General features: G+C 66.9%; 50 protein-coding genes and 1 tRNA gene (2 of these 51 only partly in view). 25 read left to right on the top strand and 26 right to left on the bottom strand.

Features of this window, described 5'->3' with window-relative positions; genetic code table 11:
- The 5 genes from CVUC_RS15295 to CVUC_RS15275 form a co-directional block, all read left to right on the top strand.
- On the top strand, positions 1 to 301 hold the 3' portion of the coding sequence (locus CVUC_RS15295) for a VOC family protein (RefSeq protein ID WP_164468129.1). 71 nt of this gene lie to the left of the window's left edge; only the last 301 of its 372 coding nucleotides appear in the window; its start codon lies off the left edge, out of view; it ends in the stop codon at positions 299 to 301.
- Between the two features lie 135 nt (positions 302 to 436).
- Positions 437 to 556 carry a hypothetical protein gene (locus CVUC_RS15290; protein ID WP_101685844.1) on the top strand — a complete coding sequence of 40 codons (120 nt, stop codon included), beginning with the start codon at positions 437 to 439 and terminating at the stop codon, positions 554 to 556.
- Between the two features lie 221 nt (positions 557 to 777).
- The gene (locus CVUC_RS15285) at positions 778 to 1,887 is read left to right on the top strand and encodes a putative urea ABC transporter substrate-binding protein (protein WP_096033338.1); all 1,110 of its coding nucleotides are present in this window, start codon (positions 778 to 780) and stop codon (positions 1,885 to 1,887) included.
- Positions 1,888 to 1,942: 55 nt separating this feature from the next.
- Positions 1,943 to 2,758 carry an ABC transporter permease gene (locus CVUC_RS15280; RefSeq protein WP_096033337.1) on the top strand — a complete coding sequence of 272 codons (816 nt, stop codon included), beginning with the start codon at positions 1,943 to 1,945 and terminating at the stop codon, positions 2,756 to 2,758.
- Entirely contained in the window at positions 2,758 to 3,519 is a 762-nt protein-coding gene (locus tag CVUC_RS15275) for an ABC transporter ATP-binding protein (RefSeq protein WP_096033336.1), read from the top strand. Before CVUC_RS15280 ends, CVUC_RS15275 begins: the two co-directional genes overlap by 1 nt.
- A gap of 40 nt (positions 3,520 to 3,559) precedes the next feature.
- On the opposite strand, the gene atzF is transcribed toward CVUC_RS15275, so the two are convergent.
- From atzF to CVUC_RS15245, 6 genes are all read right to left on the bottom strand, one after another.
- Complete coding sequence (atzF, locus tag CVUC_RS15270; protein ID WP_096033335.1) at positions 3,560 to 5,344, bottom strand: allophanate hydrolase; 1,785 nt, start codon at positions 5,342 to 5,344, stop codon at positions 3,560 to 3,562.
- Complete coding sequence (gene uca, locus CVUC_RS15265) at positions 5,341 to 8,964, bottom strand: urea carboxylase (RefSeq protein WP_096033334.1); 3,624 nt, start codon at positions 8,962 to 8,964, stop codon at positions 5,341 to 5,343. Before uca ends, atzF begins: the two co-directional genes overlap by 4 nt.
- 10 nt (positions 8,965 to 8,974) lie before the next feature.
- Positions 8,975 to 9,601, bottom strand: coding sequence for an urea amidolyase associated protein UAAP2 (locus tag CVUC_RS15260; RefSeq protein ID WP_096033333.1), 627 nt, complete (start codon positions 9,599 to 9,601; stop codon positions 8,975 to 8,977).
- 10 nt (positions 9,602 to 9,611) lie between these two features.
- Positions 9,612 to 10,451 carry an urea amidolyase associated protein UAAP1 gene (locus CVUC_RS15255; protein WP_096033332.1) on the bottom strand — a complete coding sequence of 280 codons (840 nt, stop codon included), beginning with the start codon at positions 10,449 to 10,451 and terminating at the stop codon, positions 9,612 to 9,614.
- Complete coding sequence (locus tag CVUC_RS15250) at positions 10,448 to 10,936, bottom strand: CopG family ribbon-helix-helix protein (RefSeq protein WP_012640341.1); 489 nt, start codon at positions 10,934 to 10,936, stop codon at positions 10,448 to 10,450. Before CVUC_RS15250 ends, CVUC_RS15255 begins: the two co-directional genes overlap by 4 nt.
- A 368-nt stretch (positions 10,937 to 11,304) precedes the next feature.
- Positions 11,305 to 11,394 (bottom strand) — tRNA-Ser (locus CVUC_RS15245).
- A 103-nt stretch (positions 11,395 to 11,497) separates the two neighbouring features.
- On the opposite strand from CVUC_RS15245, the gene CVUC_RS15240 reads away from it, so the two are divergent.
- The 6 genes from CVUC_RS15240 to CVUC_RS15215 all read left to right on the top strand — a co-directional run bounded on the left by CVUC_RS15240 (position 11,498) and on the right by CVUC_RS15215 (position 16,293).
- Complete coding sequence (locus CVUC_RS15240) at positions 11,498 to 12,487, top strand: septal ring lytic transglycosylase RlpA family protein (RefSeq protein ID WP_096033331.1); 990 nt, start codon at positions 11,498 to 11,500, stop codon at positions 12,485 to 12,487.
- A gap of 107 nt (positions 12,488 to 12,594) precedes the next feature.
- On the top strand, positions 12,595 to 13,221 hold the full coding sequence (gene tmk / locus CVUC_RS15235; protein ID WP_096033330.1) for a dTMP kinase: 627 nt from the start codon (positions 12,595 to 12,597) through the stop codon (positions 13,219 to 13,221).
- Entirely contained in the window at positions 13,218 to 14,228 is a 1,011-nt protein-coding gene (locus CVUC_RS15230) for a DNA polymerase III subunit delta' (protein WP_096033329.1), read from the top strand. Before tmk ends, CVUC_RS15230 begins: the two co-directional genes overlap by 4 nt.
- Positions 14,225 to 15,013 (top strand): TatD family hydrolase, encoded by a 789-nt coding sequence (locus CVUC_RS15225; RefSeq protein ID WP_096033328.1) that lies wholly within the window; start codon positions 14,225 to 14,227, stop codon positions 15,011 to 15,013. Before CVUC_RS15230 ends, CVUC_RS15225 begins: the two co-directional genes overlap by 4 nt.
- Complete coding sequence (locus CVUC_RS15220) at positions 15,010 to 15,816, top strand: MBL fold metallo-hydrolase (RefSeq protein ID WP_096033327.1); 807 nt, start codon at positions 15,010 to 15,012, stop codon at positions 15,814 to 15,816. The genes CVUC_RS15225 and CVUC_RS15220 overlap by 4 nt, the downstream gene beginning before the upstream one ends.
- 270 nt (positions 15,817 to 16,086) lie before the next feature.
- Positions 16,087 to 16,293: a hypothetical protein gene (locus tag CVUC_RS15215; RefSeq protein ID WP_010919686.1), complete on the top strand. Its 207-nt coding sequence runs from the start codon at positions 16,087 to 16,089 to the stop codon at positions 16,291 to 16,293.
- A 474-nt stretch (positions 16,294 to 16,767) separates the two neighbouring features.
- Here CVUC_RS15215 and CVUC_RS15210 read toward each other — a convergent pair whose 3' ends face one another.
- Positions 16,768 to 18,207, bottom strand: a complete 1,440-nt coding sequence (locus tag CVUC_RS15210) for a spinster family MFS transporter (protein WP_096033326.1) — start codon at positions 18,205 to 18,207, stop codon at positions 16,768 to 16,770.
- A gap of 99 nt (positions 18,208 to 18,306) precedes the next feature.
- Here CVUC_RS15210 and CVUC_RS15205 point away from each other — a divergent pair, with 99 nt between their 5' ends.
- Positions 18,307 to 19,938, top strand: a complete 1,632-nt coding sequence (locus CVUC_RS15205) for a flavin-containing monooxygenase (protein ID WP_096033325.1) — start codon at positions 18,307 to 18,309, stop codon at positions 19,936 to 19,938.
- 49 nt (positions 19,939 to 19,987) lie between these two features.
- Here the strand turns inward: CVUC_RS15205 and CVUC_RS15200 are convergent, their stop codons facing one another.
- Positions 19,988 to 20,530 (bottom strand): nuclear transport factor 2 family protein, encoded by a 543-nt coding sequence (locus tag CVUC_RS15200; protein ID WP_010919683.1) that lies wholly within the window; start codon positions 20,528 to 20,530, stop codon positions 19,988 to 19,990.
- 14 nt (positions 20,531 to 20,544) lie between these two features.
- Positions 20,545 to 22,110, bottom strand: coding sequence for a glucose 1-dehydrogenase (locus CVUC_RS15195; protein WP_423748632.1), 1,566 nt, complete (start codon positions 22,108 to 22,110; stop codon positions 20,545 to 20,547).
- Between the two features lie 152 nt (positions 22,111 to 22,262).
- On the opposite strand from CVUC_RS15195, the gene CVUC_RS15190 reads away from it, so the two are divergent.
- Positions 22,263 to 23,090 (top strand): enoyl-CoA hydratase/isomerase family protein, encoded by an 828-nt coding sequence (locus CVUC_RS15190; protein ID WP_096033323.1) that lies wholly within the window; start codon positions 22,263 to 22,265, stop codon positions 23,088 to 23,090.
- Between the two features lie 113 nt (positions 23,091 to 23,203).
- On the opposite strand, the gene CVUC_RS15185 is transcribed toward CVUC_RS15190, so the two are convergent.
- The gene (locus CVUC_RS15185; RefSeq protein WP_096033322.1) at positions 23,204 to 24,709 is read right to left on the bottom strand and encodes a 3-hydroxyacyl-CoA dehydrogenase family protein; all 1,506 of its coding nucleotides are present in this window, start codon (positions 24,707 to 24,709) and stop codon (positions 23,204 to 23,206) included.
- 242 nt (positions 24,710 to 24,951) lie between these two features.
- On the opposite strand from CVUC_RS15185, the gene CVUC_RS15180 reads away from it, so the two are divergent.
- Positions 24,952 to 26,586: a long-chain fatty acid--CoA ligase gene (locus tag CVUC_RS15180; protein ID WP_096033321.1), complete on the top strand. Its 1,635-nt coding sequence runs from the start codon at positions 24,952 to 24,954 to the stop codon at positions 26,584 to 26,586.
- A gap of 8 nt (positions 26,587 to 26,594) precedes the next feature.
- Here CVUC_RS15180 and CVUC_RS15175 read toward each other — a convergent pair whose 3' ends face one another.
- Entirely contained in the window at positions 26,595 to 27,368 is a 774-nt protein-coding gene (locus tag CVUC_RS15175) for an IclR family transcriptional regulator (RefSeq protein WP_096033320.1), read from the bottom strand.
- Between the two features lie 169 nt (positions 27,369 to 27,537).
- Between CVUC_RS15175 and CVUC_RS15165 the strand changes: the two genes are divergently transcribed.
- Together CVUC_RS15165 and CVUC_RS15160 are read left to right on the top strand one after the other, a co-directional pair.
- Positions 27,538 to 30,438, top strand: coding sequence for a TonB-dependent receptor (locus CVUC_RS15165; protein WP_101685843.1), 2,901 nt, complete (start codon positions 27,538 to 27,540; stop codon positions 30,436 to 30,438).
- 172 nt (positions 30,439 to 30,610) lie between these two features.
- Positions 30,611 to 31,387, top strand: coding sequence for an SDR family NAD(P)-dependent oxidoreductase (locus CVUC_RS15160; protein ID WP_096033318.1), 777 nt, complete (start codon positions 30,611 to 30,613; stop codon positions 31,385 to 31,387).
- Positions 31,388 to 31,484: 97 nt separating this feature from the next.
- Here the strand turns inward: CVUC_RS15160 and CVUC_RS15155 are convergent, their stop codons facing one another.
- From CVUC_RS15155 to CVUC_RS15130, 6 genes are all read right to left on the bottom strand, one after another.
- Positions 31,485 to 32,633 carry an acyl-CoA dehydrogenase family protein gene (locus CVUC_RS15155; RefSeq protein WP_096033317.1) on the bottom strand — a complete coding sequence of 383 codons (1,149 nt, stop codon included), beginning with the start codon at positions 32,631 to 32,633 and terminating at the stop codon, positions 31,485 to 31,487.
- Positions 32,634 to 32,640: 7 nt separating this feature from the next.
- Complete coding sequence (locus tag CVUC_RS15150; RefSeq protein WP_096033316.1) at positions 32,641 to 33,813, bottom strand: acyl-CoA dehydrogenase family protein; 1,173 nt, start codon at positions 33,811 to 33,813, stop codon at positions 32,641 to 32,643.
- Between the two features lie 13 nt (positions 33,814 to 33,826).
- Positions 33,827 to 34,708 carry an SMP-30/gluconolactonase/LRE family protein gene (locus CVUC_RS15145; RefSeq protein ID WP_096033315.1) on the bottom strand — a complete coding sequence of 294 codons (882 nt, stop codon included), beginning with the start codon at positions 34,706 to 34,708 and terminating at the stop codon, positions 33,827 to 33,829.
- Positions 34,705 to 35,346, bottom strand: coding sequence for a short-chain dehydrogenase (locus tag CVUC_RS15140; RefSeq protein WP_096033314.1), 642 nt, complete (start codon positions 35,344 to 35,346; stop codon positions 34,705 to 34,707). The genes CVUC_RS15145 and CVUC_RS15140 overlap by 4 nt, the downstream gene beginning before the upstream one ends.
- Positions 35,343 to 36,086, bottom strand: coding sequence for an SDR family NAD(P)-dependent oxidoreductase (locus CVUC_RS15135; protein WP_096033313.1), 744 nt, complete (start codon positions 36,084 to 36,086; stop codon positions 35,343 to 35,345). The genes CVUC_RS15140 and CVUC_RS15135 overlap by 4 nt, the downstream gene beginning before the upstream one ends.
- A 76-nt stretch (positions 36,087 to 36,162) precedes the next feature.
- A complete protein-coding gene (locus CVUC_RS15130) occupies positions 36,163 to 37,266 on the bottom strand; it encodes an NADH:flavin oxidoreductase (RefSeq protein WP_164468128.1) in 1,104 nt (367 codons plus the stop codon).
- Positions 37,267 to 37,488: 222 nt separating this feature from the next.
- Between CVUC_RS15130 and CVUC_RS15125 the strand changes: the two genes are divergently transcribed.
- The gene (locus CVUC_RS15125) at positions 37,489 to 39,087 is read left to right on the top strand and encodes an acyl-CoA synthetase (protein WP_164468127.1); all 1,599 of its coding nucleotides are present in this window, start codon (positions 37,489 to 37,491) and stop codon (positions 39,085 to 39,087) included.
- A 3-nt stretch (positions 39,088 to 39,090) separates the two neighbouring features.
- On the opposite strand, the gene CVUC_RS15120 is transcribed toward CVUC_RS15125, so the two are convergent.
- The gene (locus CVUC_RS15120) at positions 39,091 to 39,951 is read right to left on the bottom strand and encodes an acyl-CoA thioesterase (RefSeq protein ID WP_096033310.1); all 861 of its coding nucleotides are present in this window, start codon (positions 39,949 to 39,951) and stop codon (positions 39,091 to 39,093) included.
- Between the two features lie 199 nt (positions 39,952 to 40,150).
- Between CVUC_RS15120 and CVUC_RS15115 the strand changes: the two genes are divergently transcribed.
- Entirely contained in the window at positions 40,151 to 41,821 is a 1,671-nt protein-coding gene (locus CVUC_RS15115) for a flavin-containing monooxygenase (RefSeq protein ID WP_096033309.1), read from the top strand.
- Between the two features lie 65 nt (positions 41,822 to 41,886).
- On the opposite strand, the gene CVUC_RS15110 is transcribed toward CVUC_RS15115, so the two are convergent.
- Positions 41,887 to 43,032 carry an acyl-CoA dehydrogenase family protein gene (locus CVUC_RS15110; RefSeq protein WP_096033308.1) on the bottom strand — a complete coding sequence of 382 codons (1,146 nt, stop codon included), beginning with the start codon at positions 43,030 to 43,032 and terminating at the stop codon, positions 41,887 to 41,889.
- Between the two features lie 700 nt (positions 43,033 to 43,732).
- Positions 43,733 to 44,347 (bottom strand): TetR/AcrR family transcriptional regulator, encoded by a 615-nt coding sequence (locus CVUC_RS15105; RefSeq protein ID WP_096033307.1) that lies wholly within the window; start codon positions 44,345 to 44,347, stop codon positions 43,733 to 43,735.
- A gap of 63 nt (positions 44,348 to 44,410) precedes the next feature.
- Between CVUC_RS15105 and CVUC_RS20865 the strand changes: the two genes are divergently transcribed.
- The 3 genes from CVUC_RS20865 (at position 44,411) to CVUC_RS15090 (ending at position 45,641) form a co-directional block, all read left to right on the top strand.
- Positions 44,411 to 44,575 (top strand): NAD(P)H-binding protein, encoded by a 165-nt coding sequence (locus CVUC_RS20865; protein ID WP_096033306.1) that lies wholly within the window; start codon positions 44,411 to 44,413, stop codon positions 44,573 to 44,575.
- 98 nt (positions 44,576 to 44,673) lie between these two features.
- Entirely contained in the window at positions 44,674 to 45,162 is a 489-nt protein-coding gene (locus CVUC_RS15095; protein WP_096033305.1) for a DUF1772 domain-containing protein, read from the top strand.
- A gap of 68 nt (positions 45,163 to 45,230) precedes the next feature.
- Entirely contained in the window at positions 45,231 to 45,641 is a 411-nt protein-coding gene (locus tag CVUC_RS15090) for a DUF4345 domain-containing protein (RefSeq protein WP_096033304.1), read from the top strand.
- Between the two features lie 34 nt (positions 45,642 to 45,675).
- Here CVUC_RS15090 and CVUC_RS15085 read toward each other — a convergent pair whose 3' ends face one another.
- Both CVUC_RS15085 and CVUC_RS15080 read right to left on the bottom strand, forming a co-directional pair.
- Positions 45,676 to 46,335 (bottom strand): hypothetical protein, encoded by a 660-nt coding sequence (locus tag CVUC_RS15085; protein WP_096033303.1) that lies wholly within the window; start codon positions 46,333 to 46,335, stop codon positions 45,676 to 45,678.
- Positions 46,332 to 47,012, bottom strand: coding sequence for a hypothetical protein (locus CVUC_RS15080; protein WP_096033302.1), 681 nt, complete (start codon positions 47,010 to 47,012; stop codon positions 46,332 to 46,334). Before CVUC_RS15080 ends, CVUC_RS15085 begins: the two co-directional genes overlap by 4 nt.
- Positions 47,013 to 47,189: 177 nt before the next feature.
- Between CVUC_RS15080 and CVUC_RS15075 the strand changes: the two genes are divergently transcribed.
- Positions 47,190 to 48,314 (top strand): helix-turn-helix transcriptional regulator, encoded by a 1,125-nt coding sequence (locus CVUC_RS15075; RefSeq protein WP_164512729.1) that lies wholly within the window; start codon positions 47,190 to 47,192, stop codon positions 48,312 to 48,314.
- Between the two features lie 267 nt (positions 48,315 to 48,581).
- On the opposite strand, the gene aceB is transcribed toward CVUC_RS15075, so the two are convergent.
- The 3 genes from aceB to CVUC_RS15060 form a co-directional block, all read right to left on the bottom strand.
- Positions 48,582 to 50,159, bottom strand: a complete 1,578-nt coding sequence (gene aceB, locus CVUC_RS15070; protein WP_096033300.1) for a malate synthase A — start codon at positions 50,157 to 50,159, stop codon at positions 48,582 to 48,584.
- A gap of 80 nt (positions 50,160 to 50,239) precedes the next feature.
- A complete protein-coding gene (locus CVUC_RS15065; protein ID WP_012640328.1) occupies positions 50,240 to 50,467 on the bottom strand; it encodes a hypothetical protein in 228 nt (75 codons plus the stop codon).
- A 33-nt stretch (positions 50,468 to 50,500) separates the two neighbouring features.
- Positions 50,501 to 52,120: an isocitrate lyase gene (locus tag CVUC_RS15060; protein WP_010919632.1), complete on the bottom strand. Its 1,620-nt coding sequence runs from the start codon at positions 52,118 to 52,120 to the stop codon at positions 50,501 to 50,503.
- Positions 52,121 to 52,285: 165 nt separating this feature from the next.
- On the opposite strand from CVUC_RS15060, the gene CVUC_RS15055 reads away from it, so the two are divergent.
- On the top strand, positions 52,286 to 53,728 hold the full coding sequence (locus CVUC_RS15055; protein ID WP_096033299.1) for a helix-turn-helix domain-containing protein: 1,443 nt from the start codon (positions 52,286 to 52,288) through the stop codon (positions 53,726 to 53,728).
- A gap of 765 nt (positions 53,729 to 54,493) precedes the next feature.
- On the opposite strand, the gene CVUC_RS15045 is transcribed toward CVUC_RS15055, so the two are convergent.
- Positions 54,494 to 55,126 carry an arylesterase gene (locus CVUC_RS15045; protein WP_096033298.1) on the bottom strand — a complete coding sequence of 211 codons (633 nt, stop codon included), beginning with the start codon at positions 55,124 to 55,126 and terminating at the stop codon, positions 54,494 to 54,496.
- Positions 55,127 to 55,183: 57 nt separating this feature from the next.
- Between CVUC_RS15045 and CVUC_RS15040 the strand changes: the two genes are divergently transcribed.
- Both CVUC_RS15040 and CVUC_RS15035 read left to right on the top strand, forming a co-directional pair.
- Positions 55,184 to 55,870, top strand: a complete 687-nt coding sequence (locus CVUC_RS15040) for an ABC transporter ATP-binding protein (protein WP_096033297.1) — start codon at positions 55,184 to 55,186, stop codon at positions 55,868 to 55,870.
- Positions 55,867 to 56,447, top strand: the 5' portion of a protein-coding gene (locus CVUC_RS15035; protein WP_101685842.1) for an ABC transporter permease. It continues 1,942 nt past the right edge of the window; only the first 581 of its 2,523 coding nucleotides appear in the window; the start codon lies at positions 55,867 to 55,869; its stop codon lies off the right edge, out of view. The genes CVUC_RS15040 and CVUC_RS15035 overlap by 4 nt, the downstream gene beginning before the upstream one ends.

Here is a 56,447-nt window from a genome sequence, read left to right as displayed (position 1 = left end):
CGTATTTGGCTGGGCCTTAGATCAGCGAACCGTTGATGGCTACGCGATGGCGTTCTTCCCGCGTGCGGAGGACTTGCCTGGGGCCAGCGGCGCGCTGGCGAAGGGCGACGTTTATGTTCCGTCCAATACCGGGTCGATCATCTATTTTGATGTCGACGATATCGATGCGACGCTCAGACGCGTCGGAGCGCAGGGCGGCGCGGTCCTCTACCCGAAGACCCACGTTGGACCTTGTGGCTATGTCGCCGAAATCTCGGACAGCGAAGGCAACCGTATTGGCCTCACCGCCGCAGGCGATTGAACCTGTTACGCGGACCCATCACGCTCATTTCCGGTCATGCGCCACACGCTGGCGGACGGCTTCTAAGCTTTACTCGCTCTCCGCAGCTCATCCAAATGCGGATCATGGAGACAACTACACAACGTAGAGTGACGAATGGTCTTCTCAGCTCGGCCAGTAGCGACCGCCGCGCGCGGCAAGGCCTTCGCGGAGAATAGACCAGACGCTCGCCATCAGTCTGGACAGCATGTTGATGCGCTCCGCCTCTTGGCCTGACGGTTAGGCTACCCGGTCTGCGCGGCAACCGTGCGCCATCGCTCGGGGGTGATCGGGGGTTGGGAACGGCGCGCAATGCGGCGCCTCTATTCGGGAGCGGCCTGCTTTTTTGGCATAGGGGCCGAGATCAACGCCGCCGACTGGCGCTCCGCCAGTATTACGATTGCGATACTTCGTAATATGCAAAACGCTCTCTTCAGCGAATTCGGAGGGAGCCGCTGATGAGCATTCAGTTCACCCGCAAGCGTTTCATGGCCGCCCTGGCCGTCTCGGTGCTGGCGCTGGCCTCGTGCGGTCCGAAGGCCGCCGATAAAGCCGATCCTGCAGCGGCCGCGCCTGCCGCCAAAACTGAGTACAGGATTGGTTGGACCATCTATGCCGGTTGGATGCCGTGGGCCTATGCGCAGCAGGCCGGTATCGTGAAGAAGTGGGCCGACAAGTACGACGTGAAGATCGAACTGGTGCAGATCAACGACTACGTAGAGTCGCTGAACCAGTTTTCGGCCGGCAAGCTGGACGGCGTCACCGCCACCAACATGGACGCCCTGACCGTACCGGCCGCCGCCGGCAAGGACACCACCGTCCTGATGATCGGCGACTACTCGAACGGCAATGATGGCCTGGTGCTGAAGAACGGCGCCACCCTGGCGGATGTGAAGGGCCGCCCGGTCAATCTGGTCGAGCTGTCGGTGTCGCACTACCTGCTGGCCCGCGCCCTCGAAAAGGCCGGTCTGAAGATGAGCGACGTCAAGACGGTCAACACCTCGGACGCCGACATCGTGGCCGCTTTCGGCGCGACTGAGACCAAGGCCCTGGTCACCTGGAATCCGCAACTGTCGGAAGTGAAGAAGGCTCCGGGAGCCAAGGAAGTGTTCAACAGCGCGATGATCCCCGGCGAGATTCTCGACGGCCTGATGGTGAGCACCGAGGCGCTGAAGGCCAATCCGAACCTGGGCAAGGCGCTCACCGGCATCTGGTATGAGACTCTGGCATTGACGGTCGCTCAGACCCCAGAGGGCAAGGCCGCGCGTGAACAGATGGCCAAGCTGTCGGGCTCGGACCTGGCGGGCTTCGAGGCCCAGCTGAAGACAACCTATCTCTACGCCGACCCCAAGGCCGCCCTGGCGGCGACGGTCAGCCCTGACCTCATCACGGCCAACGACCGGGTGCGCAAATTCAGCTTCAGCATGGGCCTGTTCGGCCAGAGCGCGAAGTCAGTGGACGACATCGGCATCAGCTTCCCAGGCGGCAAGGTCCTGGGCGACCCGAACAACGTGAAGCTGCGGTTCGATCCCGCCTACGTGCAGATGGCCGCCGACGGCAAGCTGTAGATCTCGAAGCAGGGCGGCGGCGCGCGCCCCGCCGCCCCTGGCCCGGACAGAGACCATGCGTCTTTTGAACATCAGGCCGCGCGGCGGTCTCGCCGTCATGCTCGGCGCCGTGCCCCTGCTGGCGGTGGGGTTGCTCTACCTGATGGCCTCCCAGGCCCGTCACGCCGAGAACCCGCGCGACAAGCTGCTGCCGACCCCCGAGGCGATGGCCGAGGCGGTACAGCTGATGGCGAGGGTCGATCCGCTGACCGGCCACGCGCCGCTCTTGGTCGACACGCTTGCCAGCCTGGAGCGCATGGGCCTTGCCCTGGCGATCGCCACCGCCGTCAGCCTGCTGCTGGGCCTGAGCCTTGGTCTGCTTCCACTGTTGCGCGCCAAGTTCGGCCCGCTGGTCGCCGGGATCGCGGTCATCCCGCCGATCGCAGTGCTGCCGATCTTGTTCATCGTCTTCGGCCTGGGCGAAACCGCCAAGATCGCGCTGATCGTGTTCGGCGTGGCGCCGGTGATGGTCCGCGATCTGGCCGCCCACGTCGCCGCCATTCCCGAGGAGCAGTTGGTCAAGGCCCAGACTCTGGGCTCCAGCACGTGGCAGCTGGCCCTGCGGGTGGCCCTGCCGCAGGCGATGCCGCGTCTTATCGACTCGCTGCGGCTGTCGCTGTGTCCGGCCTGGGTCTATCTGATCTCGGCTGAGGCCATCGCCGCCGATGTGGGACTTGGCTACCGGATCTTCCTGGTCCGTCGCTACCTGTCGATGGACCTCATCCTGCCGTACGTCGCCTGGATCTCGCTGCTGGCGGTGATCATGGACGTCACTCTGCGGCTGATCAGCCGCCGCGCCTATCCCTGGGCCTATCCGGAAAGGGGCCGCTGATGGCGCTTCTCAGCTTCCGCAACGTCTGGGTCGAGTACGGCGACAAGGTGGTGCTCGAGAACGTCGAGTTGTCGATCGCCCAGGGCAGCTTCGTCTCCATTGTCGGTCCGTCCGGGGCCGGCAAGAGCACCTTCCTGCGGCTGGTCATCGGTCAAGAAGCGCCGACCCGTGGTGCGATCGACCTGGAGGGCCGGAAGCTGCGCGCCGAGCCCGGGCCGGACCGTGGCGTGGTGTTCCAGAAGTACTCGGTGTTTCCGCACTTGTCGGCGCGCGACAATGTCGTGTTTGGCCTGGACTGCGCTGGCTCGGCCCTGCGCGGCAAGCTCAGCGGCGCCAAGCGGCGCGCGGCCCTGGAGCAAGCCGACGCGATGCTGGCGGCGGTCGGCCTGGGCGACAGCGGTGATCTCTATCCGGCCAAGATGTCGGGCGGCATGCAGCAGCGGCTGGCCATCGCCCAAGCCTTGATCAAGAAGCCGCGCATCTTGCTGCTGGACGAACCGTTCGGCGCCCTGGACCCGGGCGTCCGGCTGGACATGCACGAGCTGATCACCAGCCTTTGGCGCGACAACGGCCTGACCATCATGATGGTCACCCACGACATCAAAGAGGCCTTCAAGCTGGGCACCCGGGTGCTGGCTTTCGACAAGCGCCGCCGTGATCCGCACGCGCCACATCGCTACGGCGCGACGGCGGTCTACGACTTCCCGCTGGACAAGCCCGGCGCGGTCGGGCCCGAGGCGCTGGCGGGTCTGGGCCAGTAGCCCCTCAAGACAACAGAAACGCCTAGCGCACTTGGGGGACTCACCCCTGCAGCGAGGCGATATAGGCCGGCCAGCCGCCCAGGACGGTGATGTCGCTCGCGCCGTTCAGGGCGCGGGGCTCGGCGACGAAACCCTTGACGCTGGTTCCGTCCTCCAGGGTCACCGTACCGATCGCCAGTGGGGCGGGGACCTCAGCGGTGAAGGCCCCGAACGCCGCGACGTCCAGTTCGTAGACTTCGACCAGGATCGACGCCCCGCCGTCGCCGACATGGACGAGCGCCGGCTTGGGCGGGGTGCTCTCGGCCATGGCGTAGAGCTTGTAAGCCGGAGCTGTGCGCGTCGCTGCGACCAGCCGAGCTTCGCGCGAGGTCAGTTGCCAGTGCAGAGGCATGCCTGACAGATGCGCCCCGACCACGGCCAGCTTCACGCCGGGCTTGTGGGGCGTCAGGTCCAGCGGCGGGGTCTCGGCCATGGGGAAGGTCTCCAGATAGACGGCGGCGAGGTCCAGAAGGGCGCGGTCGGCGAAAGCGGGGCCGATGAAGGTGACCCCAAAGCCCGTGCCGTCGGCGCGGAACCCTGCCGGAACCGCCAGGGCCGACAGGTCCAGCAGGTTCACGAAATTGGTGTAGAGGCCCAGATTGGCGTTCAGAGCCAGGGGTTCCGCCTTCAGCGCCTTGACCGTGTAGATGGTCGGCGTCGTGGGCAGGAACAGCGCGTCGGCGGCGGCCCATACGGCCTCGGCCGCCCGGCGATAGGCCTCCAGCGCATAGAGACCGCGGAAGGTCTCGACTCCGGTCACGGCCAGGCCGCCCTGGACGATGGCCCGCACGGTCGGCTCGATGGCGCTGGGCGCGGCGCGCAGCAGCGGCTCGACGGCGGCGGTGCGCTCGGCCACCCAGGGGCCGCTGTAGAGCAGCTTGGCCGCATCCAGCAGCGGGGCTATGTCGACCTCGACGGCGACTGCGCCGGCCGCCTGCAGGCGCGAGACGGCAGAGGCGTACAGCGCCTCGGACTCGCCGTCGCCGAAGAAGATCCGCTGCTCGGGCCGGGGAATCGCCACCCGCAGCCCCGCCAGGGTCAGGGCCGGTTCCGGCTGGGGCGCGGGGCGCGAGTAGGGGTCCTCGGGGTCGAAGGCGGCCAGGACCGCATCGACCCGTCCCGCCCCGTCCAGATCGGCGGCGAACACGCTGATGCAGTCCAGCGAGCGGCAAGCGGGCACGAGGCCGCGCGTGCTCCATCGGCCCTTGCTGGGCTTCAGGCCGACCAGATGATTGAAGGCGGCCGGCACCCGGCCGGACCCGGCGGTGTCGGTGCCCAGCGCGAAGGCGACCAGCCCGGCCGCCACGGCTACGGCCGAGCCCGAGCTGGAGCCGCCGCTCACGAAGGCCTGGTTGAAAACGCAGCGCGGCGCACCGTAGGGGCTGCGCGTCCCGACGAGGCCCGTTGCGAACTGGTCGAGATTGGTCTTGCCGACCAGCACCGCCCCGGCGGCCAGCAGCTGCTCGACCACGGTCGCCGAGCGCCCGGCCGTGTAGGCGAAGGCTGGGCAGGCGGCTGTCGTGGCCAGGTCCGCGACGTCGATATTGTCCTTCACCGCAAACGGGACCCCGGCCAGGGGAAGCGTCTCGCCGGCGGCGATGCGAGCGTCGACGGCGCGGGCCTGGGCCAGAACGGCGGCCTCGGGCAGCCGCAAGGTCCAGACCTGCGGCTGGATCGCGTCGTAAGCCTCGATCGCAGCCAGGGCCGAGCGGGCGACGGACTCCGCCGAGCCGCCGGCGTTTACGCCGGCGGCGATCTCGCCGACGAGGAAGCGCGGGGCGTTCATGCCGCAGCCTCCGCAACCGGGGTGACAGCGATGACCGGCGCGCCGGCGGCGATCGGCTGGCCCGGCTGGGCATAGACGGCGCTGACGACACCGGCCGTCGGGGTTGCGACGTCACACTCAGCCTTCATAGCCTCGATGATCGCGATCACCGCGCCGGCCTCAACGGCCTGACCAGGTTCGACCAGCACCTTCCAGACGTTGCCGCCCAGGGGAGCCTCGACCACATCCGCCCCGGCGGGAACCTCCACAGCGGCGACGGCGTCATCGACCTCGGCGACACCCGATAGCGCCTCGACGCGGGCGAACTCACCCTTGGCCTCCCAGTCGGCGCGCTCGGCGTCGAAGGCGGCTTGGCGACGGCTCTGGAAGGCGGCGATGCTTTCGGCGTTCTCCGCCAGCAGCCGGCGGTAGTCGGACAGGCGGAACGTCTCTTCCTCGATGCGGATCGCTCGACGGCCCAGCGGGAAGTCACGGCGCCATTCGACCAGTTCTTCAGCGCTGACCGGGAAGAAGCGGATCTGGTCGAAGAAGCGCAGCAGCCAGGGCTTGCCGTCAGTAAAGGCGTCGGTCTGGCGCCAAGTGTTCCACACTTGGATCGTGCGGCCGAACAGCTGATAGCCGCCAGGGCCCTCCATGCCATAGATGCACATATAGGCCCCGCCGATGCCAACGACGTTGGGCGGCGTCCAGGTGCGGGCGGGGTTGTACTTGGTGGTCACCAGGCGGTGGCGCGGATCGACCGGCGTCGCCACCGGAGCGCCCAGATAGACGTCGCCCAGCCCCATCACCAGATAGCGGGCGTCGAAGACGATCTTCTGGACGTCGTCGATGCTGTCCAGGCCGTTGACCCGGCGGATGAACTCGATGTTGTCCGGGCACCAGGGCGCGTCGTCGCGGACGGCCTGCATGTACTTGTCGATGGTCTGATAGATCGCCGGATCTTTCCAGCTCAGCGGCAGGTAGACGACGCGCGAGGGGATCTCGAAGTCGTCCAGTCCGCCCAGCCGGTCCTCGGCGGCGACCAGGATGTCCAGCAGCCGGGCCTGGCTGAGGCGGCGGCTGTCATAATGGACCTGCAGCGAGCGGATGCCCGGGGTCAGGTCGATGACCCCGTCCAGCGCCTGGGCCTGCAGATCCAGCAGCAGGGCGTGGATGCGCAGGCGCAGCTCCAGGTCCAGCACGATCGGGCCGTACTCGACCAGCAGGTGCTGGTCGCCCTGGCGGCGGTACAGCACCCGCGGGCGGTGGCCGTCCTGCGGCAGCTCGCGCAGGATCGGGCTGGTCTCAACGTCGATTAAGGCCGGGGCCGGGCGCGGCGGCGCGGCGCCCAGCTGGGCGATCAGCGCTTCCTGCGCCTCCAGAGCGGCGGCGGCGGTCGGATCGTCCACGACCGCGAACCGCACGGTGTCGCCCGGCGCCAGCTGGCCGGCTTTCCAGAGGTCGGCCTCGATGATCACGAAGGGGCAGACGAAGCCACCCAGGGACGGGCCGTCTGGCCCCAGGATGATCGGCATGTCGCCGGTGAAGTCGATCGCACCGATGGCGTAGGCGTTGTCGTGGATGTTGGACGGGTGCAGGCCGGCCTCGCCACCGTCGCGCCGCGCCCATTCCGGCTTGGGGCCCACCAGGCGCACGCCCGTGCGGTTGGAGTTGTAGTGCGCCTTCCAGTCCGTGCCGCCGATCATGGCGACGTCGGCCGGGGTGAAGAAGTCCGGCGCGCCGTGCGGACCGGGCAGCACCCGGATCGTCCAGGTCTTGGTCAGGGCCGGGCGCAGGGGCTCGTCCAGAGCGCCGGGCGGGGCCTCGGGCGCGGGCAGCAGCCGCAGCACGTCGCCGGCGGTCAGGTTGCGGCCGGCGTGGCCGCCAAAGCCGCCCAGGGTGAAGGTCGAGCGGCTGCCCAGATAGGTGGGAACGTCCAGCCCGCCGCGCAGCAGCAGATAGCCGCGCAGGCCCGCTTCGACCACGCGGCCGATCTTCAGGGTCTGACCCGGCCGCACGTCGAACGGCGTGTAGGGCTCGACCGCGACGCCGTCCAACCGGACGTCGAAGCGCGCCCCGGTCAGGCACAGCGTGGCCGGTCGATTGAACTTCAGGATCGGGCCCAGGGCGGTGATCTCAAGACCCGCCGCGTCGTCGGGATTGCCCAGCAGACGGTTGCCCAGCCGGAAGGCCAGGGCGTCCATCGGTCCCGACGGCGGCACCCCAACGTCCCAGTAGCCGCGACGGCCCGGCCAGTCCTGGACGGTGGTCGCCGGACCGCCGCTCAGCACCTGGATGGTGTCCGGCGTCCAGGCGATGGCCTCCAGGGCCCGGGTCGAGACTTCGCCACTGACGAACGGCTGGCTGCGTGCGACCGTCCGCAGCCAGTCGAGATTCGTCTCGATCCCCGCCAGGCGCGTCGCGTCCAGCGCCGCCTGCAGCGCCGCCACGGCGGCGGGACGGTGCTCCGCAATAACGATCAGTTTGGCCAGCATCGGGTCGTAGAAGGCGCTGACCTCGGTTCCGTCGACGACCCAGCCGTCGGCGCGCACCCCCTCGGGGAAAGCGACCTCGGTCAGTACGCCTGCGCTCGGCCGATAGTCCTGGGCCGGGTCCTCGGCATAGAGGCGCACCTGGATCGCCGCGCCGCGCGGGGCCGGCGGCGGCGTGTCGAGGAATGAAAAGTCGCCTGCTGCGCCGCGCACCATCCATTCGACCAAATCCACGCCCGTGACCTGCTCGGTAACGCCGTGTTCGACCTGCAGGCGGGTATTGACCTCGAGGAAGAAGAAGTCGTCGCGGTCGGCGTCGTACAGGAACTCCACCGTGCCGGCCGAGCGGTAGTTCGCCGCCTTGGCCAAACGCACGGCCGCGTCCAGCAGCGCCGTCCGCGTGGCCGCAGACAGGCCGGGAGCGGGCGTCTCTTCGACCACCTTCTGGTTGCGGCGCTGCAAGGAGCAGTCGCGCTCGCCCAGCGCCGCCACCCGACCCGCGCCGTCGCCGAATACCTGCACCTCGATGTGACGCGCCTTGCGGACATAGCGTTCCAGGAAGACCCCGCCGTCGCTGAAATTGCCGGTCGCCAGACGACGGACGGCGGCGAAGGCTTCTTCCACCGCCTCGGCGTTCTCGCAGACCCGCATGCCGATGCCGCCGCCGCCGGCTGTGGCCTTCAGGATCACGGGGAAGCCGATGCGCTGGGCGGCCGCCAGGGCGGCGGCGGGATCGGTCAGGAGGTCGGTGCCTGGCGCCAGGGGCACGCCGTGGGCCTGGGCCAGGTCGCGGGCGGTGTGCTTGAGACCGAAGGCGCGGATGTTGTCGGCGCTCGGGCCGATGAAAGTGACGCCGGCGTCCTCGCAGGCCTGGGCGAAGGCGGCGTTCTCACTGAGGAAGCCATAGCCCGGATGGATGGCCTGGGCGCCGGTCGCCTGGGCGGCGGCCAGCACCAGGTCCGCGCGTAGATAGCTCTCGGCCGCTGGGGCCGGGCCCAGTCGCACGGCCTCGTCGGCCATCGACACGTGCAATGAGCCGGCGTCGGCGTCGCTGAACACCGCCACCGACTTGACGCCCATCGCTCGCAGCGTGCGGATGATGCGGCAGGCGATGGCGCCGCGGTTGGCGATCAGGACCTTGTCGAACATCGGGCGGGTCCTATTGGGCGATGATCATGCGCACCGGCGTCGGATTGAAGCCGTTGCAGGGGTTGTTGATCTGCGGGCAGTTGGAGACCACCACCACCACGTCCATCGCGGCGCGCAGATCGACGAACAGGCCGGGGGCAGAGATGCCGTCAACGATGCCCAGCGCCCCGTCGGCTTCGACCGGCACGTTCATGAACCAGTTGACGTTGCTGACCATGTCGCGCTTGCCGCGCCCCTGGCGGGCGTTGGCGACCAGGAAGTTCTCGACGCAGGCGTGCTGGGCCTTGGTGTGGTGGCCATAGCGCAAGGTGTTGCTCTCGCACGAGCAGGCGCCGCCGATCGTGTCATGATAGGCCACCGCCGTAGCGGTGACGGTCATCATCGCCGCGCCCTCGTTGGACAGCAGCACCGAACCCTCGCGCAGGAAGATATTCTTCTGGGCGGCGATGGTGTCCTGGGCGCTGTAGCGCTCGGCGTCGTCGGCGGCGCTGTAGACCAGGAAGTCGACGGCCTGGTTGCCCTCCAGGTCGACAATGCGCAGGGTCTGGCCGGCCCTGACTGCATGCAGCCAGGGGGCGCGGGCGGGAACCACCTCGTCGTGGACGATGTCGCCCAGGGGCGGGGGAGCGAAGGCCATGGCGGCGTCCTCAGCGCGAGAAATAGTCTTCGACGTTCAGAAAGGCGCGCAGGCCCTCCGGCGTCGCATTGCGGATCGGGTCTGACTCCGGCGTCACCGGGCCGCGCCAGGCGGTGGCCCGCACCGGCGTCACCGCGTAGCCCGGACGCGGATCCAGCACGTGCGGGCAGTTGGCCAGCACCACGATCAGCGCCATCTCGGCCCGCAGGGTGACAAAGCGACCGGGCGGGTAGGGGCCGACGTCAATGACGGTCTCGCCGCCCTGACCGATCCGCACCTCTTTGAAAAGGTTGAGGCACGGATGGATATCCTTGCGGCCCAAGCCGAACTTGGCCACGCCCAGCGAGAAGCGGTCCCGGGCGTTGGGGTGGTCTCCGTGATTGAAGCCGTCGCCGTACTTGCGCGCGTTGCTGGCCTGGTTGGAGGCCCCGCAGAAGGCGTCGTGAGCGCCGGCGGTGTCCTCCACCAGGCTGGCCAGCACACGGCCCATGTCCGACAGCAGAAGCCGTCCCTGGCCCAGATAGCCGTTCCACTGGACCTTCAGGGTGTCGGCGATATTGAGGCGCTCGACCGGCTGCTCGGCGTTAAAGACCAACAGCGACACCGCCGCGTCGCCGCGCAGATCGGTCAGTCGCAGCCGCGCGCCACGCGACAGTCGACGGCTGGCGTAGCCGCCAGGGGCGATGGTTTCGTCCCAGACCACGTCCGCCGCCGCGACGCCGGACGGCAGATCGACAGCGGCGGAGGCCGGCACGGTCGGCATCGACTCGACTCGGGTTCCCGCCTGGGCCCGGGCGTGGGCCTGGGCGGCGTAGGGGGTGGCGGTGTGGCTCTGGGCGGCATCGCTCATGGCGGGGTCGACTCTCCGTCGAAGGGGGCGTCATCGCCGTGGAAGTGCAGCGGCGGCAGCAGGGCGGTCGTGGTGACCAGCTTGATCTGCTGAACCCCACGCACCTTGCGAAGGGCGTCGCACAGTTGCTGCAGGCGCTCCGCCGGACCCTGGACCAGCAGAACCTCCATGGCCTGATCGTCCTCGAGAAAGACGTTCTGAGCCGAGATCACTTCTTTCACATAGCCCAGCTGGGTCTGGGCCAAGGCGTGGCGAACCCGGCCGCTTTCCGCGCGATAGATGAGGGTGATGGTGCCGGCCAGCATCGCATCAGGCCGCTCGCCGCTGTGCTCGGCCAGCTCATGGCGGATCAGCTCGGCGATCATCTGCGAGCGGCTGGGCAGGCCGCGCTCGGCGACCATGGCGTCCAACTGGACCATCAGTTCGGCCGGGAGGCTTATGCTTAGCCGCGCCAGGTTCGAGGAGGTGATTTCCATGTCGAGCACTCATTGCTGATATTACGAACGATACAAATCGTAATACCATCGCAGCGGCCCGGTGGGGTCTTAGCGCCTCGATTTTGAGCGATTTTCGTTCAATCGCTACGCAATCGCTCGGAGACGATGAGCGATCAGAACCTCGCTCTGTTGCGGTTCCTGGCGAGGGAACGCCTCTCCTGAACCCTCCTGCGCGCGGGCGTTTCGCCGACAGCGGCTCCGCCAGCCGAGACGTCAGCCTCGATCCGACTCAAGCGTCAAGCCGGCGGCGAACGATCTCGACCCAGCGTTCGACAGCAATGTCCATGCTTGCAGGTGCACGGCGAAAGCTCAGTCGCGTGCGCTAAGACTCTGATTTTGCGAGAAAATTGGGATTCTGGCGGACAGGGTGGGATTCGAACCCACGGTAGGCTTCCACCTACGGCGGTTTTCAAGACCGCTGCCTTAAACCACTCGGCCACCTGTCCGGAGCAGGCGGCTATATCAGCGCTGCAGCGCCTTAACCAGACTTCAAAACAAACCGATCAAGATGATGGCTCGGAAGGGTGCGGCCCGTCGGACGACGATCGGATGAACCAGCGTATCGAACAGGCTTGGCGGATCGCGCGGAACCTTGGCCTGATGGCCTTGGCGGCCACCAGTCTAGCGGCCTGCGCCACGCCGAAATACGAGTTTGGCCGCACCGTGGCGACCAGCACGGGCAGCGCGCCGCGTCCAGGCTCGATGATCGGTCGCGACGGCAAGCCGCTGCGCGGGACTGAAAAGCCCTATCAGATCAAAGGGATCTGGTACTATCCACACGAAGATAGAAACTACAATGTCGTCGGGATCGGTTCCTGGTACGGCGAGCAGTTTCACAATCGCAAGACGTCGAACGGCGAGATCTTCGATATGAATCTGCCGTCGGCGGCCCACAAGACGCTGCCGCTGCCGAGCCTTGTGGAGGTCACCAACCTCGACAACGGCCGCAAGATGATCCTTCGCGTGAACGACCGTGGTCCCTTCGTGGGTGACCGGATCATCGATCTGTCCAAGGCCGCCGCCGATGAATTGGGCTATCGCCGTCAAGGCGTCGCTCGGGTTCGCGTCAAGTATGTCGGTCCCGCGCCGCGCCGCGCTCTGGAAGCCCCGCGCCAGTACGCGCAAGCCGCGCCGACGCCACGCCCGCCGCCACGGCCCCGGACCGCACCGCGCAGCTTTGAGGACATTCAGGAGCCGCCGCAGCGCGTCCAGGTCTTGCCGCCCCGACGCGAGGCGACCTGGAGCCCCGCGCCGATCCAGCAGTCTGCGCCCCCCATCAATCCCCCGGACCCGGTGTTTACGAGCAGCCGGTCGGCGTATCGTGTCCAGGCCGGGTCGTTCTCCACCCGGGAGAACGCCGAGAAGGCGGTCAGGCAGCTCACCAGCGCCGGCCGGGCGTCCATTGAGGCTGTCGAGCGGGCCACCGGAACGCTCTATCGCGTGACGGTCGCAGCCGGCGAGGACGAGAGCGCGGCCTGGACGCTTAGGGAGCGCGTAGAGGCGCTGGGCTATTCCGGCGCCACCATTCTGCGCCCCTAGAACGCGTTCTAAGTCTTTGAAATATAGCCTTTTCATCTCGTTTAGATGATCCCATCTAGACCAGACAGGCTCTAGACAAGTCTCTCAAACCGGTCGAATGGAGACCGGTGACCCAGGGTTTCTTCATCAGTTTCGAAGGCGGGGAGGGGGCTGGGAAGTCCACCCAGATCCGCCGCCTTGCCGACCGCCTGAAGGCGGCTGGCCACGACGTGATCGTCACGCGGGAGCCCGGCGGCAGTCCCGGCGCTGAGGCGATCCGCGAGCTCCTGGTCAATGGCGCGGCCGATCGCTGGTCGCCGGTCACTGAAAGCCTTCTGATGTACGCGGCGCGCCGCGATCACCTCGAGCGCGTCATCCGCCCGGGCCTGGCGCGCGGCGCTGTTGTTCTGTGCGATCGCTTCGCCGACTCTACCCGGGCCTACCAGGGCGCCGGTGGCGATGCGCCGGCCAGCCTGATCGCGGCGCTGGAAGAGCATGTGCTGGGCGGCACAGTTCCGGTCCTGACGCTGATCCTCGACCTGCCCGCGCAGGTGGGTCTGCAACGCGCAGAGGCGCGGGGCGGGGCGGCCCGCTTTGAGTCTAAGGGTCTGGCGTTCCACGAACGGCTTCGCGCCGGCTATCTGGAGATCGCGCGCCGGGAGCCCGATCGCTGCGTCGTAATCGATGCCGACGCCGAGCTCGACGCGGTCACGGCGGCGATTTCGGACGTGGTCGTGCAACGACTGGGGCTGTGATGCTTACCCCGGCCCATCCGCGTGACGTCTACGGGCTGGACGGTCAGTCCGCCGCCGAGGCCGCCTTCATCGATGCGCTGGAGCGCGGACGACTGCATCACGCCTGGTTGCTCACCGGTCCCGAGGGCGTGGGAAAGGCCACCCTGGCCTACAGGATGGCGCGCCGCCTGCTGGGCGCTCGGCCCGATCCCTCCCAAGGCCTCTTAGGCGCAGCGCCCTCCGACGTGGTCAGCCGGCAGGTCGCCGCACGCTCGCATCCGGACCTTATGGTGCTGGAACGCCTGACCGACGACGGCAAGGCCCGGAAATCCATTCCGGTCGATGAAGCGCGCAAGCTGCCGGAATTCTTCGCCAATTCGCCCGCTGTCTCACCCTATCGCGTGGCGATCATCGACGCCGCCGACGACCTCAACGTCAACGCCGCCAATGCGGTGCTGAAGACGCTGGAAGAACCGCCGGCGCGGGGCGTGATCCTGCTGATCAGCCATGCGCCGGGCAAGTTGCTGCCGACCATCCGTTCACGCTGCCGGCGCTTGGCGATCCCCGCGCCCGGCGTGGCCGCGGCGGCCGAGATGGTCGAGCGGATGGCGGACGTTCCACATCGCGACGCCGAACGGCTGGCGCGCATGGCGCACGGCGCGCCGGGCCGCGCCCTGCAGCTGGCGGCCGCCGGCGCCATCGCGATCGACGACGCCGCCAACGAGATTCTCCGCAGCCTGCCCAAGCTCGACGAGGGTGCGCTACTGGCCATGGCCGACACCTTCCGGGGCGCCGAAGGCGCGGCGCGGTTCGAGCTCCTGATGGATCGCCTGGCCGATCAGGTGCGGATCTTCGCCACCCAGGTCGCAGCCGACGGCAAGAATTCCCTGGGTCTCGATCGCTGGGCGGCGGCCTGGGAGCGGCTCTCGAGCTGGCCGGGGGAAGCCGAGGCGGTCAACCTGGACCGGGCCGATGTGTTCTGGAGTGTGATCTCGGACTTGCGCGCGGCGGCCAAGACGGCGATGTGAGCCGCATGCTCATCGATAGTCACGTAAACCTCCACGCGCCTCAGTTCGCTGAGGACAAGGACGCCGTCATCGCCCGCGCCCGCGAGGCCGGGATCGCGATGATGGTGACGATCTGCGACAAGGTCTCATCCTTCGAGGCCGTCCACGCCATCGCCATGGCCGAGCCCGACATCTGGTGCACGGTCGGCACGCACCCCCACGAGGCCAAGGAGAACCCTGGCCTGACCGCAGCGACCCTGGTCGAACTGGCCCAGCGCCCCCGTGTGGTCGGCATCGGCGAGTGCGGGCTGGACTTCCACTACGACCTCTCGCCCCGCGAGGTGCAGGCCGAGGTCTTCCGCCAGCATTGCATCGCGGCGCGTGAGAGCGGGCTGCCGCTAGTCGTCCATACGCGCGAAGCCGATGCGGTGATGGGCGAGATCCTGGAGGCCGAGCACGCCGCCGGACCGTTCAAGATCCTGATGCACTGCTATACCAGCGGCGCCGAGCTGGCCGCGCGGGCCGCCGCCCTGGGCGCCTGGTTCTCGGTCTCGGGCATCGCCACCTTCAAGGCGGCCGAGGAGGTGAGGGCGGTGATCCGCGACATGCCCGCCGACCGGATCATCGTCGAGACCGACTGCCCGTATCTGGCCCCCGTACCCATGCGCGGTCGTCGCAACGAGCCGGCCTTCCTGCCGCATATCTACGACAAGCTCGCCGAGATCCGAGGCTGGAGCCGCGCCGAGACAGAGCAGCGCACCGAGGACGCGTTCTTCGCGCTGTTTGACCGGATCCCGCGTCCGTGAGCGGCGCGCTCGAGTTCACGATCCTGGGCTCCGGTTCCTCGGGCGGCGTGCCGCGCGCGGACGGGAACTGGGGCGACTGTGACCCGAGCGACCCCCGCAACCACCGTTCGCGCTGTTCGCTGCTGGTGCGCCGCCCATCGCCGGCGGGCGCGCTGCACGAGACGACCGTGATCATCGATACCTCGCCGGACCTGCGCCTGCAGACCTCCGCAGCGGGCGTGCGCCGCATGGACGCGGCGCTGTTCACCCATGATCACGCCGACCAGGCCCATGGCATCGACGACCTGCGCCCTTTCTTCCTGAACCAGCGCGCGCGTATTCCCGCTTACATGGATCAGGCCACGCACGACGGCCTGACCCAGCGCTTCACCTATATCTTCATCAGCCAGGGCGGCTATCCCGCGATCTGCGAACCCCGGTTGATACCGCCGCTAGGCGTTGATTTCGCGATCGAGGGGCCCAGCGGCGACATCGCCGTGCAGACCTTCGACGTCGATCATGGCGAGGTCCGCGCGGTCGGCTACCGCATTGGCGGGGTGGCCTACACACCGGACGCGCGCGCTATTCCGGAGGAGAGCTGGCCGGCGCTCCAGGATCTGGATGTCTGGATCGTCGACGCTCTGCGCTGGACGCCGCATCCGACGCACGCGCATGTCGATCTGGCGCTGGAATGGATCGCGCGCGCCAAGCCGCGCCGGGCCATCCTGACCAACCTCCACATCGACCTGGACTACCAGGCCCTGTCGGCGCGTTTGCCGCCCCACGTCGAGCCGGCCTTCGACGGAATGCGCTTCAGCATCTAGGCCGCGCGCCAGTTAGTGGCCCGCGAAGTCCGGACCGGAGACAATCAGCGTTTTTGCACATAATGTGCGGTTCGATGTCGCTGGGCCAGATCCGGCCGCCGCTGTCTGTGGCGCGACATCTATCCTGCGAAGGGAGCCTCGAGACCGAGCGAGCGCCCCAGTTCGACTGAATCTTGGCCGTACGTAACAGCGTTGAAATAAGCGCGCCCAACAACATCGTCATACGGACGCGGTAGAGTCATTTTCCAGAGTCTCATTCGCCCAACGATCATGGCCGAAACCGTCACCATCTCGCGCGAAGTGTTCCAACGTCTGCGTGCGCGCCTGCCGGCGGTCACGCGTGAGCACCTGTTCGACTGCTACGCGATCAGCGAAACGACCTGGACCAAGCTTCGCGACGGAAAGCCTGTGAAGCGCTCGACGCTAGACCGGGTTCTGGCCAGACTGGCCGCACTTGACGCGCGGGTGGCGGCCTGAATCGCTCTCAGCGGGGTCGTGTCTAAGGCGTCGACAGGCGCGACAGCTCGCTTCCAGTCTTTTTCTCCCGAAGCCGTAAATGTCAGCGCAGTATTGCGCCGTTTAGGGCGCTGATTGACCGCACCTATGTTGCGCTATTGCAGTTTGCGGATCCCCATTTCCCTTCTCGGCAGCTGACAAAAACTGCTTTCTAGAAGCGCCGGATAGGTGAGCAGCACTGTCCCCAACAGCGAGGAAGGCTGCCTTTTCCACTAGGTTGGCTAAGGTCCAGCGCCTACCTGACGATCGTGGGCGCTATTCAGGAGCATTGACCTGTTCATCCTTCGAATGGCGTCAGGCCGCGTTCCCGACTCGTATCGAGACAGGAACGAGCCTGACGCCTTGGGCCACGCGCTAGCAGGAAACGCCCGTGGGACCCAATCTGCGAACTCCGCTGCTGCAAGCGAAGCAGTCCGTGCGGGGCCTTTGCGTTGTTCAGGCGCCGTTGCTCACTGAAGCAGGCGCAGCCGGCGCTTCGCCGCCCATCCGCCTCGCGGCGAAGCCAAAGCAAACTACGGACGCGACCATCGTGATTGAAGCGCCCGCGCAGGCGAGGTTGAGGCTCTGAACGGGTCCAAGGCTGGCGCGAAGAAGATCGCTGGCGACCCCCACGGCCAGCGGGCCGAGCCCCAGGCCGATGAGGCTCGTCAAGAAGAACAGGATCGCCGACGCCGTCGCGCGGACACGGGGACTCGCCAGCACCTGCACCGAGGCGAAGGTCGGGCCATAGGCCATGGCGTGCAGGAAAACGCCCACGGCGAGCGCGGCGAGGGCGAGCGGGAGGTTGGGCGCGAAGGGCGTGACGCCCAGGAACGGCGTCGACGCGAGCAGGACCACCATCGGCTGCTTGGCGTAGCCCGACACGCCGCCACGCGCGGCGCGGTCCGCCAGCTTGCCGCCGATCAAGGTTCCGGCGCCGGCGCTGACGCCGATCGCCAGGCCCAGCGCCAGGCCCGCTAGACCCGCCGGCCCCAGACCCATGTCCTCGCCAAGCTGCGTAAGCACCGGACCGTGGTTGCGCAGGAAAACCGAACCGAAGAACGCCGACTGGCCATAGTAGGAGAAGGAGGTCAGGGCGGCGGCCAACGCGATCAGCCAGAAGGCCGGCTTTTGCTTCAGCTCAGCCAGAGCGGCCGCCAGGGACGTCGTTTGGTCAGACGCGCGCTCGGCCTTGGGGCGCTGTCGGCGAGGCTCACGAAGGGTGAGGCTGGCGATGACCGCGACGCCGATGCCGGGCAGCCCCGCGATGATGAACGCCGCTCGCCAGCCCATCGCGTCGACGAGCAGCCCCCCGACCGCCAAGCCCAGCAACGAGCCCAGCGGAATGCCCAGCGAGTAGAAGGCCAGGGCCGAGGCGAGCTTGGCGCGCGGCGTGAATTCGGTGATCAGCGAGTGCGCCGCGGGCGTGCAACCGGCTTCGCCGATACCGACGCCAATGCGCGCGAGGATGAGTTGGGGGAAGGTCCGCGCCAGGCCGCACACTGCGGTGAAGGCGCTCCAGACCGCCAGGGAGATGGCGATCAGGCGGACGCGGTCCCCTCGGTCCGCGAAACGCGCCATCGGCAAGCCGACAGCGGAGTAGAACAAGGCGAAGGCCAGGCCGCTGACCGCGCCGATCTGCCAATCGGCCAGGTTCAGTTCCGCCTTCATGGGCTCGGCGAGGATGGTGATGATCTGGCGATCAAGCATGTTGAGCGCATAGATCAGCATCAGCAGGCCGAGCGCATAGCGCCGATAGCGGTCCGACCACGCCACGGGCGGCGGCTCAAGTTCGGTGAGGTTCTGGTCTGGCATGTCCCGCTCGCGGATCGTCTTGCGATCGAACGCTAGGCGGCGTCGCGGGCCAGCGCGCGGCGCGCCCCCTCCGGGATGCAATATCGCCTATGTGATCTTCCGTGCTGCGAGCCCTTTTCGCCTTGAGCACGCGGCGACCCCGTCAACGACTGCCCAAGTTGCTGACGGAGACGCCGCGCCATGGACATCAACACTTCCGCCGGGCCAACCGGAGCCGTGCGCCGAGCGGAGGCTATCGTCGTCGGCGCCGGATTTGGAGGGATGTACGCCATCCATCGGCTGCGCCAGGAAGGTCTCTCGGTGCTCGGCCTGGAAGCGGGCGGGGATGTCGGCGGGACCTGGTACTGGAACCGCTATCCGGGCGCGCGCTGCGACGTCACCAGCATCGACTACAGCTACGCCTTCTCCCAGGCGATCGAGCAGGAATGGACCTGGAGCGAGGTGTTCGCGGCGGGCTCGGAGATCCTGGCCTACGCCAACTTCGTCGCCGACCGCCTGGACCTGCGTTCGGCCTATCAGTTCAATACGCGCGTTCAGACAATCGCCTTCGACGACGCCCGCCGTGTGTGGACCCTGACCACCGAGCAGGGCCAGATGTTCGAGGCCGACAATCTGATCATGGCGACCGGGCCGCTGTCTCTGCCCAAGCCTGTCGACATCCCGGGCGCTGACCGCTTCAAGGGCGAGCTCTATCGCTCGGGCAAGTGGCCCCATCACGACGTAGACTTCCGTGGCAAGCGGGTCGGGGTGATCGGCACGGGCTCGTCCGGCATCCAGATCGTCCCCGTGGTCGCCGAGACCTGCCAGTCGCTGACCGTGTTCCAGCGCACGCCCAGCTTCACCCTGCCCATGCGCAACAAGAAGGTCTCAGAGGACTATGCTGCGCAGCTGAAGGCCAATATGGCGGGGCTGCGGGCGGTGGCGCGCACCACCTTCACCGGCGGGGTGCGGCCTCTGTCGACGCGGCCGCTGTTCAGCATTCCGGTGGAGGAGCGCAACGAACTGATGGAGGAGGCCTGGGCCAAGGGCGCGCTCCAGTTCCTGGGCCTGTTCTCGGACCTTTTGACCAACGCCGCCGCCAACGAGATCGTCGCCGACTTCGTGCGCGACAAGATCAGTCAGACGGTCAAGGACCCCGTGACGGCCGAGGCGCTGAAGCCGCGCGGCTATCCGATCTACGCGCGCCGTCCCTGCCTCGACACCCAGTACTACGAGACCTACAACCTGCCGCACGTCTCGTTGGTCGACTGCTTCGAAGAGCCGATCAGCGCGTTCACCGAGACCGGTCTGCGGACGTCCCAACGCGAAATCGCGCTGGATGTGATCATCATGGCCACCGGCTATGACGCCCTGACCGGGCCGATGCTGGCCATCGACATCACGGGGCGCGACGGTCTGAAGCTCAGCGAGGCCTGGCGCGATGGGCCAAGGTCGTACCTGGCCCTGCTGATGCACGGCTTCCCGAACATGTTCATCATCGGCGGACCGAACGGCCCCTCGATCCTGGCCAACTACATCCGCCTGGACGAGCTGAACGTCGATTGGGTGGTGGACTGCATCCTGCATATGCAGCGGGAGGGTCTGGCCACTGTCGAGGCCACGGCCGAAGCCCAGACCCGGTGGAGCCAGACCGTGGGCGAGATCGCCGACCGCACCCTCTATGTGAAGGCCGACACCTGGTACACCGGCACCAATATCGAGGGTAAGCCGCGCGGCTTCTTCGTCTTCGCCGGCGGCCTCAACCGCTATGCCGAGATCTGCGCCGGCGTGGCGGCGGCGGGCTATGAGGGCTGCTGCTTCACGGCGCGATAGGCAATCTGGAACAGGCGGGGCGCGGCGGTCGCCGCGCCCCGTACCCGGGTCAGTCGCCCTGGCCCAGGAACGGGTAGAGCGGATCATCGGGGAAGCGGCCGCCGACCGGCGTACGGGCCCCGAAACGTTCAGGATGAACGCCGGGCGTCGGGGCGTACTTCTCGATCCAGTCGAAGATCACTTGGCGCGCGGCGATGCGCCACTCGCCGTTGCGCTTTTCGAAGCGGTCCAGATAGCGGCCGCACATGTGCAGGACGACCAGGGAGCCGTCGTCGTCCGGTTGTCGGTGCAGGGCGGTGAAGACGGACTCGACCGCAGCGGCGGTCTCGCCTTCGAAGGCGATCATGACGTTGTGCACCTGGTGCACGCCGCGCTCGACGTGCGGCAGGATTTTCAGGGCCCAGTCGACGAACTCCGACGCCGTGCCGGTGAAGGAGCCGTGCTGATCGGGGCCTTCGGGCCAGGCCACCGACCGCAGGGCCGTCTCGTCCATCCGGTCGATGCCGCGGCAATAGCGGTACAGGCACTGGCGGATCTGCTCGCTGTCCCACAGCTGCTGGAGATTGGGTTGGTCCGCCATGCGAGGCCTCACGAAATGAACAGGGGTTACAGGATGTCGTTGGCGTCGCCGGCGTCGCCGAAGGCGGTCCAGCCGCCGTCGACGGTCAGGGTGGCGCCGGCCACGTAGCTGGCGGCGGGGGAGGCCAGGAACGCGATGGTCCGGGCGACTTCCATGGGATCGCCCAGGCGGCCGATCGGCGCGCGGCGCCGGATCTTGTCGAACTGCGCCCGTCCGGCGGACTTGAGCGCAAGAACGGCGGGGGTCTCGATATAGCCGGGCGCGACCGTGTTCACGCGGATGCCGGCGGAGGCCCATTCGCAGGCCAGGCTGCGGCTCATCATCGTCACGGCCGCCTTGGCGGCGCAGTAGGCGTTGCGCTGGGGCAGGGCGCCCAGGCCCGCTATGGAGCCGAGATTGACGATGACGCCGCCCTGGCTCATCAGGCGCGCGGCGGCCTTGGCGGTGGCCAGCGGGCCGTTGAAGTTGAGGTCGTAGACGCTGGTGAAGTCCTGGGCGGTCTGCTCCAGCGAGGGCTTGAAGACGTCGGCGGCGCCGGCGTTGTTGATCAAGACATCCAGTCGCCCCCAGCGCGCCTGGGCCTGAGCGAAGGCCGCCTCGACCGCCGCGACGTCGGTGATGTCGGCCTGAACGACGATGTGCTCGTCGCCCAGGGCCTCGGCGAGCGCCTTGGCGCCCTCCGCATCGCGCTCGATCACCAGCAGACGGTCGCCAGCAGCGTGAAACATATCCACGACACAGCGACCGATCCCCCGGCCACCGCCGGTGATCGCGCTGACGCGGGGCGAGGGGGCTAGGGGGCTGGGTGCGGGCGTCGTCGAGGCCGGTCCCGAACCGCCATAGACCGTGTAGCCGCCGTCCACGACCAGCGTGGCGCCGACGACATAGCTGGCGGCGTCGCTGGCCAGGAAGAACGCGCCTTCGGCCATCTCCTCGGGCTCGCCCATCCGGCCAAGCGGAATACGGGAGAGCACGATCGAGGGATCCAGAAGACCCGCATCGATCTGGTCCTGGACCATCTGGGTGCGGGTGTAGCCCGGCAGGACGGCGTTGACGCGAACGCCCTTCGCCGCCCATTCGCAGGCCAGGGTCCGGGTCAGCGAGATCACCGCCGCCTTGCTGGCGCTGTAGCTGGTGCGCTTGGCCAGGGCGACCAGCCCCGCGCCCGAGGCCAGGTTGATGATCGCGCCGTGGCCTTGCTCGATCATCAGGCGTCCGGCTTCCCGCGCGGCCAGGAAGGCGCCCGTGACGTTGATCGCCTGCAGCCGGGCCACCTCTTCGGCCGTCTGGTCCAGGGTGGCGGTCGGCTGAGGGTCGGTGACGCCGGCGTTGTTGACCAGCACGTCGACCCGGCCGAACTCGCGATGCAGCTGCTCGAACCCTTCGCGGATCTGGGCCTCCGAGGAGACGTCCATCGCGATCGCGTGGTGATCGGGCCCAAGGCTGGCGGCGCGTTCGCGCGCGCGCTCGACGTTACGGTCCGCGACCAGCACTCTATCGCCCGCGCGGGCGAAGCGCTGGCAAGCCGCCCAGCCGATGCCATCCGCGCCGCCGGTCACCAGAACCACGCGCGACTGCGCCTTGGAGGTCATTGCGTACTCTGTCTCGTGTGGGCGTCGCGGATGACGGCCTTCGCGAAAACCTAGCAGCGCCCCTCCGCGCGCCACGCGGGGGTCCGCGCGCTCGCCGAATATCGCCTATGTGATGTGGCGCGCGCCGCCCGGCCGGACTCAGGCCGGGCGGCGTGAGCGGCTACCAAGTTCAGGAGGCGGTCCACGACCGACGACTGGGCAAGGAGCAAATGATGTCGTGCTTGAAGATTGAGGTCGAAGACTTCGTGGCGACGGTGACGCTGGCCAACCCGCCGGTGAACTCGGCGAGCGTCGACATGATGCTGGAACTCACCGCAGCGTTCGACGCCTTCAACGAAAGCCCCGACGTCCGCGCGGTGCTGCTGACGGCCGAGGGCAAGACCTTCTGCGCGGGTGCTGATCTGAAGAACCGCCCGGGTCCCGACGCTCCGGCCGGGACGGCTTTCGCCCGTCAGCGCATGGCCCGCGAGATGAGCTGGTCGATGGTCGAGTGCAGCAAGCCGATCGTCGTGGCCGTCAACGGCGCGGCCCTGGGCGCGGGCCTGGGCATCGTGGCCAGTTGCGACATCATCGTGGCCTCGGAGCGAGCCGTGTTCGGTCTTCCCGAGATCGATGTGGGCCTGGCCGGCGGCGCCAAGCACGCCCTGCGTTTCATTCCTCATTCGCTGGCCCGCCGCATGGTGCTGACCGGCTGGCGCGTGCCGGCCGAGGAGCTCTATCGCCGCGGCCTGATCGAAGCGGCGCTGCCGCACGAGGAGTTCCTGGACTACGCCCGCGGAATCGCCAAGGAGATCGCCAGCAAGAGCCCCGTCGCGGTCGCTGCGGCCAAGGACAGCCTGAACGTCATCGACAATCTGAGCCTTCGCGACGGCTACCGCTATGAGCAGGGCAACACCTACAAGCTGTCCAAGAGCGAAGACGCCAAGGAGGCGGTGCGGGCGTTCATCGAAAAGCGTCCGCCGGTCTTCCAGGGCCGCTGACCGGAGGCGGCGCTCGGCCCTTTGGCTGGGCGCCGGCGCGCCGACCTTTCCGACAACAAGAAGCCAGCGTCACGGGGTGACGCTGGCTCTTCTTTCTGAGATTTCACCGGCCGTCAGGCGTTGGCGATGATCCGACGCAGCAGCGGGGCGGCGACGCCGGCCGTGTTGCGCACCTTGGTCCAGCGCTCGAGGCTGGCGAGTGGATCGCAGGCCCCCGTCCTGGCCATGTAAAGCGGTCCGCCGCGCCATTTCGGAAAGCCCAGGGTCTGGGTCCAGATGGCGTCGACAAGGCTGGGCGACAGGTCCGGGTGCGCTTCAAGTACGTGCGCCGTGCCGTTAATGGCTGCAGTCAGGCACCGCTCGACCACCACCTCGTCGTCGATTGGGGCGCGCGCACATCGCTGGAAGGTGGCCGAGGCCTGCAGTAGACGATCGACTTCCGGTTCGAAGGTGTAGCGACCATCGCTGCCATGGCGGTACCAGCCTGGCGCATCGGCGCCGCCGGTGCGGCCTTCGTCGGCCATCAGGTCGAGGGTCGGCGAATAGGTGATCCAGTCCTCGCCGTTGGCCGGGCCAGACTGACGGCGGAAGACCGCTTCGAGGCCCTCGCGGTCAGAGCGCAGGAACGGCGCGACGCGGAAGCCGAACTTCTGCAGTTCGCGGTCGATCTGGCCGGGGGTTGCGCCCTCGTCCAGCAGGTGGATGGCCTCGCGAAGCAGCGGCCAGGCCAGCTCATGCGCGAGTTCGGCGGGAACGGCGGCGCGGGCCAGGGCGGCCTGGCCACGCTCGGCATAGGTCAAGGCCTGGGCCTCTGGCGATGCGGCGAAGGTCTCGTCCAGGCGATCGATCTCGGCGCGTGCGCGGCGGGCTGGCGTCTGCCAGGCGAGCTCCATGGCGCGCAGCAGCATCATCGGCGCGGTCTGCTGCGGGGCCTCGCGTCGCACCTTGGCCCTAAGACCGTAGATCTTGGCGGCCACGACCTCGGGTTCCGCCGTGAGCGCGACCCTGCGCTCTTCCTTGCAACCGGCGGCGAGCTTTTCGGCGACCTGCAACAGGTCGCGCGCGGCGACGAGGTCGATCAAGCCTTGCTCGACCGCCGCCTTGCTGTCCCAGACCGCGTTGAAGACGGCCAGATCGGCCGCCCGCTCGACCTCGACCAGTCGGGCCAGGCGGATCAAGGTCTCGGCCGCCGGAAGGTGGCCTTCGCTGCGGGCCAGGTTCGAGATGGTGACGTTAGGCAAGGCCACGCGCGCGCCGCACGCCAGGGCCAGCTCCAGGCCCGAGCCGGTGACAGGGCCCGAAAGGGCGGCGACAATCGGCTTGGTCGAGCTCGCCACCGCCGCATAGACGGCTGACCGAGAGTCATCCGGCGCGGTCTTGGCGGCAAGCACGTCATTGAACAGGCGGCGACCGTGGAGAACGATGGCGCAGACCTCGGGGTCATCGCCGAACGCGGCGATTTGCTCGATGAAGGCGCTAGCGTGCGCGGCGTCCCAGCTGCAGGGCGGTGGGCAGTCCAGTTTCAATTGCGCGACGCCGCGCCGGGGCGCTGATACCGTTCGAATGGATTGGCCGGTCAGCACGTCGCGCGTCGACCGGCGGGTCGTTCCCGTTCCCATGTTTCCTCCAACCGGTTGCGTGTCGCGGTCCGCTTTCGAGCGGTTATTTTCCGGTCCGGCGCACGCCCAAGCGCTCGCCATGCGGAACAACAGCACGCGAGGGCGAAAGGTTAAAGTCGCGCAGCCGTCGAACCTCTCAGTATCGCGTATGTGAAAAGACAGGGGGCAAGAGAGCCGCCTCCGGGTGAGGCGAGATCCGTCCCTATGGTCGGGCGCAAAGACCACCGGATACAGGAATAGCCATGCTCGGCCTGATGCAGGATACGCCTCTAACGTTGTCCTCGCTCCTTGATCACGCAGCGCGTTTTCACGGCGAGGTCGAGATCGTTTCCAAGGAACCCGGCGGCGTGACGCGAACCAATTACGCGCGGGTCGCGGCTCGGGCGCGCCAGCTGGCGGCCGCCCTCCGCCGACGAGGACTTGGGGAAGGCGACCGTGTCGCCAGCCTGGCCCTGAACAGCGCCCGACACCTGGAACTGTACTACGGGGCCACCGGGGCGGGCGGTATCCTGAACACCGTCAATCCACGCCTGTTTCCCGAGCAGATCGCCTTCATTCTGCGTCACGCCGAAAACCGGATCGTGTTCTTTGATCCGGCCTTCGGACCCCTGCTGGAGACCCTGGTCGACCAGGCGCCGCAGGTCGAAGCCTATGTCTGCCTGTCCAGCGCGGGCGACATGCCGAGCCTGCGCCTGCCCAATCTGATCGCCTATGAAGACCTACTTGCGCCCGAGGCCGAGGACGCGCCGTGGACCGTTGTCCCTGAGAACGCCGGCGCCATTCTCTGCTACACCTCGGGCACCACGGGCGATCCCAAGGGCGTGCTCTACAGCCACCGTTCGTTGGCCCTGCACGCCTTCGTGGCGACGGGCGCGGACGGCATGGCGATCTCGCGTCGAGACAGCATCCTGCTGGTGACGCCGCTGTTCCACGTCAACGCCTGGGGCATTCCCTTCAGCGCCGCCATGTGCGGGGCCAAGCTTGTCCTGCCCGGCGCCGCCGTCGACGGCGAAAACCTGTTCAACCTGATGCGAGCCGAGCGCTGCACCTTCAGCCTGGGCGTGCCGACGGTCTGGCTGGGCTTCCTCGACTATGTCGCCACCCATCGCGAGGAACTGGATCTCGCGGGGCTGGCGCTGGAGCGGATCCTGGTCGGCGGCTCGGCCGCGCCACGCAGCATGATCGAGCGCTTCGACTACATGCTGGGCGTCTATGTCATCCATGCCTGGGGCATGACCGAGACCAGTCCGCTGGCCACGATCGGCACGCCGCTTCCCGAGCACGCCTTCCTCGATCGTCAGGCGCGATATGACGTGCAGGCCCTGCAGGGCCGCGCCATCTATGGCGTCGAGCTCCGCATCGTTGACGCCGACGGCGTGGTCGCGCCGCACGACGGCGTGGCGGTCGGCGACCTTCAGGTCCGCGGGCCTTGGGTCGTGCAGCGCTACTTCAAGGCCGACGCGCCGGCCACCACCGAGGACGGCTGGTTCCCCACCGGCGACGTGGCCAAGATTCATCCCAACGGCTACCTGCAGCTGACGGACCGCTCGAAGGACATCATCAAGTCCGGCGGCGAATGGATCTCGTCGGTCGACCTTGAGAACGTCGCCATCGCCCATCCCGACATTCGCGAGGCTGCGGTCATCGGCGTGCCGCATCCAAAATGGCAGGAGCGTCCCTTGCTGATCATCGTACCGGCGCCGGAGACGACGCCCGACAAGGACGACATACTCAAGTTTCTGGCCTCGCGTGTGGCGCGCTGGCAGGTGCCCGACGACGTGGTGATCGTCGAGAGTCTGCCGCACACGGCGACCGGCAAGCTGTTGAAGGCCAAGCTGCGCGAGACCTATCGCGACTACTTGGCCGAGCCCGCCTGAAGCCGGCCTCAGGCCTCGGGCGCTGAATAGTGCCTGAGGCTTTCGGCGTAGTCGGCCACGCCCGACTTCATGATCGCGACGATCTCGCTCTTGTGGCGGGCGATACGGCTGTTGAGGCCGCCGACGCCGAGCGTCAGCTGGACGCCGTGCGGGGCGGCGGGCAGGGGCATGGCGATCCCCGCCGCGTTCGGGAACGGGAAAGCGGCCAGCAGGCTGTAGCCTTCGCGGCGAACCCAGGTCAGTTGCTCCTGCAGTTGGCCGATGTCGATGCGATCGCTGGTTCCGCCAAGATAGGCGTTGATGTGACGGCACAGCTTGTCGACCGCCTTGCTCGGCATCCGGCTCATCAGGACCAGGCCAGCGGCCGAGTGCGGCAGCACCCGCATGCTGCCCTCGGCCAAGGCGATCTTGTGCGGATGGCTAGGCTGCACGATGCGCAGGTGCTGGATGAAGATGTCGTTCTGAGACGAGATCACCACCGTCTCGTTGGTCTGCTCGAAGATGCTCTTGACCAGACGATCCAGATCGCCCGATCCGAACAGGTGGTGGTTGACCCAGTCACCCAGGGCCGCGACGCGCGGCGTCGGGAAGTAGGTGCGCGAGGCGCGGTCGTAATTCAGGTAGCCCAGAACGACCATGCTCTTGAGCAGGGTGGTGGTGCTGGATTGGGGATAGCCGAGTTTCTCGAAAATGTAGGTCAGCCGCAGAGGCGCGCGCTGCTCCTGGAACAGCTCCAGGATCTCCAGGGTGCGCGCAGCGGATTTGATCGGGTCTCGGCGCATTTTTAGGTTCCAACTGGTGGCGGTTCAGTCTGCCAGCACAGCGGCTTAGAGCGTCGCGCTACCGCTGCGTCTAGCGTTCCAGCACATATGTGATGTTGTCCAGCCCATGGGCGAGGTCGGCCCGGCCAGAAAAACGACGCGGAAAGCCGTAAACGCGCGGCCTCGATGAGTGATGGCGGCGGTTCATCTCAATTATCGCGTTTGCGATATTCAGAACCCTCTATCCCCCGGTCTGGCCAGACCTCGTTCGCCCCGGCTCCCTAAGACAGACGCTCGAGCAGCGTTGCAACAATCACAGATGAGCCCGCGCCGCGCGGAAGCTTATTGGGGGAAACGAATGGTGATCTCGCAGACCTTGCGCCGTGCGGCCTTGTTGGCCGGCGCCTCGACACTCTCCTTGGTCCTGGCCTTGCCCGCCGCAGCCCAGACCGCCCCCGCGCCGCAAGACGGCGTGACCATCGACGAACTGGTCGTCACCGCCCAGCGTCGCGAGGAAAAGCTGCAGGACGTGCCCATCGCCGTCTCGGCCTTCTCCAACGACATGCTGAGCCGACAGAAGATTGATGGCGGCCCGAACCTGCAACTGGCGATTCCGAACGTCACCTTCGCCAAGAGCTTCTACAGCGGCTACAACTTCCAGATCCGCGGCATCGGCACCAAGCAGACGGCCGTCACCGGCGACAGCTCCACAGGTGTCCACTTCAACGGCGCGCCGCTGACCTCCAACCGCCTGTTCGAAGCCGAGTTCTTCGACGTCGAGCGTGTGGAAGTCCTGCGCGGGCCGCAAGGCACCCTGTATGGCCGTAACGCCACCGGCGGCGTGGTCAACGTCCTCAGCGCCAAGCCCACCGGCGAGTTCGAGGGCATGGTGCGGGCCGAGGTCAGCAACTATGACGGCCGCAAGTTGCGGGGGATGGTCAATATCCCGCTGGTCGCCGACAAGCTGGACCTGCGTCTGGCCGGCGCGACCCTGAATCGCGGGGGTTTCGTCGACAACCTGGGCACGGGCGACAAGGTCGATGACCGCGACCTCTATTCCTTCCGGGCCAGCTTGCGCTGGCGCCCGACCTCGACCATCGACGCCAACTTCGTCTGGCAGCACTTCAAGGAGCGCGACAGCCGCCTGCGCACCGGCAAGGGGCTGTGCACGCGCGACAACGGTCCAAGCTCTGTGGGCGGCACGGCCATCACCAACGCCACGGTTCGCGGCTTCCTGAGCGCGGGTTGCGCCGACGCTTCGGTGTACAACGCCGCCGCCTATGGCACGCCCAACTCGCTGGCCACCCTGTATGGGATCATCGGCTTCGCGCGCGGCCTGACCAGCGGCGACGTCTATGGCGGAACCCAGCCAAAGGGCCTGGATGTCATCGACTCGGCGAAGAACCCCTACTATCGCGCCGAGGAAGACGTCTTCACGCTGAATGTGGCGTGGGACATCAATGACAAGCTGCAGCTCAACTCGCTGACGTCATACTACGACGGCGAGCTGGACGCGCGCCAGGAGATGAACCGCTTCCAGGCGTCGACGGTGTTCAACAGCACCACCCTGGCGCCGGGCGGTCTGGTGAATGATCCGCAGTTGGGCGCGTCCAACCGCATGTCGGTTTCGGACCGCATCACCACGCCGTCCCGCCAGTGGAGCCAGGAACTGCGCTTGCAGTCGAGCTTCGACGGTCCGTTCAACTTCAGCCTCGGCGGCCTGGCGCTGCGCTATGACGTAGTCCAGTCGTTCTACATCATGTCGAACGCCTTCACCTACGCGGCGATGGTGGCCAATGGCGGCGCGAACTGCGCCCCGGGGGGGACGTGCGTCTATATCGATCCGAACCGTGTGCCGACCGGCCAGGGGCATGGCAACTATCTGAGCTTCCAGCCCTATCACCTGGATTCGAACGCCCTGTTCGGCGAGGTCTATTATGAGGCCACGCCGGAGCTGAAGTTCACGGTTGGCCTGCGCTACACCGACGACAAGAAGACGCTCGACAACTTCCCGGTCAAACTGCTGACCCCGGGCAGCGGCCTGACGCCAGGAACGCCGCCTCAGCTGACCGCCGAGTTCAAGAAGTTCACCGGTCGCGCAGGCTTCGACTGGAAGCCGGACCTGGGCTTCACCGACGACACCTTGGTCTACGCGTTCTATTCGCGCGGCTATAAGGGCGGCGGTCCCAACAACATCGGTCAGGTCGCGACCCTGCGGCCGTTCTACGAGCCGGAATATGTCAACGCCTTCGAAGTGGGGACCAAGAACACCCTCCTGGGCGGCGCCCTGGTCCTGAACGGCTCGGCGTTCTTCTACGATTACAAGGGCTACCAGATCTCGAAGTTCGTGAACCGGATCTCGGTGACCGAAAACATCGACGCCGAGATCAAGGGCGTCGAGCTGGAAGCCGTCTGGGAACCGGTCAAGCGCTTCCGCATGAACGGCACGGTGGGTCTGCTCGACACCAAGATCAAGAACGGCGAGTCGATCGACCCGATGAACCGTACCGGCGGCAATCCGAACCTGACCCTGGTCAAGACCTCGGGCGCGGCGGGCTGCGTGGTTCCGACGGCTGCCCTGGCCAACCTGCTGGCGGTTATCCAGCAAGCTCCGGGGGCGGCCACGGTCACTGGCGTCTCGGGTAACCCCTCGGCGCTGCTGGGCGCTTGCTCGGGCAGCTTCGCGACCTCGTTCGGCGTGACGCCGACCGACGGCGTGGCGGCCAAGCTGAAGGGCAACGAGCTGCCGGGCTCGCCGAACTGGACGGCGTCGATCGGCGCTCAGTACTCGTTCGACGTCCTGGATGGCTGGGAAGGCACCGTGCGCGGCGACTACTACCGCCAGGGCGACTCCTACGCCCGGGTCTTCAACACCTCGGTTGACCAGCTCAAGGGCTGGGCGAACGCCAACATCTCGTTCCGCCTGGTCAATGACGAGCGTGGCCTGGAGATCGAGGGCTACGTGAAGAACGTCTTCAACAAGCGGGCGATCACCGACGTCTTCCTGATGGACGAAGCGCTGGGCCAGGTCGCCAACGCCGTCTTCACCGAGCCGCGCATCATCGGCGTTTCCCTCCAAAAGACCTTCTAGTTCTTCCGCAAAGGTCCTCGGACATCTGGCGGCGGTCGAAAGGCCGCCGCCTTTTTTGATGCGCGCATCACGTCGGTGATGTTTCCGCTTCGCTGGACGCAGCATCGAGGCGCGCCGGGAGGGCGGGCTATTGATGGATCCTAAGATCGATCGCGCCTAGAGCCGGTCGGAAATGCGGGAGGAGGGAACGATGGCTGGTCGTCTTGAAGGGCGCGTCGCGGCGGTGACGGGGGCCTCGCGGGGCCTGGGACGGGCGACTGCGGCCTTGCTCGCCGCCGAAGGAGCAATGGTCGCTCTGCTGGATCTGAAGGCGCACTGGGCCCAGGCTGCGGCCGACGAAATCATCGCCGCCGGTGGCCGGGCCGTGGGGCTGGGCTGCGACGTCTCCGATCGCGAGGCTCTGACTGACACCCTGGGCTCGATCAACGACGCGCACGGCCGGTTCGACGTGTTGGTGAACAACGCGATGTGGAACGTCTACGAACCGCTGGCGGCCATCCGTCCAGAGAGCCTGGACCGCATGATCGGCGTCGGCTTCTCGGGCGTGATCTGGGGCATGCAGGCCGCGGCCCCGCTGATGGCCGCTTCGGGCGGCGGCTCGATCGTCAACATCGCTTCGGTCAGCGCCTTGCTGGGTATTCCGAACGGCGTCGCCTATTGCGGCGTCAAGGCGGGCGTCGCCGGCATGACCCGCGCCGCCGCCGCCGAGCTCGGCGCCATGAACATCCGCGTCAACGCCGTGGCGCCGTCGACGGTGGACACCGAGGGCGTGCGTCGGGTGGTTTCCGAAGAGCGCATCGCCATGCGGATCGGACAGACGCCGCTCGGCCGCCTGGGAACCACCGAGGACATCGCCAAGGCGGTCCGCTACCTGGCGTGCGACGACAGCGACTTCGTCACGGGCCAGATGCTCACCGTCGACGGCGGGCTGGCCACCGCATTGTCCTAAAAGGTTCTGGGCCGGATGAGGTCATCCGGCCCAGACGAACAGTCGTTGTTGAGGCGCGTCGGGGGTGGATCACACCGTCCCCGACGCGCTTTTCGATTCAGGCCGCTACGGCGCCGGGCCGCAGGCTGGCCGCCAGTTCGGCGCGGTGATGGTCGGCGTTGCCGAACGCCATGTCGATCATGATCAGGCGCTTGAGGTAGTGGGCCACGGCCAGCTCTTCGGTGAAGCCGACACCGCCGTGCAGTTGCACCGCCTGACGGCCGACATAGAGGCTGGTCTGGCCCACGCGCGCCTTGGCCGCCGCGATCACCTTGCGACGTTCGGCGGGGACGCCCGAGAGCGCGATCATCGCCAGGTACATCATCGAGCGGGCCTCCTCGCAGGCGATCGCCATGTCGACCGCGCGGTGCTGCAGCGCCTGGAAGGCGCCGAGCGTCTGGCCGAACTGCTTGCGGGTCTTGAGATACTCCATCGTCATCTCACGGACGGCGTCCATGGCGCCCACGGCCTCGGCCAGGCGGGCTACGACGCCCCGATCGACGGCGTCGCGCAGCAGGGGGAAGCCTTCGCCTAGGCCGCCGATCAGGTTCTCGGCGGGAACCACCACGCCGTCCAGCTTCAGGCTGGCGTTGTGGCGGTTGTCCATGGCGCGGCTGCGCATGACCGTGAGGCCCTCGATCTCTGCCGGAACCAGGAACAGGCTGACGCCGTCCTGGCTATCGTCGGCGCCGGCCGTGCGGGCGGGAACGACGAACCAGTCGGCGGCGCCGCCATCCAGAGCGTGGCTCTTCGCGCCCGTGAGCCGGAAACCGCCCTCGACGGCTTCGGCGCGGGTGGCGATGCGGTTGAGGTCAAAGCGGCCGTTCGGTTCGGCGTCGGCCAGGCTGATCACCAGCTTGCCTTCAGCCAATCCGGCCATCAGGTGGGCGCGGAGCGCTTCGGTCGCGGCGGTCAGCAGCGTCGGGGCGATCACGCCGGTCGAGACGAAAGGTTCCAGCATCAGGTAGCGACCGACCGCCTCGGCCACGACCATGGTTTCCGTCGGGCCCGCGCCCAGGCCGCCATCGTCTTCGGGAACGTTCAGCATCAGCCAGCCCAGATCGGCCATGCGCCGCCAGCTGGCCGCGTCATAGGCCTCGCCGCGCTCTACGCGGGCCCGCCAGGCCGTGAAGTCGCCGTGGTCGGCGCCGTACCGCCAGGCGCTGTCCTTCAGGAGCTGCTGCTCTTCGGAAAGGTCGAAATTCATGGGGACCTCAGAGGCCGAGCGCCCGACGGGCGATGATGTTGCGTTGGATTTCGTTCGAGCCGCCGTAGATGCTGGTCACTCGGGAATAGATCATCCCCTTGGCCGCCCAGGCGTCGGGCGCTTCGAATGGGCCCAGCGGCGCGAAGGCCATGGCGTCGTAGCCCTGCAGCTCGACCCAGTACTCGGTGATCTGCTGCAGCAGCTCCGACCAGCGGATCTTGATCATCGAGGCGCGGGGCCCCGAGTCCTGACCGGAGGTGGCTTCGGCCATGGTCCGCATGACCATGCCTTCCAGAGCCATGACCTCCAGCTCGAACTGGGCCAGGCGGTCGGCGACGCGGGGATCGTCCAGCAGGCTGCGTCCGCCGACCAGGGTCTCGGCCGCGACCTTGCGGGCGCCGCGCAGTTGCTGGGCCAGGCGCGTCGTGGTGGCGGCGGTGACGCCCCGCTCGCGATCCAGCAGCACCTTGCCATAGCTCCAGCCCATGCCTTCCTCGCCCAGCAGGGCCGAGGGCGGGACCCGCACATTGTCGAGGAAGACCTCGTTGGTGTGGTGGATCTCGTCCATGGTCACGACAGGGCGGATCGTCACGCCGGGCGTGTCGATGTCGATCAGGAACAGCGAGATGCCGGCCTGCTTGCGCGCGTCGGGATCGGTGCGGGCCAGCAGGAACATCCGGTTCGCCACATGCGCGTAGCTGGTCCAGGCCTTCTGGCCGTTGATCACGTACTCATTGCCGTCCCGCACGGCGCGGGTCGACAGCGACGCCAAGTCAGAGCCGGAGTTGGGTTCCGAATAACCCTGGCACCACCAGTCGTCGCCCGAGACGATGGCCGGCAGGTACTTGGCCTTCTGCTCGGGGCTGCCGAAGGTGAAGATGATCGGGCCGATCAGTTCCAGACCCTGGTGGAACTGCACGGGCGCGTCGGCGCGCGAGGCCTCGGTCTCGAAGATGTAGAGCTTCGTCGGGTCCCAGCCCGTGCCGCCATACTCTTTTGGCCAAGATGGTGCGCCCCAGCCGCGCGCGTGCAGCAGCTTCTGCCACTGGGTGAACTCGTGGGGCTCCAGGCGCATGCCGGCGCGCACGCGACTTTTGAACGACTCGGGGACGTTCTCGGCGAAGAAGGCGCGCACCTCGTCGCGGAAGGCGGACTGCTCCGGGGTCAGGTCAAGATTCATGGTTCACCACGGGTCAGAGGAAACAACGGGTCTCGGCGATGCCGCGCACGCCAAGACCGTGGAACGCCATCAGGCGACCGGAAGCGTCGACGTCGGTCTTCAGCCGGCCGCCGCTGTCCGAGATCGAGGTCACATAAAGAATGTCGAGGTCTTCGCCGCCGAAGGCCGGGCACGAACAGAACGGCGCGGGGCTTTCGACGACCCGATCCAGGCGGCCGTCCGGCGAAATGCGGATCAGCTTCTGGGCCTGCACCAGGGCCAGCCAGATATGGCCCTCGGCATCGACCGTCGCGCCGTCCGGGGCGCTGTTGAAGCCGGTGGTGTCAAAGAAGTCGCGCTTCTCGCCCACCGCGCCGGTCTTGGGGTCATAGCTGAACGCCCAGACCATGTGGCGCAAGCTGTCGGCGAAATAGAGCGTGTCGCCGCTGGGGCTAAAGCAGGTGCTGTTGGCGATCTCGATCGGCTCGGTGGGCAGCACTTCCCAGGCGCCGCCCGGCGAGAAGCGATAGAGCTTGCCGATCCGCCCCGTCTCGTTGTGCATCGCCATCGTCCCGGTGACGAACCGGCCCTGGCGATCGGCCTTGCCGTCATTGAAGCGCTCGATCTGCGCCAAGGTGTCGGGGAGGGCGATCGGCGTGAAGTCGCCGGTGTCCAGCTGGACGCGATAGGCCCCGTCCGCGAGGCCGGCGATCAGCTCGCCAGGGCGGCCCAGAACCACGCTGCCGATGGGCTTGGGCGCGGGGATGGATCTTTGCTCGCTCGTGAACGGGTCATAGCGCCAGATGGCCGGCGCCATGCTGTCGACCCAGTAAAGCACCCCTGCGTCGGCGTCCCACAGCGGCGACTCGCCCAGCCGACAGCGCTCCTTGCCGATGATCTCGACGGTAAAGGTCATAGGGAGGGTCCTTTGCTGGAAGCGCTCGCGGCGAAGTCCGCGCGGCGGTCCTTGGCTTCGCGCACGCGCAGGCTGCGCCCGCGATTGGCCAGGATGATCTCGCCGTTGATGGCTCGGCTGGCGGGCGAGGCGAGGTGGACGGCCAGGTCCGCGATCTCGTCGGGATCCACGCCGGCGCCGTCCTGAGCCAGGTCCAGGGCGATGCAGTTGGCGCGATGCCCCGCGCCGAAGCCTTCCAGGGTCACGCAGCGCATCAGCGCGACATGGGCGCCGGAGAAGGCGCACGCGTCGGCCGCGCCCCAGGCGCCCAGATAGCCTCGGTCGCCCACGAGCACGATCGCGCCCTTTGGGTTCAAACGGCCCAGCAGGGCGCCCAGGGCTTCGAACAGATCGGTGAAGTCCGCCAGTTGGGCGTCCAGCCGCGCGTCGTCGATGTCGAGAAACAGCGACGGCGGCGGGGCGGGCGGCGCGACCAGCACGGCGGCGGCCAGGCCATGTTCCAGCGCTGTGATCGCCGCAGCGTCGGGCCGGGCCAGGGTGATGACGCCGCCCTGGACGTCCGCGCTGAAGCGGCTTGCGATCGCCTCGGCGACGGGGCCCTGGCCGATGACCAGGGTCGAAGGTTTCGACATGTTCATAGCGGCGGCAGTCCCAGGGATTTCCCGCCGTCGGCCATCAGGATCTGGCCGTTGACGAAGCTGGCGTCCGGTCCGGCCAGGACGCTGACAATGGCGGCGATCTCGGCCGGGTTGGCCGGAGCCCCGGTCGGCTCCATGCGCTTGAGCGCGCCCAGCATGTCGCCAAAGCCGTCGATCATCCGGGTGTCGACCATGCCCGGCGCCACCGCGTTGACGCGGACGCCGCGCCAGCGCAGCTCGATCGCCATGGCCCGGGTCAGCGACACAACCGCAGCCTTGGAGGCCACATAGTGGGCGGCGCCGGCCCCGCCGAGATAGCCGCGCGAGGCGATGTTGATGACGCTGCCGCCGTCGGGCATGCGACGGACAGCCTCCTGCGCGACCCGGATCGTCGCCAGCAGATTGACGCCCATCACGCGGTCGCAAGCCGCCCGATCGACCTGGCCGATAGGGTCCAGAACACCGCTGATCCCGGCGTTGTTCACGAGAACGTCCACCGCCTCGACCCCGTCCAGAGCCTTGATCACCGCGGCGCGATCACGGCAGTCGACGGCGGCGGTGCGAACCGTCAGTCCGGCTTCGCGCCAGTCTGCGGCGGACCGCGAAAGCTGGGTTTCGTCCGCGTCCAGCGCCAGGATGTCAAAGCCGTCCGCGCCAAGGCGCTCGACGATGGCGCGCCCGATGCCCTGTGCGGCCCCGGTGACCATGGCCAGTTGCGGCATGACTGAATTCCTCCTCATGGCGCAGCAAACGCCAGCTCGCCGACGGCGCGGACATCCGATCGCCGGCGGCGGCGCTAATCACATGGGTGATGGATCAGACGAGGGTTTCGAGCGCCGCGCGCGTGAAGCCGGCCAGTCCGTCGGTCTGGCCGTCGCGAACCTTTTCCACCCAGTGCGGATCGGCCAGCAGGGCGCGGCCCACGCCGACGAGATCGAAGTCGCCGCGGTCCAGCATAACGTCCAGCTTGTCGAGCGAGGAGGCGGCAATCACCTCGACGCCCTCCCGCAGGCTGGCCACGACGTCGCCGTCCAGGCCGACCGAGCCGACGGTCATGGTCGGTTTGCCGGTCAGTGTCTTGGTCCAGCCGGCCAGGTTCAGCGGCGAGCCTTCGAACTCGGGCTCCCAGAAGCGCCGTTGGGAGCAGTCGAAAACATCCACGCCGGCGTCGACCAGCGGCTGGAGGAAGGCCGCCAGTTCGTCGGGCGACTGGCAAAGGCGGGCCTTGTAGTCGACCTGTTTGAACTGGGAGTAGCGGAAGAAGATCGGGAAGCTGGGGCCCACCGCTTCGCGGCAGGCCTTGATCACCTCGGTGGCGAAGCGCAGGCGCTCGATCATGTCGCCGCCGTAGCGGTCTTGGCGCTGGTTGGTGGCCGCCCAGAAGAACTGGTCGATCAGATAGCCGTGAGCCCCATGGATCTCGACGCCGCTGGCCCCGATCGCCGCCGCGTCGCGCGCGCCCTTTGCGTAGGCCTGGATCACCGCCTCGATCTCGGCCTCGGTCGCGGGCGTCCCGAAGGGCTTGCCAGGCTCGTAGACGCCGGAGGGCGAAAGCGACGGCGCGCTGGCGTTCGGCGGATCGGCGGTGAGCGAGCGGTGGCCGCCGATGTGCCAGAGCTGGGGAATGAACGCCGCGCCCGCCGACGTCACCGACGCCGCGATCGCCTTCCATTGCGCCAGGGCCCGGCCGTGGAAGTTCGGGATATCCGCGTGGTCGACGGCCGCCGGATGGTCGACCGCGACCCCTTCGGTGATGATCACGCCGACGCCGGCCTCGGCGCGGCGACGATAGTAGTCAGCGACGGCCTGGTTCGGAACGCCGCCGGGGGAGAAGCGCCGAGTCATCGGCGACATGACCACGCGATTGCGAAGCGCGAGGCCCGCCACGGTGGTGGGCGCGAACAGCGAGGACGTGGACACTACGGAGTCTCCAGATGCGAAGGGGGCGTCCCGGGGCGTCGCGCTCCGGGCTGGCAGCCAAGACGTCGCAACGACTAGGCGCGGACGATCGACGCGCGCACCAAAGTTCGCGATCGAACCACGCGCATCACCCACGTGATTTATCGGCCGCTCATAGGGCCCGGCGCGGCGCCCATCCCGCCGCCCCATAGACCTTTGGCAAAGAGACCTCGGGAGGCCGCCGTGAGCTGGAACTATGGAGACATCTTCGACGCGGTCGCCCGCGCCGCGCCGCCCGAGCGTCCCGCTCTGATCTGGCGCGACGTCGTCGTGACGTGGGGCGAATTTGATCACCGCACCAACAATATGGCCAAGGCCCTGATCGATCTCGGACTCAAGCCGGACGCCCGGATCGGGATTCTGTGCCGCAATCACCCGGCCTATCTGGAGTTCCTGGTCGCCGGCGTGAAAGCGCGCCTGCTGACCGTCAATCTCAACTACCGCTACACGGCCGACGAGATCGCCTACGTCCTGAACGACTGCAACGCCGAGGTGCTGTTCTACCAGTCAGACTTCGACGGGATGCTGGAGCCGTTGCGAGCGCGACTGCCCGGCGTGCAGGCCTGGGTGCGCATCGAGAACGAGCGCTCGCCCGAAGCAGCCCCGGAGGGCGCGCTGTCCTACGAAACCCTGGCGCGGACGGGCGATGGCAAGCCGCTGGACATCACCCGTTCGGCCGATGACGGCTATCTGCTCTACACCGGCGGCACGACCGGCAAGCCCAAGGGCGTGCACTGGTCCACCGACCAGTCGCGCCGCGTCCAGCTGGAGTCGCCGCTGATCGCTCGCGTCCCCCAGACCATGGACGAGCACCTGGAGACCGTCCGCGCCACCGACAGCCGGATCATTCCGGCTTGTCCGCTGATGCACGGCTCGGGCAGCAACTCGGCCATGGGCGATCTGCTCAATGGCGGGACGGCGATAATCCTGTCGGGCGACCGGTTCGACGCCGTCCAGCTGTGGCGCGAGGTCGAGAAGCATCGCGCCACGCGGGTCTCGATCGTCGGCGACGTCTTCGCCAAGCCGATGCTGAAGGCGCTGGACGACGCGCCGGGCGCTTTTGACCTGTCCAGCATGCGGGCGATCAGCTCGGCCGGGCTGACCTGGTCAAAGGAGGTCAAGGAAGGGCTGCTGCGGCACATGCCCAATATCGCGCTGGTCGACATCCTGGGCGCGTCGGAAGCCTCAGGCCTGGGCTACTCGGTCGCGAAGGCCGGCAAGATCCCGGAGACCGGCGTGTTCGACGCCGCGCCCCTGACCGTGCTGATCGACCCGGATACGGGCGCAGTGATGCCCAAGGATCGGCCGTCCGAGGGCTTCATCGCCCGCAGCGGGGCGATGGCAAACGGCTATTTCGGCGATCCGGAGAAGACCGCGGCCACCTACCGCACGATCGACGGCGTGCGCTACGCCGTGCCCGGCGATTTCGCCCGCTGGATGCCGCCCAACCAGTTCACCCTGATCGGCCGAGGCAACCTGTCGATCAACACCGGCGGCGAGAAGGTCTTCCCCGAGGAGGTCGAGGAGGCGCTGAAGCTGCAGCCGGGCGTCGCCGACGTTCTGGTGGTCGGGCAGCCCGACGACAAGTGGGGCAAGATCGTCGTGGCGATCCTGAAAGCTGATGGGGTGTTCGACGAGGCGCAGGTCCGGGCGGGTCTGGCCCAGACGCTGTCAGCCTACAAGCACCCCAAGCGCTTCGTCCTGGTCGACACCGTGCCCCGGCACGAGAGCGGCAAGGCCGACTATCGCACCGCCATTGCGCTGGCGGCCGAGACGGCCTGAGCCTCAAGCCTTCGCGCGCGGCGGCCAGGCGTTCATCGACTGGCCGCCGATCGCCATCAGTTCGCCGGTTCGGGCGAACAGGCGGATATCGCCATGCGCAAAGCCCGAACGGATGCCCTGGATTCGCGCGTCGCAAAGGATCCAGTCGGTTTCGATACGACGCAGCACCCGCAGGGTGTTGTCCAGGCTCACCCCGCCCAGGCCGCCGCCCAGCGCCTTGCTCAGCGCGTAGGGGGTGAAGTCGCCGAACAGCGCCAACACGCTGACGTCCATCGGCAGGTCCTGGCGCGCGCGCACCCAGAAGACCGTGCGGCCGCTGTCGGCCAGCTTTCCGGTCGGTTCGACTTCGGCGAACGCGCCGGGCGCGATGCGCATCTCCAGGGTTTCGAGCAGCGTGCCGGGTTCCTGGCCGTGGGGCCACAGCTTCGCCGTTTCACAGGCCTCTGGCGGGGGAACCTCCGGCGCCTGATCCCAGGCATGGTCCAGGGGTTCGTCACGGACGCCCAGGGCCGCCGAGGCCAGGAAGATTTCTCGATCCCTAACGCGTCCGATCACGCGCGCCTGTGAGATCGTCCGGCCGGGGCCTGGAACCTCAATGTCCAACGCCAGGACTTCCTCGGCGCGGACAGGACCCAGGAACTGGATCGTCGACCAGACGACCGGGCGTTGGAGATGATCCTCCAGGGCCGCCAGGGCTGAACCGAAGAGCACGCCGCCAAAGACGAAGACATTGCCGGGAGGCCCGACGCACAGGCGTCGGTCGGCGATCAGGCTCTGGCGCGACGCCCCCGGCGTCGCCTCCAAGCGCATCAGGCGCGACGGGGAGGCGCCTTGGGGCGTCGTCGAGGCGTTCTGGTCGGTCATCTGTCTCTCCTCGCGGCGTCCGGGCCAAGGCCAGGGGGCGTCAAGGTTAGCCATTCGACGGCCGTGGGGATTCGATCAAGGGCGCGCCAGCGTCTACCGCCAACAGACACATCCGTGATGTTCGCGCTCCAAGGCGGCCACGTCTGGCGAAGGGGAGGGCGTCGCCGCGACAAAGGCTTCGTTCCTCAGGGAGATCGCCATGACCGCGTCGCAGCAACCGACTGCAAGCCAACAACCGACCCGCATCGACGCCCTCGTGATCGGCGCCGGCTTCGGCGGCATGTACGCCGTTCACAAGCTGAGCGGCATGGGCCTGAGCGTCCAGGGCTTCGAGGCCGGCGGCGACGTAGGCGGGGTCTGGTACTGGAACCGCTATCCGGGCGCGCGTTGCGACCTGATGAGCCTGGACTACTGCTATTCGTTCTCGCCGGAGATCGAGCAGGAATGGACCTGGAGCGAGCAGTTCGCCGCCCAGAGCGACATCCTGGCCTATGCCAACTTTGTCGCCGACCGCCTTGATCTGCGACGGCATTTCCTGTTCGAGACCTGGGTCACGGGCGCGGCCTATGACGAGGCGGCCAATGTCTGGCGCGTCACGGTCGACGATGGCCGGGTGTTCGAGGCGACCTACTGTGTGATGGCCTCGGGGCCGCTGTCGATCCCCAAGGGCGTGCCGTTCGACGGCGCCGACGACTTCAAGGGCGAGATCCTCTTGGCGGCCAAGTGGCCCCATACGCCGGTCAGCTTTGAGGGCAAGCGCGTCGGCCTAGTCGGCACCGGTTCGACCGGTATCCAGATCGTGCCGGAGGTCGCCAAGACCGCCGGGGCCCTGACGGTGTTCCAGCGCACCCCCAGCTTCACCCTGCCGATGCGCAACGTCACGCTGGAGCCGGACTATGTCGCCGAGCTGAAGCGCAACTACGCCGGCATTCGTCAGGTGGCGCGCAACAGCCCGCTGGGCGGCGTGCGGCCGCAATCGACCCGGCCTTTCTTCAGCGTCACGCCCGAGCAGCGCCGCGCCTTGATGGAGGACTCCTGGGCGAGGGGCGGTCTGTCGTTCCTGGGCACCTTCTCGGATCTTCTGGTCAATCCCGAGGCCAATGAACAGGTCGCCGAGTTCGTGCGCGGCAAGATCAGTGAGGTCGTCACCGATCCCGTGACCGCCGAGAAGCTGAAGCCGCGCGGCTACCCGATCTTCGCCCGCCGTCCGTGCCTGGACACGCACTACTACGAGACCTTCAACCTGCCGCACGTCAAGCTGCATGACTGCCTGGAAAGCCCGATCGTCAAGATCACCCCGGCGGGCCTGCTGACCGAAACGGGCGAGGTCGAGCTGGATGTGCTGATCTTCGCCACCGGCTATGACGGCCTGACCGGGGCGCTGCTGAACTTCGACGTGGTGGGACGCGGCGGTCTCCAACTGCGCGACAAGTGGCGCGACGGGGCCAAGTCGCATCTGGGCCTGATGATCGCCTCGTTCCCGAACCTGTTCCTGGTCTGCGGCCCCAATGGCCCGGCCGCCCTGGCCAATATCATCACCCTGGACCAGCAGAACGTCGACTGGATCGCCGACGCGATCACCCACATGCGCACGGAAGGTCTGGCGACGATCGAGCCAACCGAAGCGGCCGAAGAGGCCTGGATGAACACGGTCTACGCTCTGGCTGAGCTGACGCTCGTTTCCAAGGCCAACACCTGGTACGTGGGCGGCAATATCAGCGGCAAGCCGCGCGGCTTGAGCATGTATACCGGCGGGTTCCAGCGTTATACCGAGGCGTGTCGCCTGGCTGCTGAGAACGGCTACAAGGACTTCGTGTTTGAGACGGTCGCCGCGAAATCGGCCGCAAAAAGCCCGGCGCTGGTCGGATAGCGCCTTAGACAAGTCGAGATAGGGAAGGGCGGCGCCGCGGATCAGCAGCGCCGCCCTTTTTCGTTCTAGCCACCGCGCTTGAGGGTCTCGCGCGCGATGATCAGCTGCTGGATCTGGCTGGCGCCTTCGTAGATCCGGAAGATGCGAACGTCACGATACAGGCGCTCGATCCCGTAGTCGGCGACATAGCCCGCGCCGCCGAACACCTGCACCGCCCGGTCAGCGACCCGGCCGACCATCTCTGAGGCGAACAGCTTGGTGGCGGCGGCCTCCAGCGTGACATTGGCCCCGGCGTCGCGCTTGCGGGCCGTATCAAAGACCAGGGCCTTGGCCGCCAGCGCCTCGGTCTTGCTGTCGGCGATCATGGCTTGGATCAGCTGGAAGTTGGCGATCGGCTGGCCGAACTGCTTGCGCTCGCTGGCATAGGCCACGCAGTCGGCGATCAGCCGCTCGGCCACGCCCACGCAGACCGCCGAGATGTGAACCCGGCCGCGATCCAGCACACGCATGGCCACTGTAAAGCCCTCGCCTTCGGCGCCCAGGCGGTTCTCGACCGGCACGCGGACATCCTCGAAAACGACGTCGTGAATGTGGGCGCCTTGCTGGCCCATCTTCTTTTCCGGCTTGCCGACGCTAAGGCCCGGAAGGTCGGCGGGAACCAGGAAGGCCGACACGCCGGCGCCGCCCTTGGTGTTCAGGTCGGTGCGCGCCATCACCGTGAACAGGTTGGCCCGGCCGGCGTTGGTGATGTAGCGCTTCACCCCGTTCAGAACATAGTGGTCACCGTCGCGCACAGCGCGGGTCTGCACCGAGGCGCTGTCCGATCCGGCTTCGGCTTCGGTCAAGGCGAAGGCGGTGATGGTCTCACCGGAGGCGATTGACGGCAGCCAGCGCGCCTTCTGAGCTTCGTCGCCGAACATCACCAGACCCTGGCTGCCGATGCCGACATTGGTGCCGAAGGTCGAGCGGAAAGCGGGGGCCGCGTGGCAGAACGCTACCATGACGCGAGCTTCTTCCTCAAGGCTTAGCCCCAGGCCGCCATAGCTTTCGGGGATCGATAACCCAAAGAGACCAAGCTGCTTCATCTCTTCGATGATGGATCCGGGCACCTCGTCCGTTTCGGAGACGAGCCCTTCGATGGGACGAAGGCGCTCGGCGACGAAGCGTTGGATGACATCGATGAGGGCGCTGAGCGTATGTGGATCTGTCATAGAGTTTCCGTTGAGAGGAGAGCGCTATTGTTGGCTGCAGCTTGGCGCGTCGATCGGGGCGCGACGTTCAGGAGTAGGGGGCCTTGGTGCTGCTGGAGCCACGGGAGCTCACGCGTCATGGCCTCGAGATCCGCCGCTCAGCCTCGGGAACGGCGTCGACCAGACGCTCGAAGCCGGTTAGGTGGCGCTGGTGGAAGGCACGATCGAAATCAGGCGCGCGGAGAGTCATCAGACACCCATCGTCGAGAGATCCATGCGCTGTAACGCCGACGCCTGCCGCGGTTCACAGGCCTTTGGCGGCGGTAGCCAAGATCACATGGGCGAAAATGCGCCGTCTTCCGAAACTGCGCATGTGCGCTTGGTGTTGCTCAGCACAACATACTGATAAAAAATACTATTTTCGAAGTATCGGCATTCGTGGCGTTGCATTTGGCCGAAACCTTACCGTTGCACATGCGCCCGGCGGAACTACCGTTCATGCGCAGAAGATTGGGTGGGCCGGAGCGCCATAGATTTTGCCTGTGGATAAAATTCGCACCGCGGCCGACTTCGGTTCCTGACTCATCGCGGACCTACGTAACGTCCGCTTGTGGAAGGGCCCGATTACGCTACTGGCGCAGGCTTGATCCAAAAGGCAACCGTCCATGAAGTTCGCCGGCGCGCTCGCTGCGTGTTTTGGACCGCATGGCAGAAGATTGGCTCAGGCTTCTCGAGCGGATCTGACCGAGCCATCTACTACAAACAGCCTGCGGGCCATGTGCTTCAGGTTTTCCACGTACTTTGCCTGAGACCAGCCGCAAGCCTGGGTGAGGTGTTCCCAGTTTTCGACCTGCATCATGGTCCACAGGAGATCTGTCGCCGCATCGACCGTGTGTTCGGCTGACAGCATCCGATCTCGCTCGAGGGCCTGGATCGCGGCTTCGCAGCCCTCGCGCATGTCCTGCATGCGCCGGGCCCAGGCGCCACGAGCGGCTTCGTCCGTCGGCCCCATCAGCATCAGCGGCTTCGCGAAGGGGTAGATTTCCGGGATGTAGGCAGCCCAGGCCTCGACATAGGCATCAAGGCGCTCTGTACCCGTTCTCGCCGCCCGGCTCGGCGCGAGACGGTCGTTGGAGCGCTTGATCTCGTCGACATGGAACGTCATCGCGATCAGCAGCTCCGCCCGGTTTGCGAAGTGCAGATAGACCGCCTGCCGGGTAATGCCGGCGCGCCGGGCAATGTCCGACATGCGCACGTCTGCGCCGTGGCCTTCCTGCAGCAAGTCCGTTGTCGCCTGCAGGATGCGGCGGCGGGTCTCCGAATTTTCACTTGACATGGTGTCTAGTAGCCGAGCATTTGACGCCATGTCAATTGACACTGTGTCAAGTGAAGGGGCGCTATGCGCATTGTCGTGTTTGGAGCGACCGGGAGCGTTGGGCGCAGCCTGGCGCCACAGGCTCTGGAGCAGGGTCTGCAGGTCACGGCGCTCGCGCGGTCGCCCCCAAAAATCGGGCCTCCCCAAGGACCGTTTGATCGTCGTGCCGGGAGACATCTCGGACCCTGATGCTGTCGCCCGGATGTGGCGGACTTCCTGCTCCGCCAGCTGACGGACGACACCTATCTGCGCCGGGCCGCCTGGCTGAGCAATTGATGGAGAACGGCATGAATTCCCAGACAATCCTGATCGCCGGCGCCTTCTCAGTCATCGCCTATGCGCTCGTATCGGGCGTCTTTCTCGCTTTCTCGGGAGTCGTGATGCCGTCGCTGGCGGCGTCCAGTCCGACAGGCGCGATCCAGTCGATGCAGATCATCAATCGAAAGGTGTTTCCCACCCTGTTCATGGTCTTACTGATCGGCATGGCGGTTGTATCGCCCCTCCTGGTCGGCTGGGTCCTCTGGCAGGGGGCGGGACCAGCGGGACCCTGGATCCTCGCGGCGGGCTCCTCTTACATCGTCGGCGTGTTCATCGTGTCGCTCGTCTTCAACGTGCCGATGAACGAGCGCCTGCACCGGATGGATCCCCAGGGCGCCATCGCGGACGCCTACTGGCGCCGCTACGTGCCGGGCTGGACCTTCTGGAACACGATCCGCTGGGTCGCCTCGGCGATTTCCGCCGCCTGTATGTTGATGGCCGTCCTGACGCTGAGCTGATCACTGGCCAGCCGGGAGCTGTTCTCACGCGCCCCGTTCCGGCCTTCCCTTTGCAAGGATCCTTTTCGATGTCCCCGTTTCCTTTTCGCCCCGCCCTTCTGCTGGCCGCCGGAAGCATCGCCCTTGTGATCGGCGTCGCGATCCTGGCTGACCCGGTCGGATTCCACGCGGCCGGCGGCGTGCGCCTCAGCGCCGAAGCAGGCTTGCTGAACGAGATGCGCGCCGCAGGCGGCGCAATCTTGGCTGTGGGTCTTCTGGCGCTGATCGGGGTGTTCACCGTCGCGCTGCGAACTGTAGCCTTGACCGCCTGCGCAGTGGTCTATTCCGGCTATGGCCTTGCTAGGCTCTTCAGCTTTCTTGTGGACGGGGTACCCAACCCCGCACTCGTCTGGATTACGGCCTTGGAACTGGTGATGGGCACGGCCTGTTTCGTGGCGGCCGCTGCGCCCTCCAGGTCGAGAGCGTCTGCTCAGGGGTGAAGCCGGGGACGGGCGGAGAGCCGCATTAGCCCCCTTATCGCCTCCGCGCCATGAACGTGCGGGCCACATGAGCAATCGTCAACGCCACGACTAACAGAACCGGCGCTAAGAGCACTGGGGGCGTCCGCATAGCTTCAGGCAGCACGTTGTTGTTGCCGAAGAAAAAGATTCCGGTCGCGACAAACATCGACAGACCCATGCGGCCGGCGTGCCGACCACGGCGGCGAGCGTTGCAGGTGACCGTCGCTCTGGAGAAAGCCAGATCGAAAATGGCCAGGAGCAGGGCGAAGGCCGCAAGGCCGACGAAGGCCATTGGGGGCAAGCCGTTAAGCGCTCCGCCCGAAGCGCCGCCCGCCATGACCCCAACCGTCAACGCGCTCAGGACAAGCGCTAAGGAGGAGAGGGGCGCAAAGCGCGTGATCGCCCGAGCGACAGCGCCAGGGTTCGCCGCAGCCCAACCGGAAATCACCGCATGGGCCGCGACCCAGGACAGAAGGACGGTGAAGGGGATTTGCCGCGCGAGGCTCATCCAAAGGCCGCTTGCGCATAGGAAGAGCATGCTCCCGAGGAAAATGAGGCCTGCTGCGCGGTGAACCCGGCGTCCCTTGGGCGCCGCGAACGCGAGGAAGCCTGCGATGATGCTGGCGCAGCCGACGAGGAAGTGCGCTTGGGCCACCAGCGGGGGCTCGCTCATGGCCTCGGCTCCAGACGCGATGGAGTGAGAAGCGTCCGGGCCAGCCAGAAGATCATCAGGAGCAGGATCACCAGTTCGGGCAGGGCCAGAACGCCCGATCGGCGAACCGCCTCGGGAAAGGCTGCGGCGCCTGGGCCGCCGAACGCCGATCCGGCCGCAAGGAAGAACCCCAGGCACATGCGCCACAAGTGCCGGGCAATGCGTCGCCGTTCGCTGGCGTGCGGGCGCCAAAACAGGTTGGCGTCACCCACCGCCGCCACGAAGCCCATGCCGCCGAGTAGCAGGTAGTTCTCCGCTGGGAAGCCCAGGAAGGCCTGTCCGGAGTGGGCGGCAAACACCCCGATGGAGACGAGCGAGACAGCGTTGACTAGGTTCAAGGCCCCGACGATGCGCGAGCCCAACCCCAGAGCGCCTGGCTGAGCCCGCGCCGCCATCCATCCGCTTGCCAAAAGGCATAGGGCCAGCACCCCCGCATGGAAGGTGATGTAGAACGTCTCGGCCCGAACAAGACCAAGTGCAGCACCGACGGCGGACGCCAGGCCCATGGTGACCACGAAGATGCGGCCCGCTTGGATATGCAAGGACCGTCCCTTCGGCGCGGCCAGAGCTGTCGCTCCGGCGGCCACGGCGAGCACGCCGGGGACCACATGCGTGGCCATGATGATTTCTGTCTGCACGATCGGCTCCGTTCCTGTTCGGAGCCATTGCTCTGACGAAGAAGTCGGGGCCTGTCGTCTGATCGTGAAGGGACGGACAGCTCCGCCGCTTGCGCAGCCTGCGCCGATGTCCTGTTCTGGGCGCGCAAGGGGGGCGGCGCACGGATGGGTGAAGTCGGTTCAACGTCGTCTGTGACCATGATCGCTCTCGCCGCCTGGGTCATCGGCCTCGGCGGCGCCGGCGTGGCCGTCGCGCTCTCCGGGCCGATCAAGGCCGGGCGCATTCCGCTGACGGCGGTTTTCATCGTGCTGACGCTGCTTGCGACGCCAGCCCCGCTCGCGTTCTTCGCACGATCGCTCTTCCCGGTTCTTCTGCCCTGGCTCTTGCCTGTCCTAATGGCCGCGCCCGCGACGTTTCATGCGTTCGTCCAGGCTCGTGTTGGCGATCAGACCGCAGGCAGGCCGAGCCGCCTCCGGCGTCTGATCCTGCCTGTTCTCGGGATGCTGACCGCGATTGGCTACATGGCTCTCCCGGGCGCCCAGCGGAGCATCATGCTCGTAGAAGGCCATCTGCCGCCGGGCGCGGCGCCAGCGACCCTGGCCTTGGCGACTTTCGCGCTCGTTCTCGCATGGCCGGTCGCTTCGGGCGCCTACGTCGTCGCCATCATGCGGTTGCTGACGCGCCATCGCGCTAGGCTCAAGGATCGGTTCTCCAACATCGACCAACTTGAGATGCGTTGGGTAGAGGGCTTCATGGGCCTGGTCGTTGTCCTCTGGGTTTCCGCTACGGCCGCCCTTCTGACCGACAATCTATCCTCGGCGACCGCGCGTCCCGGCGAGATTATGCTGCTTATGACGGGCGCTCTGCTGCTGCTATTGATCTGCTTCTCGCTAAGAAGCTCGGTCGTCGAACTGATCGACGCTGAATCTGTCGGAGACTCAGACCTGGAGACGTCCGGTCCACGCAAGTACGCGCGGTCTGCCCTGACCCAGGACCATGCCCAACGGCTCGCTGAACGCATCCGCCGCACCATGAGCGAAAAAAGCCTGCATCTCGATCCGAACCTTTCCCTAGCCAAATTGGCCCGGAGTGTCGGCGCCGCGCCAAACCACGTATCTCAGACGCTCAACGACACCTTGGAGCGAACCTTCTTCGACTACGTCAATGACCAGCGCATCGAAACCGCCAAGGGATGGCTTAAGGAGACCGACATGTCGGTTCTCGACATCGCTATCGCCGCCGGATTCAACTCGCGCTCGACGTTCTACAAGGCCTTTTGGGCGCGCACAGGACAGACGCCCAAAGACTATCGACAGGGCTGAGGTCGACGGTTCCACAGTGTGATTGTGGGCCGGTCGACATCCTTGGCCTTGGTGTCGCAGCCCCCCCTTGGCTGGGCGGCATACTTCTCGCGCAAGACTGGACGGTGCTGGGCTTGCGGCTGGAGCGCTCGGCTGAGGATTGTGTTTCCGGGGCAGCACCGAGTGCTCAACGTCCGGTTCTGGGCAGTGAGTCAACGGCCGCTCATGGCGGATGTGTCTGGCGCCGGCATCGTGATCGGCGAACTCACCGATCACGATGCGGCGAAGCTAGAGCAACTCGTACGCAGGAATCGTCAGGAACTCCTCCAGATCGTCCGAGAGCACCATCCTGGTGAAGATGTGCGCGGCTTCCTCCAGGCGAGGGGAGGCGAACTCGCGGCGCAGGTCGCTCATCTCCTGGCTGAACAGGCTGACGAACAGTTCTGAGCTCAGCACGCGGCCGTCGTCGAGTGCGGCGCCGAGGCGCACCCACTGCCAGAGCTGGGTGCGGCAGATCTCTGCGGTCGCCGCGTCCTCCATCAGGTTGTAGAGCGGCACCGCGCCGCGACCTTCGATCCAGGCCTGGGTGTAGCGGACGCCCACCCGAATGTTTTCGCGGACGCCAGCCTCGGTGCGCGAACCCTCGTGCAACTCCAGCATCTGGGCCTGGGTGATCGAGAGATCGTCGAGCTTGCGGTCGAGCTGGTTCGGCGTCGGCATCAGGCGGTTGAACACCTCCATGGCCACCGGAACGAGGTCGGGGTGCGCCACCCAGGTGCCATCGTGGCCGGCTCCGGCTTCCCGCTCCTTGTCTGCCCGGACCTTGGCGAAGGCCGCGTGGTTGGCGGCCTCGTCGCCCTTGACCGGGATCTGGGCCGCCATGCCGCCCATCGCGAACGCGCCACGGCGGTGACAGGTCTGGATCAGCTTCAGCGAATAGGCGCCCAGGAAGGCCTTGCCCATCACCATGGCCGAGCGGTCCGGCGTCAGGAACGCTTCGCGACGGCCCAGGCGCTTGATGAACGAGAAGATGTAGTCCCAGCGGCCGCAGTTTAGGCCGACGATATGGTCCTTCAGCTCGAACAGGATCTCGTCCATCTCGAAGGCGGCGGGGATGGTCTCGATCAGCACCGTGGCCTTGATCGTTCCCACCGGCAGGCCGAGCACCTCCTGGGCGCGGAGGAAGACGTCATTCCACAGGCGTGCTTCCAGGTGGCTCTCGAGCTTGGGCAGGTAGAAGTAAGGCCCTGAGCCTTTGGCGATGGCGGCCTTGGCGTTGTGGAACGCGTAGAGGCCAAAGTCGAACAGGGCCCCGGCCACGGCCTGGCCATCGACCTCTAGGTGGCGCTCCATCAGGTGCCAGCCGCGCGGGCGGATTTTCAGCACGGCGGGGGTTGGCCCCATGGCGTAGGCCTTGCCCGACTTTGCGTCGACGTGGGTCAGCTCGCCTTGCCAGCGGTCTTTCAGATTGATCTGGCCTTCGACGACGTTGGCCCAGGTCGGGGCCGTGGCGTCCTCGAAGTCGGCCATGAACACCTTGGCCCCGCAGTTCAAGGCGTTGATGATCATCTTGCGGTCGACCGGCCCGGTGATTTCGACGCGGCGGTCGAGCAGGTCGTCGGGAATGGCTGCGATGGTCCAGTCGGCGCTGCGGATCGATGCGGTCTCTTCCAGGAAGTCGGGCAGTTCGCCGGCGTCAAAGCGCGCCTGGCGCGCCTGACGGGCTTCCAGCAACTGGCGGCGACGCGCGTCGAAACGACGGTGCAGGTCGGCCACGAAAGCCAGGGCTTCGGGGGTGAGTACTTCCGCAGCTCGGCCTTCAACGGGAGCGGTGACCTGGATGTTGGCGGCGATGTCGAGCGGCATGGGAAGCTTTCCGTGGCGGTGGGATCGGCTCCCCGGATATCCGGGGAGCCGTCATCGGGACTCTGGTCGGTTCTTGATGGCTAGGCGCTCTTTTCGGCGCCTTTTTCACGAACGGTCGGGACGATCTGATCGCCCCAGTTGCCCGCGCCGTCATGATGGCGCGAGGTGCGCACCAGCTCCACCGAATAGCCGGCGGCGATGGCGCGACGCACGGCGTCGTTCAGGCGGTGGGAGGCCTCGGCGAGCCGTTCGACGGCGCGCTTGTCGTCGTCCGTCGCGGGCATGGTGGCGGGAGAGAATGCGGTCATGGCTCTGCTCCTTTGGGGGCTTAAGTGTCGGGCCTATTCGGCCGCGAACTGGTTCATGGTGTTGGCGTGGCCGCCAGCCTTCAGGGCGCGTTCGCCGGCGACCATCTCCTTGAAGGTGTCGCCGAGATCCGAGCCGACCTCGTGCTGGTGTTTCACGGCGGAGACGCCGCGGCGGATCTCCTCGCGCTGCACCGTGTTGACGTAGGCCTGCATGCGATCTTCGCCGAAGTAACCGCGCGACAGCTCGTCCACGCTCTTGGCGGTCAGGTGGAAGGTCGGCAGGGTGATCAGGTTGTGGAACACCCCGGCGCGGGCGGCGATGTCGACCTGGAAGCGCGCCAGACGCTCATCGGCCTCGCGGCCCAGGTCGCTCTTGTCGTACTCGGCTGACATCAGCGCATTGCCGTCCGGGTAGCTGTCCTTATGGATCTTGCCCTCGGCGATCCACTGGTCACGCACCTGCTTGCGCAGATTGAGCGTCCAGTTGAACGACGGCGAGTTGTTGTAGGTCAGCTTGGCGTTCGGCACGACCCTGCGGACCTCGGCCACCATCGAAGCGATCTCATCGACATTGGGGGTGTCGGTTTCGATCCACAGCAGGTCGGCGCCGCCCTGGGTCAGGTTGGCGATGCAGTCCTCAATGACGCGCTGGCGGCCAGTGCCGTCCTGGAACGCGAAGAGGCCGTTGGGCATGCGCACGGGCTTAACGAACGCGCCGTCCTTCATGATCGCCAGCTCGCCGTCCTTCAGCGGGTTTTCCGGGGTGACGGGCTCGGTCTTCAGCCACTTAATATAGTCGCTGGCCAGATCGCCAGGCTCCTGGCTGACCGGGATCTTCTGGGTCAGGCCTGCGCCCAGGCTGTCGGTGCGGGCGACGATGACGCCGTCGTCCACGCCCAGTTCCTCGAAGGCCAGGCGGCAGGCGCGCAGCTTCTCGATGAAATCCTCGCGCGGCACGGTGACCTTGCCGTCCTGGTGGCCGCATTGCTTGGCGTCGCTGACCTGGTTCTCGATCTGCAGGCAGCAGGCGCCGGCCTTGATCATCTCCTTGGCCAACAGATAGGTCGCGTGCTCGTTGCCGAAGCCGGCGTCGATGTCGGCGATGATCGGCACCACGTGGGTCTCGAAATTGTCGATCGCCTTGATCGCGGCCTGCTCGGCGATCTGGTCGCCGGCCTTGCGGGCGGCGCTCAGCGCCTTGAAGAGGTCGTTGATCGCCACTTCGTCGGCCTGGCGCAGCGAGACGTAGATCTCTTCGATCAGGTCGACGACCGAGGTCTTCTCGTGCATCGACTGGTCGGGCAGGTGGCCGAAGCGGTTGCGAAGGCCCGCGACCATCCAGCCCGACAGATAGACGTAGGCGCCCTTGGTCGTGCCGCGCAGGCGTTTGACCGCCTTGATCATCTGCTGGGCGTGAAAGCCTGACCAGCAGCCCAGCGACTGGGTGAATTTGGAGCTGTCGCGATCGTACTCGGCCATGTCGGCGCGCATCACCGGGGCCATGGCGCGGGCGATATCCAGGTGGGTGTTGAAGGTGTTTTGCAGCTTCAGCTGGATGATGTCGTCGACATCGACGCCGCCCGGCGTGACGCCTTGCGGGTAGCGCGCCAGCAGGGCGTCGCGGTGTTCGGCATAGGTCTTGCGCTGCGTCATGGTCGTTCGATCCCACTACAGTGGCCGAGGCGGTGAAGCCTTGCGGGCCCAGGAAAACTCGTGATGGAGAGCTAGCGCTGCGCTGCGGGATCGGTCGAACCTATTGAAGGCAAATTGTCAAAGATCGACTTTGTAATTTATGTAAAGTTGTGACAAATTGACGGAATGGCTACGCTCGAAAAGAAGCAGAACGACAAGAAGCTGTTCCTGGGCGGACGGCTGAAACGGCTGCGCCGCGACTTAGGCGTGACGCAGGCGCGTATGGCCGAGGAGCTGGGCGTCTCCGCCAGCTATCTGAACCTGCTCGAGCGCAATCAGCGACCGGTGACGGCGCAGATCCTGCTGCGCCTGGCCGACGCCTACGATCTCGACCTCCGGAGCCTGTCAGCCGACGATCCTGGCGGCGGCGCCGGGCTGGAGGAGGTCTTAGCGGACCGGATGTTCGCGGACCTGGCCGTGTCCCGACACGAGGCGGCCGAGGTCGCCGAACTGTCGCCCGGGATCGCCGAGGCGATGTCCCGGCTCTATCGCGCCTATCTGGATCGCGGCCGCCTGATCGATCTTGGGGCGTTTGAACGTCCGGACGGCGCGGGACCGGCCTCGGATCTGTCGTCGCCGACCGACTGGGTGCGCGATCTGGTCGGCGCGCAGCGCAACCACTTCGCCGAGCTGGAGGCCCTGGCCGAGTCGATCGTGCGGCAGTTAAAGGCCGACCCGCAGGACCTGGGGCCGGCGGTGCGCGAGCGTCTGCAGAGCCGGTTCGGCGTCCAGACCCGGATCATGCCCCTGGAGGTCATGACCGGCTCGTTGCGTCGCTACGACCATCACCGCAAGCGGCTGATGCTGTCCGAGACCCTGGCGCACGCCAGCCGCACCTTCGGTATGTGCTACCAGCTGGGTCTCATGGAAGGCGGGGAGGTGCTGACCGAGCTGACCGACCGCTTCAAGGCGCCCGATCGCGCCACGCGTCAGCTGCTCAAGGTGTTCCTGGACGGCTATCTCGCCGCGGCGATCATGATGCCCTACGAGCCGTTTCTCGCGGCCATGGAAAGCACCGGTTATGACATCGAACGCGTGCGGTCGCGCTTTGGGATCAGCTACGAGCAGGCGGCCCAGCGGTTGACCACTCTGGGGCGCGCAGGCTCGCGCGGCGTGCCGTTCTTCATGATGCGGCTGGACGCGGCGGGCAACATCTCCAAACGCTTCGCCGCCGGTCCCTTCCCGTTCTCGCGCTTCGGCGGCGCCTGTCCGCGCTGGAACGTCCACGACAGCTTCAAGACCCCCGGCCGGATCGTCACCCAGGTGATCGAGACGCCTGACGGCGAGCGCTATTTCACCCTGTCGCGTACGGTACGGCGGACCTCGGGCCTGCAGGCCGGGCTCGAGGACGAGCTCGTGGTCGGTCTCGGTTGCGAGTTGAAATACGCCAGCAAGCTCGTCCATGCGCGGGGCCTCGACATCGCCAATCCCATCGCGGTGGAGATCGGCCCCTCTTGCCGGATCTGCGAGCGCCCGGCCTGTCCGCAGCGGGCGGCGGCGCCCATCAACCGGACCCTGATGGTCGAGGAAAGCAGCAAGGCGCTGTCACCTTTCCCGTTCGTCCGGTAGCGAAGCGTCCGGCCATCACGCCAGGCGCTTCTGAGCTTAAGCTAGTCCTTCCGGTCCGGCAGGGGCGGCCAGCTGAGCCTCGGTTAGCTTGGTGCGGACGATATGATCGTCGGGATCACCCGGTTCGGGAGCGACCGACACGTCCGCAAGCGCCACGACAACCTTTTTGTCCGGGCCCATGCGGTCGATCTCAATGACGACCGCCGTTGGCTTGCACTGCCGTGGAAGCTGCCGTCAGTCTGTGCAGAGATGGGGGGAGGGGAGCTCGTTCGAGCGCATGACGGCGCAGCTTCGGTTGCCGCTTAGGGGAGCGAATGCCCAGTCGACCGAATACGCCTCCGCAGCGTCGCCTCCGGAACCAACCGATATTTGAAGCGGGTGTCATTTGGCGCAATGTTTGTCGTAAACCCTCAATTCCTAGCAGGGCTTCCACGGCTACGATTTGGCGAGGCATTCGTCAGCTGATTGCGGAATTCAGCATGGCGATCTGAGCGGTGCCGACAATAACAGTCAGGCCGAATTTTTAGACTTCGGTTTGGCGAGGTTCGCGCCATCGCGCGACCAGCTAGCGTCCTCACGACAGAAACTTTGACGCTCAGAGGCCATCAACTCTGAGGTTTTTCGGACAACGACTAACGGGGCCATCAAATATGACCCGTGACAGGTGATGTGCAACACCAGCGAACATGCGATCGCTTCTGATAATATATCTTAGACGAACTATGGATCTGCAACGGCGCAGATGCGTCGAGTGGCCGCGGCCCCCTAACTCACCGCCTTGGCGACGACAGCGGCCAGCGCCTCGCCGATCTTCTTGGCGCCCTGAGCGTTCGGATGAATTCCGTCGCGCTGCATCAACGCCGGATTGCCGACGACGCCCGCGAGGATATTCGCATAAAGCGGCACGCCGAACTCCTTGGCCAGGCTCGGATAAATGGCGTTGAAGTCACGCGCGTAGCTGGCGCCGATCCTGGCTGGCGCGGCCACGCCGACCAGCACCGCACGGACGTTCCGGGCCTTGAGCTTCTGCAGCACGCCGCGAAGGTTCGCCTTGGTCTGAGCCGGATCGACGCCCTGCAGCAGATCGTTGCCGCCGAGCGCCACCACGCAGAGCTGTGTGTCCTTCGAGACACTGAAGCCAAGCCGGGCCAAGCCGCCGCCGCTTGTGTCGCCCGAGACGCCGGCGGGTCTTACGACCGCTGAGATCCCACGTCGCCCCAGCGCTGACTGTAACTGCGCGGGCATGGCCTCGCGCGCGGGCAAGCCGAGCCCGGCGGTGATGGAGTCGCCGAGCACGGTGATCACCACCGGCTTCGGCGCGGCACCGATCTGGCTCAGCAGGCCGATCCCCAGCAAAAAACGTCGGCGGTTGGGAAAACGGTGTGCGGTCTGGCTCATGCTTTCCTATGTAGTCTAGCTGCCGGCCAAACAAGGACCGGCCTCGCAGGAAAACCCATGTCCGACGACGTTACGCCCGCCGCGCCCCTGGTCCTCGACGCCGTCGCCCTGACCCTGCCCTCCTCCGCCGGTCCCGTAAACATCCTGCGCGGCGTCGACCTCGTGGTGAACCCCGGCGAGCGGGTAGCGATCATCGGTCCCTCGGGCTCGGGCAAGTCGTCGCTGATTGCGGTCGGCGCGGGCCTGGAAGAACCCACGTCGGGTCAGGTGCGTTTGTTTGGTCAGGATCTGGCCAAGCTGAACGAGGACGGCCGCGCTCGCCTGCGACGCGGTCGCGCGGCCCTGGTGTTCCAGTCGTTCCACCTGCTGCCGAACATGACGGCCGAGGAGAACGTCGCGACGCCGCTCGAGATCGACGGCGCGCGCGACGCCATGACGACGGCCCGCGACTGGCTGGGCCGGGTTGGCTTGTCGGGGCGTCTCACCCACTACCCCCACCAGCTCTCGGGCGGTGAGCAGCAGCGCGTGGCCCTCGCCCGCGCTCTGGCCGCCCGGCCCGCCCTGCTGTTCGCCGATGAGCCCACCGGCAATCTCGACGGGGCTACGGCGACCTCGGTGGCGGACCTGATGTTCAACCTGGTGACCGAGGTCGGCGCGGCGATGGTGATGGTGACCCACGACCCCGTGCTGGCCACCCGGGCCGACCGGATCGTGCGGATGGCCGATGGACGGATCGTCTCGTGAGCCGCACGCCCCTCGCCTTCCGCCTCGCCGCCCGCGAACTTCGCTCGGGCGTGCGCGGTTTCCGCATCTTTCTGGCCTGTCTGGCGCTGGGCGTCGCGGCGATCGCGGCGGCCGGCTCGACGGCCGAAGCCTTCCGCCAGGGCCTAGCCAGCCAGGCGCGCGAGATCCTTGGCGGCGATCTGGCGTTCTCCGTCGAGAACCGCGATTTTACGCCCAAGGAGCGCCAGACCTTCGACAAGCTGGGTGTGACCACCTACGCCGCCACGGCCCGCGCCATGGCCCAGGCTCCCAGCGGCGAGCGGCGGCTGGTCAATCTGCGCGGCGTGGACGGACAGTTTCCGCTCGCCGGCGCCGTGACGCTGGAAGGCGCACCGAACCTGCAAGGCGCCCTGGCGGACCGGAACGGGGTCCCCGGCGCGGCGGTGGAGCCGGCGCTCATGGATCGCCTGAACCTGAAGATCGGCGACCGGTTCGAGGCCGGCCCGATGACGCTGGTGGTGGGCGCGCGGTTGACCGGTGAGCCCGACGGTCTGTCACGCGGCTTCGCCATCGCGCCACGGGTCCTTGTCCGGGGCGA

This window comes from Caulobacter vibrioides, from assembly GCF_002858865.1.
GTDB classification, from domain to species: domain Bacteria; phylum Pseudomonadota; class Alphaproteobacteria; order Caulobacterales; family Caulobacteraceae; genus Caulobacter; species Caulobacter vibrioides.
Note: the sequence above shows the minus strand (reverse complement) of the source record. Positions and strands in the feature narration are given on the sequence as shown.

Bases quoted from the DNA above. Each gene is read 5' to 3' on its own strand.
- CVUC_RS15255 (WP_096033332.1), bottom strand. From the start codon at position 10,451: ATGAGCGATGCCGCCCAGAGCCACACCGCCACCCCCTACGCCGCCCAG.
- CVUC_RS15075 (WP_164512729.1), top strand. From the start codon at position 47,190: ATGATCGCTCTCGCCGCCTGGGTCATCGGCCTCGGCGGCGCCGGCGTG.
- CVUC_RS15275 (WP_096033336.1), top strand. From the start codon at position 2,758: ATGGCGCTTCTCAGCTTCCGCAACGTCTGGGTCGAGTACGGCGACAAG.
- aceB (WP_096033300.1), bottom strand. From the start codon at position 50,159: ATGCCGCTCGACATCGCCGCCAACATCCAGGTCACCGCTCCCGTTGAA.
- CVUC_RS15105 (WP_096033307.1), bottom strand. From the start codon at position 44,347: ATGTCAAGTGAAAATTCGGAGACCCGCCGCCGCATCCTGCAGGCGACA.
- CVUC_RS15180 (WP_096033321.1), top strand. From the start codon at position 24,952: ATGCTCGGCCTGATGCAGGATACGCCTCTAACGTTGTCCTCGCTCCTT.
- CVUC_RS15140 (WP_096033314.1), bottom strand. From the start codon at position 35,346: ATGAACATGTCGAAACCTTCGACCCTGGTCATCGGCCAGGGCCCCGTC.
- CVUC_RS20865 (WP_096033306.1), top strand. From the start codon at position 44,411: ATGCGCATTGTCGTGTTTGGAGCGACCGGGAGCGTTGGGCGCAGCCTG.
- CVUC_RS15160 (WP_096033318.1), top strand. From the start codon at position 30,611: ATGCGGGAGGAGGGAACGATGGCTGGTCGTCTTGAAGGGCGCGTCGCG.
- CVUC_RS15110 (WP_096033308.1), bottom strand. From the start codon at position 43,032: ATGACAGATCCACATACGCTCAGCGCCCTCATCGATGTCATCCAACGC.
- CVUC_RS15185 (WP_096033322.1), bottom strand. From the start codon at position 24,709: ATGGGAACGGGAACGACCCGCCGGTCGACGCGCGACGTGCTGACCGGC.
- CVUC_RS15060 (WP_010919632.1), bottom strand. From the start codon at position 52,120: ATGACGCAGCGCAAGACCTATGCCGAACACCGCGACGCCCTGCTGGCG.
- CVUC_RS15135 (WP_096033313.1), bottom strand. From the start codon at position 36,086: ATGAGGAGGAATTCAGTCATGCCGCAACTGGCCATGGTCACCGGGGCC.
- CVUC_RS15150 (WP_096033316.1), bottom strand. From the start codon at position 33,813: ATGAATCTTGACCTGACCCCGGAGCAGTCCGCCTTCCGCGACGAGGTG.
- atzF (WP_096033335.1), bottom strand. From the start codon at position 5,344: ATGAACGCCCCGCGCTTCCTCGTCGGCGAGATCGCCGCCGGCGTAAAC.
- CVUC_RS15155 (WP_096033317.1), bottom strand. From the start codon at position 32,633: ATGAATTTCGACCTTTCCGAAGAGCAGCAGCTCCTGAAGGACAGCGCC.
- CVUC_RS15120 (WP_096033310.1), bottom strand. From the start codon at position 39,951: ATGACCGACCAGAACGCCTCGACGACGCCCCAAGGCGCCTCCCCGTCG.
- CVUC_RS15205 (WP_096033325.1), top strand. From the start codon at position 18,307: ATGGACATCAACACTTCCGCCGGGCCAACCGGAGCCGTGCGCCGAGCG.
- CVUC_RS15175 (WP_096033320.1), bottom strand. From the start codon at position 27,368: ATGCGCCGAGACCCGATCAAATCCGCTGCGCGCACCCTGGAGATCCTG.
- CVUC_RS15090 (WP_096033304.1), top strand. From the start codon at position 45,231: ATGTCCCCGTTTCCTTTTCGCCCCGCCCTTCTGCTGGCCGCCGGAAGC.
- uca (WP_096033334.1), bottom strand. From the start codon at position 8,964: ATGTTCGACAAGGTCCTGATCGCCAACCGCGGCGCCATCGCCTGCCGC.
- CVUC_RS15045 (WP_096033298.1), bottom strand. From the start codon at position 55,126: ATGAGCCAGACCGCACACCGTTTTCCCAACCGCCGACGTTTTTTGCTG.
- CVUC_RS15285 (WP_096033338.1), top strand. From the start codon at position 778: ATGAGCATTCAGTTCACCCGCAAGCGTTTCATGGCCGCCCTGGCCGTC.
- CVUC_RS15290 (WP_101685844.1), top strand. From the start codon at position 437: ATGGTCTTCTCAGCTCGGCCAGTAGCGACCGCCGCGCGCGGCAAGGCC.
- CVUC_RS15095 (WP_096033305.1), top strand. From the start codon at position 44,674: ATGAATTCCCAGACAATCCTGATCGCCGGCGCCTTCTCAGTCATCGCC.
- CVUC_RS15280 (WP_096033337.1), top strand. From the start codon at position 1,943: ATGCGTCTTTTGAACATCAGGCCGCGCGGCGGTCTCGCCGTCATGCTC.
- CVUC_RS15215 (WP_010919686.1), top strand. From the start codon at position 16,087: ATGGCCGAAACCGTCACCATCTCGCGCGAAGTGTTCCAACGTCTGCGT.
- CVUC_RS15195 (WP_423748632.1), bottom strand. From the start codon at position 22,110: ATGACCTCCAAGGCGCAGTCGCGCGTGGTTCTGGTGACCGGCGGCGCG.
- CVUC_RS15085 (WP_096033303.1), bottom strand. From the start codon at position 46,335: ATGAGCGAGCCCCCGCTGGTGGCCCAAGCGCACTTCCTCGTCGGCTGC.
- CVUC_RS15260 (WP_096033333.1), bottom strand. From the start codon at position 9,601: ATGGCCTTCGCTCCCCCGCCCCTGGGCGACATCGTCCACGACGAGGTG.
- CVUC_RS15055 (WP_096033299.1), top strand. From the start codon at position 52,286: ATGGCTACGCTCGAAAAGAAGCAGAACGACAAGAAGCTGTTCCTGGGC.
- CVUC_RS15115 (WP_096033309.1), top strand. From the start codon at position 40,151: ATGACCGCGTCGCAGCAACCGACTGCAAGCCAACAACCGACCCGCATC.
- CVUC_RS15145 (WP_096033315.1), bottom strand. From the start codon at position 34,708: ATGACCTTTACCGTCGAGATCATCGGCAAGGAGCGCTGTCGGCTGGGC.
- CVUC_RS15240 (WP_096033331.1), top strand. From the start codon at position 11,498: ATGAACCAGCGTATCGAACAGGCTTGGCGGATCGCGCGGAACCTTGGC.
- CVUC_RS15040 (WP_096033297.1), top strand. From the start codon at position 55,184: ATGTCCGACGACGTTACGCCCGCCGCGCCCCTGGTCCTCGACGCCGTC.
- CVUC_RS15065 (WP_012640328.1), bottom strand. From the start codon at position 50,467: ATGACCGCATTCTCTCCCGCCACCATGCCCGCGACGGACGACGACAAG.